The following is a 55,051-nucleotide window of genomic DNA, read 5'->3' on the forward strand; positions in this document are numbered from 1 at the left end:
GGCAGAGGCGCAGGGAGAGGTGCTTGTCATGACAACGAGAATACCCGGCGCGCTCGCGGCAGCGGCGCTGCTCGCCATTCCCACAGCGGTGTTCGGCCACCATTCTTTCGCGGTGTTCTTCGATCCGCAGAAGAGCGTGTCGATCACCGGGACTGTGACGGCGTTCCGCTTCACCAACCCGCACGGGACGGTAGCGCTCGATGTCCGGAAGCCTAATGGAGCGGTGGAGAAGTGGCGCGCGGAGACCAATGCTCCGGTGATCCTCACCCGCCGCGGCTGGTCGCGAACTTCGGTCAAGCCGGGGGACGTAGTCACGATCGAGGGCTGGCCATCCCGCGACGGGCGGCCCTACATGCGCTTGCGCGAAATGCGTGATGCCGCCGGCAAGCTGGTGGGCAGCGCGCCGTTCCGCGAATCGGAGCAGAGCTGACGATGCGCCGCGGCATCGCCGTGATCGCCGCCGCGCTGCTGGCGGCTTCTCTGCCGGCTGCGGCACAGGATGCCGAGCACCCGGACCTGTCGGGCTTCTGGAGCGCGCCGCTCCAGGCGTTCCCCATGCCGGAGGACCTGAAGGCCAAGCTGCCGCCCGGCACCGTCGTGATCGACGATACCGGCCCGGCGGAGTTCCCGCGCGGGGAATACGGCGGGCTGGAGCTCACGCCTGCGGCGGAGGCGCTGGCGGCGGACTGGCAGCCCGAGGATGACATGGCGCTGGACCGCGTCTGCCTGGCGCCGTCGATCGTGTATTCGCTGCAGGGGCCGTTCCCGTTCGAGATCGTGCAGGCCCCGGGGCTGCTGGTATTCCGCTACGAATATTATGACCAGGTCCGCCTGATCTACACCGACGGGCGCGGCCATCCGCCGGCCGATGCGCCGCATTCCAAGATGGGCCATTCGATCGGTCACTGGGAAGGCGACGAGCTGGTGGTCGACACGACCCACCTCGCGCCGTCGACGATCACCAACAACGGGCTGTTCCATTCGGATAAGGCGCACATGATCGAACGTTACCGCGTGAGCCAGGACGGCAAGCGCCTGGAAGCGACGCAATGGTTCGAGGATCCGGAGATGCTCGCGAACAGCGGCGCGCGCTTCGTGGCCTGGCAGAAGGATCCGGCGGGATACGTCCACCCTTACGAGTGCGACCCGACCTTCGCGCTCGAGTATCAGGGCGTGGCCGGCGCATCGGCAGAGTAACGCGCCGGGCACAGTCTGCTCAGGTGCGCACGTCCGTCAGCACGGCGGCGCGCAGTTCGGGGATGCCCATGCCCTTCTCCGCGCTGGTGACATGGATCTGCGGAAAGGCCGCGGGATGCTTGCGGGCGGCGGCTTCGACCTCGGCCAGGACAGCGGCCAGTTCGCTGGCCTTGATCTTGTCGGCCTTGGTCAGGACCAGGCGGTAACTCGCCGCGGATTCGTCGAGCATCGTCATCATCTCCGCGTCGACCGCCTTGATGCCGTGGCGGCTGTCGATCAGCACCAGGGTGCGCTTCAGGACCGCGCGCCCGCGCAGGTATGTGCGCATGAGCTTCTTCCACTTGTCGACCACCGCCAGCGGCGCCTTGGCGAAGCCGTAGCCGGGCATGTCGACCAGGCGGAACTGCGTCGGCTCGCCCACTTCGAAGAAGTTGAGCTCCTGCGTGCGCCCGGGCGTTACCGAGGTGCGCGCGATCGCCTTGCGGCCGGTCAGCGCGTTGAGCAGCGAGCTCTTGCCGACGTTGGACCGCCCGCAGAAGGCGATCTCCGGCGCGGTCGGCTCAGGCAGGAACTTGAGCTGCGGCGCCGAGAGGAGGAAATCGACGCGGCCGGAGAACAGCCGTGCGGCCTCTTCGGCCAATTGCTCGGTGTCATCCATGGCCGTTCGGCCCTGCAAGGTGTGCGAAACCGTTCACTCTGTACCCTTCTCGCGCTCGGCGGCGCGGGCCTTCTCGGCCTTGTCCTTCTCCGCCTGCGCTTTCAGCTGCGGGTGCTTGGCGTAGAGATAGCTCTGCTGCGCTAGCGTCAGCACGTTGGAGGTGATCCAGTAGATCAGCAGCCCGGCGGCGAACGGCGCCATCACGAACATCAGGACCCACGGCATGATCGAGAAGATCTGCTGCTGCATCGGGTCCATCGCCGTGGGGTTCAGGCGGAACGTCAGCCACATTGTGATGCCGAGCAGGACCGCCAGCACGCCGATGGCGAGGAAGCTGGGCGGCGTGAACGGCAGCAGGCCGAAGAGGTTCAGGATATGCGCCGGATCCGGGGCCGAGAGATCCTCGATCCACAGCGCGAAAGGCTTGTGGCGCATCTCGATGGCTAGGATCAGAACTTTGTAGAGCGCGAAGAAGATCGGGATCTGGATGAAGATCGGCAGGCAGCCTGCCAGGGGGTTGATCTTCTCCTCACGGTAGAGCTTGGCCATCTCCTGCTGGAGCTGCGGCTTGTCGTTCTTGTAGCGTTCCTGGAGCGCCTTCATCTTCGGCTGCACGGCGCGCATCTGCGCCATGGAGGCGAACTGCTTCTGCGCGATCGGGAACATCACCAGGCGGATGATCACCGTCAGCAGCATGATCGCCACGCCGAAGTTGCCGACCAGGTCGTAAAGCTGGTTGAGCAGCCAGAAGATCGGTTTCTCGAACCAGCGGAACCAGCCCCAGTCGATCGCCAGGCCGAACTTGGTCACGCCGGCTTCCTCGTAGGCATCGAGGACGGCGCTTTCCTTGGCGCCGGCGAACAGGCGGGTGGTGCGGGTGACCTGCCGGCCGTCCGCCACGGTCACCGGATCGTAGATCAGGTCGGCACGGAAGCTCTCGGTGTCGAGCGCGCGGAAATCCGCCGAGGCTCGCGCTCCGTCCTGCGGGACAAGAGCGGCGAGCCAGTAGATGTCGGTGAAGCCGAGCCAGCCGGGATTGCTGCCTGGCGTGACGCGGCCGGCCTCGGCCACGTCCTCGTAGTTCCAGTCGAAGTCCACCGCTCCGGCGAACGCCCCGATCGGACCGGTGTGCACGTTCCAGGTGTCGGGATCGGCAGTGCGGCTGGTGCGGTTGAGGAAGGCGTAAGGCTGCGCGATGACCGGCGCGCCGGACGTGTTGGCGACTGTCTGTTCGGCCGAGAGCATGTAGTGCTCGTCGATCGTGAAGCGGATCGTGAAGAGCAGGCCTTCGCCGTTGTTCCACCGCAGCGTCACCGGGTTGCCGGGCGCCAGCGGGCCGCCTTCGGCCTGCCACACGGTTTGCGCGCCGGGCAGGTTGATGCCCTCTCCGACCCAGCCGAACTGGGCGAACTGCTGCGTGGGGGTTCCGGCGGGCGCGAACAGGCGCACCGGGCCGCTGTCCTCGTCGACGGTCTGGCGGTGGGTCTTGAGCAGGATATCGTCAACGCGCGCGCCGACCGGGTTGATCGAGCCGGCGACTTGCGGCGCGTCGATCCGCACGCGGCCCGCGGCGCGAAGCTCGGTGGCGAGATCGCGCTGCTGCCGCACGGTGTCGGCCGCATCGATCGGCGCGCCCTGGGCGTTGCCGGCCGGGGCAGCGGCACGCTCAGCTGGGGTATCGGCCCGCTGCGTCGCTTCCGTCGGGGCGGCGGGCTGCGGGTACAGCCGCTGCACCGCGAAATCCCAGCCGAACAGCAGGAGCGCGCTCAGCACCACGGCGAGGATCAGGTTGCGCTGGTTGTCCACTCAAAATCCCTATTTCGTGCGGTCCGGACCCTCAGGGCACCGGGTCGTAGCCATGTCCCCCCCAGGGGTGGCAGCGCATTAGCCGCTTGGCCGCCATCCATCCACCCTTGATCGCGCCGTATCTGCCGAGTGCCTGAATGGCATATTCGCTGCACGAAGGCTGGTAGCGGCACGAGGGCGGAAGAATGCGCGAAGGGCCGAGTTGCCACCCGCGCGCGACGAGGATCAGGAGCCGTTTCATTCCGGCGCCTGGGAGGGTTTATCACGCGGAGGCGCGGAGGCGCGGAGAAGAATTGGCGCTCGCAGAGGCGCAGAGGCGCAGAGGAGTGTCGCCTGCGGCGAAGCCGCCCTCCATTTCGCACGAGCACGCCAGGCGCGCCCGGTCAGATGATGGAGATCCGCCTTCGGCGGCAAGCCATCTCTGCGCCTCTGCGCCTCTGCGAGCGAAACAAAAACTCCGCGTCTCTGCGTCTCCGTGTGAATCATTTTCGCCGCCTCCGCGGTGGATCGCCCTTGTTCTCGCGGGCGCGGGTGAGGGCGGCGGTCAGTTCGGCGCGCATCGCGGCGAAATCCCGCTCGACGCCGCCTTCGCGGCCGATCAGCACGTGGTCGTGATCGGGCAGGCCTTCTTCCGGCAGCGCATCCCGCAGCAGCTCGCGGAAGCGCCGTTTCATCCGGTTGCGAACGACGGCATTGCCGATCTTCTTGGTGACGGTGACCCCGTAGCGCTTGCCCAGGCCCCCGTTGGGGTTGGTCAGCAGTACGAAGCCGGGCCGCGCATTGCGCAGGCCGCGGTTGGCGGCCAGGAAATCGGCGCGCTTGCGCAGGACTTGGATGGGGTCACCCATGGCGGGCCTGAGGTAAGCACTGGCCGAGCGCGCGGCCAGCCGATCGCAGGCGCGCAATTGCGCCGGCCGCTAAGCCGTAAGCCAAAGAGCCCGAAAAGGCCCCGCCGGGGCCCGACGGGCGAACGGAAAGGAAATCAGGCGCTGAGCTTCTTGCGGCCACGGGCGCGGCGGGCGCGCAGGACCTTGCGGCCGCCGACGGTGGCCTTGCGGGCGCGGAAGCCATGGCGGCGGCTGCGCACGAGGTTGCTCGGCTGAAAAGTGCGCTTCATTGCGATATCCTCGAAATCAATAAAAACGGCCGCCGGCTAGGGCGGCCCGATGTCTGGGCGCGCGGTTAGTTGAGGCCGGTGCGCGAGTCAAGACGGACGAGCCCGCGCGAATCGCCACGCGAACCGCATGCCGGGCCTATACACCAGCCCGCGCGGGAATGGCAGGCCGCCGAGATCGGTCCAAAGCGGCTGCGATACTCCGCCCGGCCGCTCGACTTGGTGGGCTGCGGCGCTATCGTCGGCGCGGGACACGCGGAGAGGGGGGACTCGGTGGTCGCACTCGTATCTACGGTGGCCTATCTCGGGCTCGAGGCGCGCAGCATCGAAGTGCAGTGCCAGATCGCGCCGGGCATGCCGCGCTTCAACCTCGTCGGCCTGCCGGACAAGGCAGTGGGCGAAAGCCGGGAGCGGGTTCAGGCAGCCCTCTCTGCGATGGGGCTGGCGCTGCCGCCGAAGCGGATCACGATCAACCTCTCTCCGGCGGACCTGCCCAAGGAAGGCAGCCATTACGACCTGCCGATCGCGCTGGCCCTGCTCGCCGCCATGGGGGTGACCGATGCCGAGCAGTTGACGGACTGGGTGGCCGTGGGCGAGCTGGCGCTGGACGGGCGGGTGGTCCCCTCGCCGGGCGTCCTCCTCGCCGCGCTCCATGCCAGCTCCACCGAGCGTGGGCTGATCTGTCCGGCGGCGCAGGGAGCCGAGGCGCGCTGGGCCAGCCGCATCGCGATCTGCGCCGCGCCCGATCTCATCAGCCTGCTGAACCACCTCAGGGGCACCCAGACGCTGCCCGTACCGGAGCCGGGGGAGGCGGAGGAGCCTCCACCGGGGCCGGACCTCAGGATGGTCAAAGGGCAGGAGACCGCCAAGCGCGCGCTGGAGATCGCCGCGGCGGGCGGACACAACCTGCTGATGATCGGCCCTCCCGGTGCGGGCAAGTCGCTGCTGGCCAGCTGCCTGCCGGGAATCCTGCCGGACATGACCCCGGCCGAAGCGCTCGAGGCCACGATGGTCCAGTCGGTCGCCGGCACGCTGGAGGGCGGGCGGATCAGCCGCCGCCGGCCCTTTCGCGATCCGCACCACTCGGCCTCCATCGCGGCGCTGACCGGGGGCGGCCTGCGGGTGAAGCCGGGCGAGGTCAGCCTGGCGCATCTGGGCGTGCTGTTCCTCGACGAGCTGCCGGAGTTCCAGCGCGCGGTGCTCGATTCGCTCCGCCAGCCGCTGGAGACCGGCGAGGTGAGCGTGGCGCGGGCTAATGCGCACGTGACTTATCCGGCACGCGTGCAGCTCGTGGCGGCGATGAATCCCTGCCGCTGCGGACACCTCGGCGATCCGGCGTTGGCCTGCTCGCGCGCGCCGCGCTGCGCCGCCGACTACCAGAGCAAAGTCTCCGGTCCGCTGCTCGACCGGATCGATCTCCACGTCGAAGTCGACCCGGTGAGCGCCGCCGACCTGGCATTGCCGCCGCCGGCGGAAGGAAGCGCCGAAGTGGCGGTTCGCGTCGCCGCGGCGCGCGCGGTGCAGACGCGTCGCTTCGAGAGGACGGGCGCCCGCACGAACGCGGAGCTGGACGGGGAGGCGCTCCAGGCGTTCGCCACGCCGGACGAGCCCGGCCGCAAGCTGCTGATGCAGGCAGCAGAGGCGATGCGGCTCTCCGCCCGCGGGTACACCCGAATGCTCCGGGTGGCCCGCACCGTGGCCGATCTGGCCGGTGCCGAACAAGTCGGCCGCATCCACGTCGCGGAGGCGCTCAGCTACCGCCGGCAGCCGCCGCGGGCGTGAAGAGGTTCGTCATCCCGGACCCGATCCGGGACCGCTGGCTCAAGATCAACTTGGCGGCGAGCGAGAGGCTCGTCGTCCCGGACTTGATCCGGGACCGCTGGCCTCCAGGTCGGTCCGTGCGGCCAGCGATCCCGGCGTTCGCCGGGATGACGGGCGTTATTTCTGGCAGCGCGGGCAGTACCAGGTGCTGCGGCCGCCCTGGGCGAATCGCCTGATCGTGCCGCCATCGTCGCGGCGGCATGGCTCATCCTCGCGGTCGTAGACGTCGAAGCGCTTCGAGAAATAGCCGAGTTCGCCGTCGGGCCGGGCATAGTCGCGCAAGGTGGAGCCGCCCGCCTCGATAGCTTCGGCGAGAACCTCGCGGATCGCTGCGACGAGCCGCTCGAGCGCGGGCTTCGAGACTTTGCCGGCCGCTTTCGCGGGAGCGATCCGGGCCCGGTAGAGCGCCTCGCACACGTAGATGTTGCCGAGCCCGGCAACGATCCGCTGGTCGAGCAGCAGCAGCTTTACCACCTGCTTCCGTCCGGCAAACGCCAGCCGCAAGTGGTCGGCCGTCAGTTCGGGCCCGAGCGGTTCCGGGCCCATCGCGGCGAATGCCGGCCACTGGTCCAGCTTCTCCGTCGGCACGAGGTCGACGAACCCGAAGCGGCGCGGGTCGCACAGCGCGAAGCGGTGCCCGGCGGTGGTCATGACAAGATGGTCGTGCTTGCCGATCTCCTCCGGATCGATCCGCCAGCGCCCGCTCATGCCGAGGTGGAACACCATCGTCTGCGCGCGGTCGGTATGGACCAGCCCGTACTTGGCGCGCCGGCCGAGCGACGTCACCCGCGCTCCCGCCAGGGCCTGAACGAAGCCGTCGGGGAAGGGGAAGCGCATGTCCGGGCGGTGCAGCGCGACATGCTCCAGCCGCTCCCCTTCGAGATAGCGGGCGAGGCCGCGAACGGTGGTTTCGACTTCGGGAAGCTCGGGCATGTGGCTGGTGCGTTAGCGGCGCACGGCGATTCTGTCATCGCCAACCGCCACGCGCGGCACTAGGGGCACCGGCATGCACGCCGACCGTCGCCAGTTGCAGGCTTTCGCGCTGCTCGGGATCGTCATGGTCCTCTGGGCCGGGAACTCGATCGTGGCGCGGGCGGTGCGGTTCGACGTGCCGCCGCTGACCCTCGCGTTCGTCCGCTGGACCGGAGCCTCGCTGATCCTGCTGCCGTTCGCCTGGCGGGCGGTGCGTCGGGACTGGCCGGTGATCGCTGCTCACTGGAAGCCGGTGCTGCTGCTCGGCCTGCTCGGCATAGGCGCGTTCAACGCCTTCCTTTACTCCGGACTGCGCCATACCACCGCGACCAACGCCCTCCTGCTGCAGGCGGGCATCCCGGCCCTCGTCGTGCTGTTCGACCGCCTGTTCTTTGGCGAGCGCAGCCCGGCAGCACAGAACCTCGGCGTCGCCTGCTCCATCCTCGGCGTGCTGGCGATCGTCTTCGAAGGCGATCCGGCCCACGCTCTGGGGCTGCGCTTCGGCGTGGGCGACGCGCTGATCCTGACGAGCGTGGTGGCCTGGGCGCTCTACACCGTTCTGCTGCGGTTGCGGCCGAAGATCGCGCCGGTCAGCTTCGTGGCGGTGACTTTCTTCATCGGCGTGATCGCCATGGCGCCGCTCGCGGCCTGGGAATGGCAGGCGGGAGAGCGGATCGTCTGGAACGGCGGCCCCATTGGCGCGATCGCCTATGTCGCCGTGCTTCCCTCGATCGTCTCTTACTTCATCTTCAACTATGCGACCGCCACGGTGGGAGCCGCCCGCGCGGGGCAGGCCATCACCCTGATGCCGGTCGTCGGCGCCTTCATGTCGGCTGCATTGCTGGGGGAGGAGCTGCACGGCTATCACTACGCCGGGCTGGCGCTGATCCTGTTGGGAATAGCCCTCTCGATCAAGGCCATGCGGGCGCAACGAGATGCTGGCACTGCCGGTGGCCCGCCGCTAGAGCAGCGGCCATGAGCGAACAGGTATCCTTCGGTTACGAGGAAGTGGCGCCGGACGAGAAGACCCGCCGTGTGGGCGAGGTGTTCTCCGGCGTGGCCAGCAAGTACGACATCATGAACGATGCGATGTCGGCCGGCATGCACCGGTTGTGGAAGAACCGCTTCGTGCGCCGAGTGAAGCCGCGGCCGGGCGAGGCGATCCTCGACATGGCCGGCGGCACGGGGGACATCGCCTTCCGCCTGGCGGAGCGCGGGGCGGAAGTTACCGTTTCCGATATCAACCAGGACATGCTCGACGTCGGCATCGAGCGGGCGATGGAGCGGGGCATTGATGGCCTCGTGTGGTCGCGCCAGAATGCCGAGGAGCTGACCTTCCCGAACCGCATGTTCGATGCCTACACGATCGCCTTCGGCATCAGGAACGTGACCCACATCGACAAGGCGCTGGCCGAGGCGCACCGCGTGCTCAAGTACGGCGGGCGGTTCTTCTGCCTGGAGTTCTCGACCACCGAATGGCCCGGCTTCAAGGAAGCCTACGACCTCTATTCGCACAAGCTCGTGCCGCAGCTCGGCAAGGCCATCGCGGGCGATGCGGACAGCTACCGCTACCTGATCGAATCGATCCGCCGCTTCCCGACCATGCCGGAATTCGAGGCGATGATTCGCCGCGCGGGTTTCGCTCGCACGAAGGTGGAGCCGATCATGGGCGGCCTCGTGGCCATTCACTCCGGGTGGAAAATATAGGGTGACGCGCCCTTCCAAGCATATCCTGCGGCTGCTTCAGTGGGGCCGCACGCTGGCGCGGCACGGGGCGCTGCGCGGGATCGAGAACGATCCGAACACTCCCGCACAGGTCAAGCGCCTGGCGCGGATCGCCCGTTTCGGCACCAGGCAGCCGCGCGTGCCGGACTATGCCGCCGCGTTCCGAGAGATCGGTCCGGCGGCGATCAAGCTCGGCCAGTCGCTCGCGACCCGGCCGGACCTCGTCGGGGACGAAGCGGCCCGGAACCTGCTGAGCCTGCAGGACAGCCTGCCCCCTGTGCCCTATCCTGAGATCGAGGCGGAGATCGCCCGCAGCTTCGAGCGGCCGGTGACCGACATTTATGCCGAGATCGACCCGGTGCCGGTCGGCTCGGCTTCGATCGCGCAAGTGCACCGGGCGGTGACTACCGAGGGGCGCGAAGTCGCCATCAAGGTGCTGCGCCCCGGCATTCGCGAGCGGCTGGCGAAAGACATTGCGACATACGAATGGGCCGCCGCTCATCTCGAGGCGCTCGGCGGCGAGGCGCAACGCCTGCGCCCGCGGCTGACGATCGCCAACTTCAAGCGCTGGACCAACAGCGAGGTCGATCTACGCCGCGAAGCAGCCTCGGCTTCCGAGCTGGCCGAAGGAATGCGCGGCTTCGAAGGCTACTGCATCCCGTCGATCGACTGGGACCGGACCAACGGCCGGGTGATGACCATCGAGTGGATCGACGGCATCAAGATCAGCGATGTCGAGGCGCTCAAGGCGGCCGGGCACGACCTGCCGGCGCTTGCCCGCCGCCTGGTGCTCGCCTTCCTGACCCAGGCGATCAGCGCCGGGTTCTTCCACGCCGACATGCACCAGGGGAACCTGTTCGTGCGGCCGGACGGCACGATCGTGGCGATCGACTTCGGCATCATGGGCCGTATCGACCGGCGCGCACGCCAGTGGCTGGCGGAGATCCTCTACGGACTGACCACCGGCAACTACCGCCGCGTGGCCGAGATCCACTTCGAAGCGCAGTACGTCCCCAGCTACCACTCGGTCGAGGAGTTCGCGACCGCCCTGCGCGCCGTGGGCGAGCCGATGCGCGGCAAGCCGGTCAGCGAGCTGTCGGTCGGGCAGATGCTCGACGGGCTGTTCGCGATCACGCGCGATTTCGACATGCAGACCCAGCCGCACCTGCTGCTGCTGCAGAAGACGATGGTCATGGTCGAAGGCATCGCGACGCAGCTTCATCCCGAGATCAACATGTGGGACGTTTCCGCGCCTTACGTGCGCAGCTGGATCCGCGACGAGCTCGGCCCGGAAGCGGCGCTGGCCGACCGCATCCGCAACGATTTCGAGACGCTGCTGCGCATTCCGGAGCTGATCCGCCGGATCGAGGACCGCTACCCCCCGCGCGGAGGCGCGCCCGAACCACCGCCGCTGCCGCTCATCGAGCTCATCTGGGAACGGCGACGCCCCGGCGCGTCACGCTGGGCCGGTTACGTCGGCGCGGCGCTGGCCGGCGGTTTGCTGGTCTGGGCCGGGTCCCTGGCAGGGATGCTCGGGTAAGGGGCGCCAGTCCCTTAGTGCCCTTCGCCGACCGCCTCATGCGGCAGGTGCCGGCTTCCCAGCAGTGTGATCGCCACGACCGCCGCTTCGATCAGCATCGGCAGCCAGAAGCCTGGCGTCGCGCCGTCCACGATGGCGCTGACCAGCCGGCCGGTGAAGGCGATGCCGAACAGTGCCGCCGGCACCAGCAGCAGCTCTCCGTTGCGCCTCCACGCGCCCCAGATCATGCACACCCCGCTGACCACGAAGAAGGAGGTCATGTCCGCGCGCAAGGTGGAGAGACCCGGCGCGCCGTCGGCGATCAGCCCGAAGCCGGCGGCGCTGCCCTGCGGATCGATAAGAAAGCCGAGCCCGATCAGCGTGAAAACGATGCCGCCGATCATGGCCAGTGCGGTGAGTACGAAACGCATGGGGAGCCCTCCTCGTGTGGAGCGGGACAATGCCGCAGCGCTGCGCGATCGGCAAACGTAACCGGCGCGAGGCAAGTCTGGCCTTGGCGGCGACGCGCCGCTAGGTAGCGCGAGCAATCTCATTCGCGGGGGCTTACTTAGGCAAGGATGGCTCAGCCACGCATCCTTCTGATCATCGGCGGCGGCATCGCCGCCTACAAGTCGTGCGAGCTCGTGCGGCTGATCAGGAAAGCCGGCGGCGAGGTGACTTGCGTGCTGACCGATGCCGGCGCGCAGTTCGTGACGCCGATGACCCTCGGCACGCTGAGCGAGAACCAGGTCCACACCTCGCTGTGGAACCTGAAGGACGAGGTGGAGATCGGGCACATCCAGCTCAGCCGCCAGGCCGACCTGGTGGTCGTCTGCCCGGCAACCGCCGACCTGCTGGCCAAGATGGCCGCCGGCATCGCCGACGATCTCGCCACCACCCTGCTGCTTGCTACCGACAAGCCGGTGCTCGCCGTCCCGGCGATGAACGTGCGCATGTGGCTGCACGCCGCGACCCGGCGGAACGTGGCCTGGCTGAAGGAATCGGGCGTCCATGTGATGGAGCCGGACGAGGGCGAGATGGCTTGCGGCGAATATGGCCCCGGCCGCCTGCCGGAGCCGGAAGCCATCTGGCGCGAGATCGCCCGGCTGCTGAAGGTGGGCGGGAAGCAAGCGACCGATCCGCTCTCCGGCCAGCTCGACTTCGACGGCGGCCCTGCCCACCGGCCGCTGTACGGCAAGCACGTGCTCGTCACTGCCGGGCCGACGCACGAGCCGATCGATCCGGTGCGCTATATCGCCAACCGTTCGAGCGGGCGTCAGGGCTTCGCCATCGCCGCCGCCGCCGCCGCGGCGGGCGCGCGGGTGACGCTGGTTTCCGGGCCGGTGACGCTGGAAACCCCGCCCGGGGTGGACCGGATCGACGTCGAAAGCGCGCAGGAGATGGCCGCGGCGGTCGAGGCCGCTTTGCCGGCCGACTGTGCGGTGATGGTCGCTGCCGTCGCCGACTGGCGGGCGAAGGGCTACGAAGCCCAGAAGATCAAGAAGCGCGGTTCCGCCCCGCCGGCGCTGATGCTGACGGAGAACCCGGACATCCTGGCGGCCCTGGCCGCCAGCGAGCAGCGGCCCCGGCTGCTGGTCGGCTTCGCGGCGGAGACCGAGAACCTGATCCCCAACGCCCGCAAGAAGCGCGAGAAAAAGGGCGCCGACTGGATCGTCGCCAACGACGTCTCCGGAGACACGATGGGCGGGGCGGACAACCAGGTGACGCTGGTGCGCGAAAGCGGCGAGGAGACGTGGGCACCGATGGCCAAGGAACTGGTGGCGAAGCAGCTTGTCGAACGGATCGCCGATGAGCTTGCCTGAGCGGGTGCCGGTGCAGGTTACGCGCTTGCCCCATGGCGAGGGGCTGGATCTGCCGCGCTATGCCACCGCCGGCGCGGCCGGGATGGACGTGCTCTCGGCCGAGGATCTCGTGCTGGAGCCGGGCGCGCGGCACGCCGTCGCCACCGGTCTCGCCGTGGCGATCCCGCCCGGGTACGAGATCCAGGTGCGGCCGCGGTCGGGTCTGGCGCTGAAGCACGGGATCAGCGTGCCCAATGCACCGGGAACGATCGATTCCGACTACCGCGGCGAGCTCAAGGTGATCCTGATCAACTTGTCGGGCGAGCCGTTCCCGATCCACCGCGGGGACCGCGTGGCCCAGATCGTTCTCGCGCCGGTGACCCTGGCCGAGTGGCAGGAAGTGGCCGAGCTGGACGAGACCGCACGCGGCGCGGGCGGCTTCGGATCGACCGGCGGGCACGCCAGGCTGGCCTGACGCGCCGCGCGGCGGTCAGGCGGCGGCGACCCGCTTCCGCCCGTCCATCGATCCGGCCAGTTCGTTCGCCGGCATCGCCTTGGCGAACAGGAAGCCCTGCAGGACGTTGCAACCGGCGCTGCGCAGGAAGGTCTCCTGGGCGTCCGTCTCGACGCCCTCCGCGGTGACCTGCAGCCCCATGGCGTGGCCCAGGGTGACCACGGCGGTGACGATCGCATCGGCGTCGATCGCCTGGCCCAGGTTCTGCACGAAGCTCTTGTCGATCTTGATCCGGTCGACCTCGAACTCGCGCAAGTAGCTGAGCGAGGAGTAGCCGGTGCCGAAATCGTCGAGCGCGATGCGGAAGCCGGCCTCGCGCAGGCGGCGCAGCGCTCCGCGCACGGTCTCGTTCTGGTCCAGCACGACGCCTTCGGTCACTTCCAGCTCGATCTGGTGCGGGCTTATCCCGGCGTCGCGCACGATGCCCGAGATCCGCTCCGCGAAGTCCTCGTCGCAGAACTGCACCGGGGACAGGTTCACCGCGATCGACAGCTTCGGCCAAGCCCGCGCCACCGCGCATGCCTGTTTCATCACCCAGTCGCCGAGCGGCGCGATCAAGCCCGTCTCCTCGGCCACCGGCACGAACATGTGCGGCGGAACGCAGCCGTGTTCCGGATGCTCCCAGCGCAGCAGCGCCTCCAGACCGGTGACTTTGCCGCCGGCCGAATCGATCAGCGGCTGGTAGTGGACGCCGAGACCCTCGCCGGTGGCGAGCGCTTCGCGCAGGTGGGCTTCGAGCGTGGCCCGGAGCTGCACGGACTCGTCCATCGTCTCGGTGAAGTAGCGGTAGCAGTCGCGCCCTTCGTCCTTGGCGCGGTAGAGCGCGATGTCGGCCTTGCGCATCAGTTCCATGCGATCGGTGCCAAATTCGGGCGCCAGGGCGACGCCGATGCTGACGCCGACGTGGGCCTGGTTGCCGAGGATCTGGAACGGCTGGCGCAGCTCGGTGAGGATCCGCTCGAGCGTCGCTTCGATCTCTCCCGCCCGGCCGCCGCGCTCGAGCAGGATGGCGAACTCGTCGCCTCCCAGCCGGGCGACGGTATCGCGGCCGCCGATCACGCTCGAGAGCCGGCCGGCGACTTCCCGGATCAGCTCGTCCCCGGCGAGGTGGCCGAAGCGGTCGTTGACGTTCTTGAACCGGTCGAGGTCGAGCAGGAGGATCGCCATCGGCTCTCCGTGGCGGGCGCGCAGCAAGGCCTTGTCGGCGTTGTCGGTGAACAGCGCGCGGTTCGGCAGGCCGGTCAGCACGTCGTGGTAGGCCAGGTGGTGCGCCTGGGCTTCCTTGGCGGTGAGCTCGGCATGGGCCCGCTCCAGTTCGCCGGCCCTTTCCTCGTCCTGCTTCATGGCCCGGCGCAGTTTGAGCGACATCAGCAGGATCAGCAGTGCGACGACCAGGAACATCGCGGCTGCCGGCAGCAGCAGTCCGTGGATCACCACGCCTCCCCCGAGCAGCGGCTTCCAGAGTATGCTGGTCAGCAAATTCCCGTCGGCGTCCGTTACCGGCGCGGAGGTTTCACCCTCGCGCGGTTCGTTGCTGTCCGACAGGCGGGCGTCGATCAGATAGTTCTGCTGTGCCGCGTCGGACAGGAAGCGCTCGTCGAGATAGCGCAAGCTCAGCAGGAGCGGGCTTCCGGCAGTTGCGCGGTGATCGTCTGCCGGCGCGCGCGCCATGCGCATCACGCTCACGACGGCGGTCCTGTCTCCGATCCGTACGAGATCGGTCGAATGGATCACGTCCGGCGCGGTCCGCACGGTGGGGTGCACTGTGAGCGGCTCGTCCGAGAAGCCGGGCGCCGGAGGGAAAACCAGCGGCTCCGGCGGTGACCCGGGAAGCCGCTCGTTGAGATTGCTCCTGCCCATGGGCCGCTTGGCTTCGCCGCGCACCAGTTCGACGAACCGCGAGACTGCCGGGGCAACCCGTCCGAAAGCCTCCGGTGCGGCGCTCTCGCGGCTTACCGAGGCGTAGACCGGCCGATCCCGGCCATCGAGAATGTAGGTCTCGTGAGCGTTGTAGAGGTCGAACATCCGGAAGCCGACGTTCGCGTCCAGCCAGTTCCTGTCCGGAACCGGCGATGCCGCTTCCTCGATGCACTGCTCGCACAGGCCGACCGAGTCCTGTCCCAGCGCCAGCTCGTCCATCGCCTTGCCGAGCGCGCGGAACACCTCGAGCTTCTGCGCCATCAGCGACAGTTCGTCCGTGCCTTTTCCGGCCTGGATCAGTCCGCCGCCGCACAGGATGGCGGTGATGAGCAGGATCACCGCACCCGGCAGCAGCACGCGCCGGCGGTATCTCCGTCGGAAATCGATCTTCGAGCCAGCGTTCATCGAGAAACCTTCTTGTCCCGGTTTCTCACTGGCGATCATCGACTTACAACCCGCGAACGGCGGGTGGGTAGTGTTACGGGGGGTGGGACTTCGAAGCACGAAAAAGGCGGACCTCTTGCGAGGCCCGCCTTCGGAGAAGCAGGTTGTCGAAACGACGTGCTTAGCGGCGCTTCACCGGCATGTTTTCCGGCGCGATGGAGATGCGTACCGTTTCGCCCGAGTTGCCGGGGAAGTCGGTGAACATCGCCTCGACCAGGTTCGGCACGAGATAGGGCAGTCGATTCGAAGTCGACAGCGCCTGGGCCTTGCCTTCGAACAGCCGCTGGCCGGTGGCCTGGTTGTCGATCTTCAGCTCGATGCCGCTGGTGTAGACGGTGTAGCTTTCCACCTCACGCCCGCCGAAGAACGGATCGTGGTAGCCGTAGCCCCAGGGGCGATAGGGCACGTAGCCGATCCGCCGGTACCCGTCGTAGCCCCGGTAAACGACCGGGTGATAGCTGTACCACGGGCTGTAGAACGGATCGCGATAGCCGAAGCCCGGACGGGTGGTGACCCGCTCGCGGCCGTTGTCGACGCCGTAATCGAAGCGCACCAGCATCGTCGCGCTCTGCGGCGAGGAGGCCTGGACATAGCCGAGACGCTCCATCTGCGCTTCGACGAAGTCGGCATACTGGGCGAACTCGAGACCGCCGGCGAGAGCCGGATCGTCGGCCACGACCGCGAAGGTCTGGCCCGAGGGCGCCGGAAGCTGGGTCTGGAACCGCGAAACGTCCGCGCTGAACGGGGATGCGCATGCCGCGAGGCTCGCCAGGACGAGCGGCACCGTGGCAAGCTTGAGCGCGCGGCCGAGGATTGAAGATCTTACCATGATGAACTCTCTCTCAACTCAGTGACCTGCGGTCACCCCCTTGATGCCGGGCGCGCGCATAGATCGATAGGCCGTGCTATAGATATGACGGCCTGAACCGAGATTGAACATCCGGCCTGAGAAAAATCAGCTTTTCTAGCGACTTGGAATGGTCAGCCGCGCACCAACCCCAGCGCACGGTAGGTTGCGGCGAGCGTGGGGGAGGCCAGTTCCCGCGCGCGGGCCGCGCCGCGGGCGAGGATCGCATCGAGCGATTCGCGGTCTTGCGAGAGTTCGTTGAATCGCCCGGCAATCGGCGCCAGAACTTCGACCATCAGTTCGCCCAAAGCCGGCTTGAAGGCGCCGAAACCCTGGCCGCCGTGTTCGGCCAGCACTTCGTCGGTGCTCTTGCCGGAAAGCGCGCCATAGATCGAAACGAGGTTCACCGCTTCCGGCCGCCCGGCCAGACCGGCCGCCTCGGACGGCAGCGGCTCCGCGTCGGTCTTGGCCTTCTTGACCTTCTTCATGATCATGTCGGCGTCGTCGGACAGGTTGATGCGGCTCATGTCCGAAGGATCGGACTTGCTCATCTTGGCCGTGCCGTCGCGCAAGGACATGATCCGCGCGGATTGTGGCGGGATGATCGGATCCGGCAGGGTGAACACCGGTGCCTCGGGCGTGCAGAAGTCGTTGTTGAACTTCTGCGCGATGTCGCGGGCAAGCTCCAGGTGCTGTTTCTGGTCCTCGCCGACCGGCACGTGCGTCGTCTGGTACAGCAACACGTCGGCTGCCTGCAGCACGGGGTAGGTGAACAGGGCGATGCTGGCGCCTTCGCGGTTCTTGCCGGACTTGTCCTTGAACTGCGTCATCCGGTTCAGCCAGCCCATCCGCGCCGTGCCGTTGAGCAGCCATTGCAGCTCCGCATGGGCCGGCACTTGCGCTTGGTTGAACAGCACCGAACGGTCGGGATCGATCCCGCATGCCACGAGTGCTGCGACCATGCCCAGGGTGTTGGCCGAAAGCTCCGCCGGGTCGTGCGGCATGGAGATCGCATGCAGGTCGGCCAGGAAGAACAGGCACTGCCCGCCTTCGGCGCTCACCTCGTCCTGCATCCGCACCCAGTTGCGGATCGCCCCGAGATAGTTGCCGAGGTGGAGACTGCCGGTGGGCTGGATGCCGGAAACGACGCGCATTATCTTGAAACTTCCCTCTTCGTCAGCTGGGCGATCCGCCCGCGGTCCACCGCACCGATCGCATAGGCGACGCCGAAGTAGACGATCGCCGAGCAGGCCACGAGCACGATCAGCGCGAACAGCCGCGCGAGGATGCCGGCGGCGTAGTAGCCGGTTAGCAGGTCGCGCGCGAACCACAATGCCGCGCCCATCGCGGCCGCCGCGACGATCTGCCGGGCGATCCTCAGGAGCAGGCTGCCGGGCGCGCGGTAGTGGTCCCGCGCGGCAAGTACGGCGTAGAGGACCGCGGCGTTGAGCCACGCGCCGATGGCGCTGGCCAGCGCCACGCCGACCACGCCGAAGGGCTCGAGCAGGACCAGGTTGAGCAGAACGAAGACCACCAGCGCCGCCAGCGCGGCATAGACGGGTGTCTTGGTGTCCGCCCGGGCATAAAACCCCGGAACCAGCACTTTGACCAGCACATAAGCCGGCAGGCCCATCACAAGCGCCGTCAGCACGTTGCCGGTCAGGATCGCATCGGCCAGGTCGAACCGGCCGCCCTGGAAGATCATCGTCACGAACGGGATCCCGCAAACCGCCAGGGCCACGGTGGCCGGCAACGTCAGCAGCATGGCCAGCTCGATCGCGTCGGACTGCAGCCGCCGCGCGCCTTCGCGGTTTCCGCCGCCGACGAACTTGGACAGCGTCGGCAGGATCGCGGTGCTCAGCGCGATGCCGATGATGCCGAGCGGCAACTGGTTCAGCCGGTCGGCATAGTTCATGTAGCTGACCGCGCCGCTATCCAGCTGGTTGAGGAAATAGAGCTGCACTAGCGTGTTGATCTGGTAGGCGCCCCCGCCGATCGCCGCGGGGAGGGCGATCACGCCGAGCCGCTTCACCTCCGGCGTCAGGCGCGGCCACAGCAGGCGCGGGCGAAACCCTTCGACGCGGACCCAGACGAACAGCCACACGAGCTGCATCACGCCCGCGCCGGTCACCGCCCAGGCGATGCCGTAGGCGACCTCCTCGACGGTGGCCCCGGTCGCCGCCATCCAGCGTTCGCCGACCAGCAGCGCGGCGATCAGCACCACGTTCAGGATGATCGGGAAGCTGGCCCCGGGCGCGAAGCGCGAGACCGAGTTCAGCATCCCGGTGAACAGCGTCACCAGGCTGACCAGCACGATATAAGGAAACATGATGCGGGCGAAATCGACCGCCATATCGAAGCCCGCCGGGTCGACCGGCTTTTCAGCCAGGAGCCAGATCACGCCCGGCATGGCGATCTCGAACACGGCAACCAGCGCGATCAGCACCGGCAGGAACACCGACAGCACGTCGTTGCTGAAGGAGCGGGCCGATTCCAGCCCGCCATCCCCATGCAGCCGCTTGGAGAACATCGGCACGAACGCGGCCGAAAACGCCCCTTCCGCGAACAGCCGGCGGAAGACGTTAGGGATGATGAACGCCTGAAACCAGGCGTCCGTCACCGCATTGGCGCCGAGCACGCGCGAGAAGATCATCTCGCGCGCCATCCCGGCGATGCGGCTGACCATGGTCAGCCCGCCGATCGTGCCGACGTGGCGGACGAGGCTCACGTTGCGGAGACCCCCGTCGTTCGTCTCAGGCGGCGCCGCCGGCCGGCGGGGTCATGCCGCCTTCCTGCTGGCGGGCCAGCAGCTGCTGCTGGTAGATCGCGGTGAAGTCGATCGGATCGAGCACCAGCGGGGCGAAGCCGGCGTCGCGCGTGGCGTCCGCGATCACCCGGCGGGCGAACGGGAACAGGAAGCGCGGCGCTTCGGCGTAAACGAAAGCGTGCTTCTGCTCCTCAGGCATGTTGCGCATGCCGACGAGGCCGCAATAGGACAGCTCGACGATGTAGGCGGTGCCGTGCTGGGTCTTGGCGGTGGCCGAAACCTTCAGCTCGACTTCCTGCACTTCGTCGCTGACCTGGCGCGCGGCGATGTTGAACTGCACGTCCAGCTCCGGCGCTTCGTTCCAGCCGAAGCTCTCCGGCGCCTTCGGGTTCTCGACCGAGAGATCCTTCACGTATTGCGTGATGATCCCCGCGACAGGGCCGTGGTCGGCGCCGTTGCCGTTGGACTGCTGGTTGAGATCGGTGAGGACGTCGCCTTCGTCGGCCATGGGGTGCTCTCTCGTTCGCCTGAATGCTTGGAAAAGGGTTGCTTGGCCGCGCGCCTAGCAGCCGGCCGGCGCGCCCGCAACGGAAACGGCGGCGCGGCCCGGCGCCCGGCCGCGATCCCCGGTTCCGCAGTTGTTCATTTGTAATTCGTACCTATTTCAGGCAGCATGGAACCGGGCGGCATCCACGGTGCTTCTCCGGGTATGAACAGGACAATGTTTTTGTGATTTACGAGATCGTCATCCTCGCCATGATCGCGGCCTTCCTGGGCTTGCGGCTCTACTCGGTGCTCGGCCGCCGCGCCGAGCACGAGGAGGAACCGTTCCCGAACCGCTTCGATCCGGGCGAAGGCGGCGATGCTCCGCGCGCTGTGCTTCCCCCCGGCCAGCAGACCCTGCGCCCGCAGCGGGAGCTCGGCGGCCTGCCCGCCGCGACCGAGCGCGGCTTGCGCGAGATTGCCGCGGCCGACCGGAACTTCGACCTGCTGCCGTTCCTCGAAGGCGCCAAGGCCGCTTACGCGATGATCCTGGAGGCGTTCTGGCGCGGCGATCGCGAAGAGCTGCGCCAGCTTTGCACGGACGACGTCTACGCCAGCTTTGCCGGAGCGATCGACGCCCGCGAAGCCGCCGGCGAGACGCTCGACAACCGCCTGATCCGGATCGAGGACACCACCGTTCATTCGGCCACGCTCGACGGACGCATCGCGCGGATCGCGGTGCGCTTCGTCGCGGACATCGCCACCGTCACGCGCGACAAGGACGGCAACGTCGTCGCCGGATCGCTCGACGATGCCGTGGAGAGCCGCGACATCTGGACGTTCTCGCGCGACGTGACCTCCACCGCGCCCGACTGGCTGCTCGACGAAACCGACGAGGGCTGATCCAGGGACATGGGGGCCAGGGGACGCGGCGCTTTCGGCAAGTATGGCGCCGCCCTTGCCGCGATGCTGCTGCTCGCCGGCTGCGGCCAGCTCGTTCCGCCCGGCGAACAGCCTCCGCCCCGCCCGACACCCACGCCACCCGCAGCGGCGACGGCGCTTCTCGCCGGCGTCGCGCCCGGACCTTCGGTGGCCTCGCTCAACTTGGCGCCGAACGACGCCGGGGCGGCGCTCGCGTCGTTCATCGAGAGCTGTCCGCAACTCCAGCGCCGGACCGATGCCAGCGGCCTGACCCAGGGCGAGGACTGGCGCGCCGCCTGTACCGCCGCCACTACCTGGCCGCGGGGCGATGCGGTCCGCTTCTTCGACACCTGGTTCGAAACCGCTCGCGTGGGCGAGGGCACGGCTTTCGTCACCGGCTACTACGAACCGGAGATCGCCGGGCAGCGCACCCGCGCGCCGGGCTTCGAGGAGCCGGTCTACGGCATGCCCCCGGATCTGATCCGCGCCTGGCCCGACGACATGCCGCTGGCGGAACGCACCGGGCGCGCGCCGCTCGGGCGCTACGACGAGACCGGCAAGTTCGTGCCCTATTACGATCGCGCCGCGATCGAGGCTGGTGCACTCGCCGGCAAAGGGCTGGAAATCGCCTGGGCGGCCGATCCGATCGAATTCTTCTTCCTGCAGATCCAGGGCTCCGGCCGCTTGCGCGCGCCCGACGGCAGCGTGATGCGCATCGGCTATGCCGGCCAGAACGGGCGCGGGTACACCGGCATCGGCCAGGTCATGCGCGAGCGCGGCCTGATTGGGGAGGGGACCGGCTACGCCACCTCGATGCAGGGCATCATGCAGTACCTGCGCGATCACCCCGCCGAAGGCCGCGCGATCATGCGCGAGAACCAGAGCTGGGTGTTCTTCCGCGAGCTGACCGGCGACGGGCCCCTCGGCGCTCTCGGCGTTCCGGTGCGGCCGCAAAGCTCGGTCGCCGCCGATCCGATGTACGTGCCGCTCGGCGCACCGGTGTGGCTGCAGGTCGACCGGCCGGAGAGCAACGGCCTGTGGATCGCGCAGGACACCGGCGGCGCGATCAAGGGCGCCAACCGCTTCGACAGCTTCTGGGGGACCGGAGAGGAGGCGCGCCGCACTGCCGGGGGCATGAGCGCACGCGGGCAGGCCCTGCTGCTGCTCCCCAAGGGAACCGTCGCCCGCCTCAACGCGCGATGAAACCGCCCCGCGGCCTGAGCGCCGAAGAGGCGGAGCTGTGGGCGCGTCTGGCTGCCACGGTGAAGCCGCTCCGCCCCCAAAATCCTCCCCGGCACGGGGAGGGGGACCAGCCGCAGGCTGGTGGAGGGGGCCCGCCTCCTGGTACCACGAAGCCGGCGAAAGCGCCCGCAGCCAAACCTCGCCCAGCGCCGCCACAGCCAGTCGTCGTCGCTCCGCCCCGTAGGCCAGAGGAGCGCGGCCTCGATTCCACCTGGGACCGCAAGCTCGCCCGCGGCACGCTCTCGCCGGATTTCACGCTCGACCTCCACGGCCACACGCTCGACACGGCCTACCACCGGCTCGATCAGGGCCTGGCGCAGGCGCGGGCTCTGGGTGCCCGGGTCGTGCTGGTCATCACCGGCAAGCCGCGCCCGGCGGAGGCCGCCGACCGCGGGCAGAAGCGGGGGGCGATCCGGGCCAAAGTGCTCGACTGGCTCGCCGCCGGCCAGCACGCCTCCGCCATCGCCGCCATAAGAAAAGCGCACCGCAGCCACGGGGGCGACGGTGCGCTTTATCTCGTGCTCCGCAAGGAGCGTTAGGCCTCAGGCGGCCTGGTGGTACCTGGCGTAAGTCAGGTCGAACCGGTCGGCGTTCATCACTTTGGTCCAGGCCTTGACGAAGTCCTTCACGAACTTCTGCTCGCCGCCCTTTTCGGCATAGACCTCGCACACCGCGCGCAGTTCCGAGTTGGAGCCGAAGATCAGGTCGGCGCGGGTCGCGCGCCAGGTTTCCCTGCCCTCGGCCCGGTCGGAGGCGACGAATTCATCGCCACTGGGATCGTCGGACGCCTTCCACACGTGGGTCATGTCGAGCAGGTGGACGAAGAAGTCGTTCGTCAGCTGGCCCGAACGGTGCGTGAAGTGGCCGTGGCCGCGCTCCCCATGGTTCGCACCGAGAACGCGTAGGCCGCCGACCAGGACGACCATCTCCGGCACCGAGAGGCCGAGCAGGCTGGCCCGGTCGATCATCATTTCCTCGGTCCGCACCGCCAGCTTCTTCTTGCCGACGTAGTTGCGGAAGGCGTCGGCCTCCGGCTCCATCACCACATAGCTGTCGACATCGGTCTGCTCCTGCGTCGCGTCGCCGCGCCCGCCGGTGAAGGGGACTTCGACGCCGGTATGGCCCGCGTCCCTGATCGCCTTTTCCAGCGCCACCACGCCGCCGAGCACGATGGCATCGGCCATCGACATCGATCCGCGCAGGCCCTCCAGAGTGTCGAGCACCCTGGCCAGCATCTCCGGCTCATTGACTTCCCAGTCCTTCTGCGGCGCAAGGCGCACGCGCGCGCCGTTGGCGCCGCCGCGATAGTCGGACTTGCGGAAGGTTGAGGCGGAGGCCCAGGCCGTCTTGACCAGCTGGCTGACGGTCAGGCCGCTGGCTGCAATCTTCTCCTTCACCGCCTGCACTTCGGCATCGCTCGGCATCGTGCCCTGCGGGACCGGATCCTGCCAGATCAGGTCTTCCTGCGGCACTTCCGGCCCGAGGTAGCGGATCCGCGGGCCCATGTCGCGGTGGGTCAGCTTGAACCAGGCGCGGGCGAATGCGTCCTTGAACGCCTCGTGGTCGTACCTGAACTTCTCGCTGATCTGGCGGAACTCCGGATCGAGCTTCAGCGCCATGTCCGCCGTCGTCATCATGGTCGGCACGCGCTTCGACGGGTCGTGCGCGGCAGGGGCCATGTCTTCCGGCCGCTGGTTGATCGGCTGCCACTGCTGGGCGCCCGCCGGGCTCCTCACCAGCTCGTACTCGTAGTCGAGCAGCAGGCGGAAGTAGTTCGCGCTCCAGCTGATCGGCGTGTTGGTCCACGCGCCTTCGAGCCCGCTGGTCACCGTATGCTCGCCGATGCCGCCGCTCTCATGGCTGCTGACCCAGCCGAAGCCCTGCGCGGTCACGTCGCCCGCCGCCGGCGCCCCGCCGAGCAGCGAAGGGTCGCCGTTGCCGTGGCACTTGCCGAAGGTGTGGCCCCCGGCAGTGAGGGCGACGGTCTCCTCGTGGTTCATGGCCATTCGCCCGAACGTTTCCTTAAGGTCGCGCGCCATGCCCACGTGGTCGTGGGGGTTGCCGCCCGGTCCTTCGGGATTGACGTAGATCAGGCCCATCTGGATCGCCGCCAGGGGGCCTTCCAGCTCGTGCATGCCGTGCTCGGGCGAGATGCGGGTCTGCACGCCTTCGTTGACCCACTTGTCTTCCGAGCCCCAGTAGATGTCGCGCTCGGGCTCGAACACGTCGGCCCGGCCGCCGCCGAAGCCGAAGGTCGGCCCGCCCATGCTCTCGATGGCGACATTGCCGGTGAGGATGAAGAGATCGGCCCAGCTCAGGTTCGGGCCGTACTTCTGCTTGATCGGCCAGAGCAGGCGGCGCGCCTTGTCCAGATTGGCGTTGTCGGGCCAGGAATCGAGCGGGGCGAAGCGCTGCTGGCCGCTGTTGGCCCCGCCGCGGCCGTCCGCTACGCGGTAGGTGCCGGCCGCGTGCCAGGCCATGCGGATGAAGAACGGGCCGTAGTGGCCGTAGTCGGCCGGCCACCAGGGCTGGCTATCGGTCATCAGGGCCTTGAGGTCTTCCTTGACCGCCCAGTAATCGAGTTCGAGGAACGCGGCGGGATAGTCGAAATCCTGGCCGTGCGGGTTGCTCGGCCCGTTGGGATTGAGGATCTCGGTCGCCAGCATTTCCGGCCACCAGTCCTTGTTGGTGCGCCCGAGCAGCGAGCGTACACCGCCATCGTGGGGGACCGGGCAACCTCCCGAGATCGAACCTGTCTTCGCGTCCATAGCCTCTCTCCTCTTCCCATCGGTCTTGCCAAACCGAGCAAGCGACTCCTGCCATCGCAGTATGACAGGTCGCACCCTACCAAACGACGGGAAGAAGCCGAAATCAGATAGTCCGATAAGGATGAGTGACTAAATCAATCAGCGAAGTTGGAACGGTTCTCTCGATTATTGCGCAAGGCGAATGGGGCAGCGGTTCCCGTCATCCCGGCGCAAGCCGGGATCGCTGCCCTCTTGGTCGGAGGAGCGAGAATCGCGCCAGGCGGTCAGCGGTCCCGGATCAAGTCCGGGACGACGAACTGCCGACGGGGTCCGTCGTCTCGGCGAACGCCGGGACCGCTGACCGGCCCTGGAGGGCAGCGGTCCCGGATCAAGTCCGGGATGACGCTTGTGTCCACAGGTTCAGGCCGCTTCGGCCAGTTCCTCCGCCAGTTCGTTGCGGATCAGGTAGTCGAAGGCGGACAGCGCGGCCTTGGACCCTTCGCCCATGGCGATGACGATCTGCTTGTACGGCACGGTGGTCACGTCGCCCGCCGCGAACACGCCGGGGACGTTGGTCGCCGCCTTCGCGTCGATCTCGATCTCGCCGAACCTGCTGAGCGCGACGCCCGAGTCCTTCAGCCACTCGGTGTTGGGCACCAGGCCGATCTGGACGAACACGCCTTCCAGTTCGATCCGCTTCTCCTCGCCGCTCTCGCGGTCCTTGTAGACAAGGCCGCTCACCCGCTCGCCGTCGCCGGTAACCTCGGTCGTCTGCGCGGAGACGAGGACGTCGACGTTCTTCAGGCTGCGCAGCTTGTCCTGGAGCACCTGGTCGGCCCGCAGCTTGCCGTCGAACTCGACCAGCGTGACGTGACCGACGATGTTGGCGAGGTCGATCGCCGCCTCCACGCCGGAGTTGCCGCCGCCGATCACCGCCACGCGCTTGCCCTTGAACAGGGGTCCGTCGCAGTGCGGGCAGTAGGCAACGCCCTTGTTGCGGTACTCGAGCTCGCCGGGCACGCCCAGGTTGCGCCAGCGCGCGCCGGTGGCGAGCACCACGGCCCGCGCCTTCAGCGTTGCGCCGTTCTCGAACTGCACTTCGTGATAGCCGCCGGGCCGGCTTGCGGGGATCAGCTTCTCGGCCTTGGCCAAGTTCATCACGTCGACATCGTACTCGCCGACATGCGCTTCGAGCGCCGCCGCCAGCTTCGGCCCTTCGGTGTAGGTGACCGAGACGAAGTTCTCGATCCCCATCGTATCGAGCACCTGCCCGCCGAACCGTTCGGCCGCGACGCCCGTGCGGAAGCCCTTGCGCACCGTGTAGATCGCTGCCGCAGCGCCGGCCGGCCCGCCGCCGACCACGAGCACTTCGTAAGGCTCCTTCTCGGCCATCCTGGCTGCCGCGCGGGCGCCGGCGTTGCCGTCCAGCTTGGCGAGGATTTCCTCCACGCCCATCTTGCCGCTGGCGAACATCTCGCCGTTCAGGAAAGTCGCCGGCACCGCCATTACGTTGCGCTGATCGACTTCCTCCTGGAACGTGCCGCCCTCGATCAGCGTGGCCGTGACGCGCGGGTTGTTGAGCGCCATCAGCGTCAGCGCCTGCACCACGTCCGGGCAGTTGTGGCAGGATAGCGAGAAATACATCTCGAACTCGTAATCGCCTTCGAGCGCGCGGATCTGCTCCAGCACCTCATCCGAGACCTTCGGCGGATGTCCGCCGGCCCACAGCAGGGCGAGCACCAGCGAGGTGAACTCGTGGCCCATCGGCAGGCCGGCGAAGCGCACCCACTTCTCGGCGTCCGAGGCGCGGCGCACGATGAAGCTCGGCTTGCGCTCATGGTCGCCGTCGAAGCTCGCCGAGACTTTGTCGCTGAGCGCGGAGATCTCCTCCAGCAGCTCGCGCGTCTGCGCCGACTTCGGATCGTCGCCGAGCGATGCGACGAGCTCGATCGGCTCGCGCAAGTTGGCGAGGTACTGCGAGAGCTGTTGCGTCATGTTGGCATCGAGCATCGGAAAAGTCCTTCATCTCAAATCCTCCCCGGCACGGGGAGGGGGACCGCTCGCGAAGCGAGTGGTGGAGGGGGCCCGCCACAAGCGCGGCGCTATGAGGAGAGCCCCTCCGTCACCTCCCCGCGAGCGGGGAGGATCGAAGAATGACGGCCCGGGGCAAAGGGGGGAGGGCAGCCCCGGGCCGCCGCGACCCGCTTTTCTTACGAAGCGGTCGCTACTCGGTTGAACCGTCGATCAGAGCTTGCCGACGAGGTCGAGCGAGGGAGCGAGCGTCTCGGAGCCCTCTTCCCACGCAGCCGGGCAGACCTGGCCCGGGTTGTTGCGGACGTACTGCGCGGCGCGGATCTTGCGCACGAGTTCGTTGGCGTTGCGGCCGACACCCTCGCAGGTGATCTCCATGATCTGGATCACGCCGTCCGGATCGACCACGAAAGTCGCCCGGTCGGCCAGGCCCTGGCCTTCACGCAGCACGCCGAAGTTGTTCGACAGCGTGTGCTGCTGGTCGCCGAGGAAGGCGAACTTCAGCTTGCCGATCTTGTCGGAGGTGTCGTGCCATGCCTTGTGGCTGAAGTGCGTGTCGGTCGACACGCCGAAAACTTCCACGCCGAGCTTCTGCAGCATGTCGTAGTGCTCGCCGAGGTCCTCCAGCTCCGTCGGGCAGACGAAGGTGAAGTCCGCCGGATAGAAGAAGAACACGGCCCACTTGCCTTCGATGTCCTTCTCGGAAACCGGGAAGAAGTCCTTGCCGGCCTGGAAGGCGGTCGCGTTGAACGGCTTGATCGTGCTGCCGATGATACCCATGGGTCATTGTCTCCATTCGAGTGGTTGAGTGAATTCGCAGGTGCCAGATAGGGATTGCTGCAGCGCAGTAAAACCCGGCAATTCCGATTGTTTCAATCGGATCACTCGATCACTGGTGGCAAAAACATCGGGAAAGCTGTGCAGGGTCCTTCGAGACGCTCGGACTGCGTCCTCGCTCCTCAGGACGAACGGGTTATTGGCCAGGTTTTCACAAAGTCCGTTCGTCCTGAGGAGAGATCGAAGCCGAAGGCTGAGAGCTCGTCTCGAAGGACCCGGTGCAACCTCAGCCGCACTGAGCGCGGTGCAGCATCCTGTGATCCGCCAGCACCAGCGCCATCATCGCCTCGACCACTGGCGCGCCGCGTATCCCGACGCACGGATCGTGCCGCCCCTTGGTCATGAGCTCGGCCGCCTCCCCGTCACGGGTAACCGTCACCTGCGGAATCAGGATCGAGCTGGTGGGCTTGAACGCCACCCGCACCACCACCGGCTGCCCGGTGGAGATGCCGCCGGCGATCCCGCCCGCATGGTTCGCCAGGAACTCGGGCGAGCCGTTCGCGCCGGGCCGCATCGGGTCGGCATTCTCCTCCCCGCGCAGGGCCGCGGCCGCGAAGCCGTCGCCGATCTCCACGCCCTTAACCGCGTTGATGCCCATCATCGCCGCTGCCAGGTCGGCATCGAGCTTGGCGTAGATCGGTGCGCCCCAGCCGGCGGGCACTCCCGTGGCGACGCACTCGACCACCGCGCCCAGGCTCGATCCTGCCAGCCGCGCATCGTCGACCAGCTTCTCCCACCGCTTCGCCGCCCCCGCGTCGGGGCAGAAGAACGGGTTTCGGCCGATCTCCTCGGCATCGAACGCCGCGCGGTCGATCGCATCGCCCCCGATCTCGGAGACGTAGGCGGTGATGGCAACCTCCGGGATCACCAGCCGCGCCACCGCGCCCGCCGCCACGCGCGCCGCCGTCTCGCGGGCCGATGAGCGCCCGCCGCCGCGATAGTCGCGGAAGCCGTACTTCGCGTCGTAGGCGTAATCGGCATGGCCGGGGCGGTAAGCCTTGGCGACGTCGGAGTAGTCCTTCGACCGCTGATCGACGTTCTCGATCATCAGCGAGATCGGCGTCCCCGTGGTCCGGCCTTCGAACACGCCGGAAAGGATGCGGACCTGGTCCGGCTCCTGCCGCTGGGTGGTGAACTTGCTTGTGCCCGGCCGCCGCGCATCCAGGAACGGCTGGATCGCCGCCTCGTCCAGCGCCAGCCCCGGCGGGCACCCGTCGACCACGGCGCCCAGCGCCGGCCCATGGCTCTCGCCCCAGGTGGTAAAGCGCAAGACGCGGCCGAATGTGTTCCAGCTCATGGGGAGCGGCCTTGGCGCAAGATGCCCCGCCTGTCCATATTCGGCCTTTGTGGATCACGCGGAGACGCGGAGGCGCGGAGGATCCTCGCCGCGCCGCAGGCTCTCACATCCACGTCGCGGACTGGAGGGCTCAACGTTATCGAGCGGCTTCGCCGCTCAGGGCATCATCTCTGCGCCTCCGCGTCTCCGCGTGAAAACCAAATCTGGCGGCGATTGGGCATCAGCAGGACTAGCCAAGGCCCCGGCTCTCGGGCAGGAACAAAACATGATTGCGAAGCTGAAGGGGCGGCTGGACGAAACCGGGGCGGACTGGGCGATCATCGACGTCCAGGGCGTCGGCTATCTGGTCCACTGCTCGTCCAAGACCCTCGTGGCACTCGGTGAAGTGGGGGAAGCCTGCACCGTCTTCACCGACCTCCAGGTCAGCGAGAACGACATGCGCCTGCTCGGCTTCGCCGAAGCCGGGGAGCGGGACTGGTTCCGCCTGCTGACCGGCGTCCACGGCGTCGGCAGCAAAGTCGCCCTGGCGATCCTCTCCGCCCTGTCGCCCGCCGAACTGCAAAGCGCCTGCTCCAGCGGCGACGCCGCCCAAGTCTCCCGCGCCCAGGGCGTCGGCCCCAAGCTGGCGGGCCGCATCGTCAACGAACTCAAGGACAAAGCCGGCGCACTGCCCGGCGGCACCGGCCTCACCACCGCGATCGCCCCCGCCGGCAGCGCCAGCGCCGACGCCGTCTCCGCCCTCCAGAACCTCGGCTTCAAGCCCGCGGTCGCGGCCAGCGCCGTGGCCCACGCGCAGGCGGAGCTGGGCGAGGAAGCCGGGCTGAACGACCTCGTCCGCGTCGCGCTGAAGAGGGCGGCCGGTTAATGCCCATCTCGCGAAATCCGGGCACCGCGCGTGCCGACAGATGGACCCTGAACCAAGTTCAGGGTGACGAGTGGGGTGGACGACGGGTTGCGGTCCCAACCCGTCATGCTGAACTCGTTTCAGCATCCATCGTGCCGGTAGCGCCATCGGGCAGGCTGGGCGAACCGGTCCGCGTGGCGCTCAAGAGGGCGGCGGGTTGATGTGTATCTCGCAAAATCCGGGCACCGCGCGTGCCGACAGATGGACCCTGAAACAAGTTCAGGGTGACGAAGGGGGGGCAGGTCGGTCCATCCCCTCAACCCGCCATCCTGACACCCTTCCTCGTCATCCTGGACCCGCTTCCCGTCATCCTGGACCCGCTTCCCGTCATCCTGGACCCGCTTCCCGTCCTCCTGGACCCGCTTCCCGTCATCCTGCTTCCCGTCATCCTGACTCCCGTCCTCATCATCCTGAATCCCTTCCTCGTCATCCTGAACTTGTTTCAGGATCCATCCCGCCCCCCGGGCGGACAGAGAGGCGGCAGACCGAACCCGACCGCCAGGTCCCGCCACTCCGGGTTCTCGGCGTTGATCAGGTTGATCTTCCACTGCCGGTGCCAGTTCTTGATCTGCTTCTCGCGGGTGATCGCCCGCTCCATGTCCCCGAACATCTCGAAGTGGACGAGGCTATGGACCTTGTACTGCGAAGTGAAGCCGGGGATCAGACCCTCGCGATGCTGGACCAGCCGCTGCAGCAGGTTGGAGGTGACGCCGGTGTACAGCGTGCCGTAGTGCCCGCTCGCGAGGATGTAGACGCACGGGTCGCGCTCTCTCCGCATGCGTTCGAGAGTGCGGAGAGATGGACCCTGAAACAAGTTCAGGGTGACGGAGAAAGGTCCGGATCGGATGCAACTCGTCATCCTGAACTCGCTTCCCCTCATCCTGCCCCCCTCACTCGTCATCCTGAACTCGTTTCAGGATCCATCCCGCCCCACGCACCACACGCATGACCGATAACCCAGCCCTCACCCCCCAGCGCCAGCCGGAGGACCCGGACGCGGCGCTGCGCCCCAAGTCGCTGACCGAGTTCGTCGGGCAGGAGGCGGCGCGCGAGAACTTGCGGGTGTTCATCGAGGCTGCGCGCGGGCGCGGGGAGGCGATGGACCATGTGCTGTTCTTCGGGCCGCCGGGCCTTGGCAAGACGACACTGGCGCAGATCGTCGCGCGGGAGATGGGGGTCGGTTTTCGCGCCACCAGCGGGCCGGTGATCGGCAAGACCGGCGATCTCGCTGCGCTGCTGACCAATCTCGAGCCGCACGACGTGCTGTTCATCGACGAGATCCACCGGCTCAATCCGGTGGTCGAGGAAGTGCTCTACCCGGCGATGGAGGACCGCGCGCTGGACCTGATCATCGGCGAGGGGCCCTCGGCACGCTCGGTGCGGATCGACCTGCCGCCGTTCACCCTGATCGGCGCGACCACCCGGCAGGGCCTGCTGACGACCCCGCTGCGCGATCGCTTCGGCATTCCGGTGCGGCTGAACTTCTACACCGTCGAGGAACTGGAGCGGGTCGTCACCCGCGGCGCGGGCAAGCTCGGCGTGGCCATCGAGCCCGCCGGCGCGCGCGAGATCGCCCGCCGCGCGCGGGGAACGCCGCGGGTCGCCGGCCGGCTGCTCAGGCGGGTGCGCGATTTCGCCCACGTCGCCGGCGACGGGGTCGTAACGGCCGAGGTGGCCGACAAGGCGCTTACCCGGCTGGAAGTGGATTCGCTTGGGCTCGACGCGATGGACCGGCGCTACCTCACGATGATCGCCGACACCTACAAAGGCGGGCCGGTCGGCGTCGAAACGCTCGCCGCCGGCCTTGCCGAGCCGCGCGACACGGTGGAGGACGTGATCGAGCCGTTCCTGATCCAGCTCGGCCTGGTCGCCCGCACCGCGCGCGGGCGCTGCCTCAACGACGGCGGCTGGAAGCACCTCGGGATGGCGCCGCCCAGCGGCACGCAGGCAGGTCTGTTCGACCCCGGGGCCGATTCGGACTGAAGCGCCCTCGAAGGGGCGAACAGGTTAACGCCGCCATGCATCTCCCTGCAGTTCGGTTCCATAGTGGGACAGTGCTGCGCCAGTCCCCGGTTGCACGCCGCGAATCCCAGTTCGGGACCGGTGAAACATGGTTAACGTCATTGCTGCGGACGCACTTCAGGCTCCTCTTGGTCCAAACGGGCGGAGCCGCACCGGCCATTGGGGGCTGGCAGGCGAATCCCGCAGCTGAGAGAGAGACCATGTCGGTAAGAATGGCCTTGGCTAAACTGTCTGCGGTTGCGGCCGGCGGTGCGCTTGCCGTGGGCGGCGCGGTTCACGTCGCCGAGGCGCCGGCGGCCGAGATGTCGGTCGACAAGGACGGCAAGTCGGTCAAGGCTCGCCCGGTCAAGTACGCCAAGCAGCCGGTCAAGACCCCCGCCCCCCGCAAGGTGCGGACCGTCCGCACGGAGGTCGAGTACATCTGCGAGGCGCCGAAGCGGCTGGTCGAGCACGAAGGCGAGCAGCGCTGCGTCGAGGAGCACCACATGGCGATGGTGCCGGTGCCGCTGCCTCAGCAGGCAGGCTTCGTCGGCAGCAGCGGCGGCGGCGTGCCGGTGGTGATCGGCGGCTCGGGCGGGTTCGGCGGAGGCTTCGGCGGTTTCGTCGGCGGCTTCTTCGGCGGATCGAGCAGTGGCGGCAGCGTGTCGGTCACCTCCACCACCACGACCAGCGGCAGTTCGTCGTCGACCAGTTCCGGCAACGTGACGAGCACCTCCGGCAACGTCTCGACCTCGGGCAACGTTTCGACGACGTCGGGCAACGTTTCGACATCGGGGAACGTGACGAGCACGTCGGGCAACATCTCGACCTCCGGCAACGTTTCGACGTCCGGGAACGTGTCGACGACGACCTCCGGCAATGTCTCGACTTCGGGCAACGTCTCCACCTCCGGAAACGTCTCGACTTCGGGCAACGTCTCCACGTCCGGAAACGTGTCGACATCCGGCAACGTCTCGACGTCGGGCAACGTTTCGACCACCACCACGACTTCGGGGAACATCACGACGAGCACCTCGAGCTCGACCAGCAGTTCCAGTTCGACGAGCAGCTCCAGCTCGACCAGCACGAGTACATCGAGCAGCACCAGTACATCGACCAGCGGCGGTACGTCGTCGAGCACCAGCACCACGTCGGGCACGCAAGTGCCGGAACCGTCGATGCTTTTGCTGTTCGGAGGCGGCGCGGCGATCGTCCTGCGGCGCCGCAGAAAGACTACTGCCCAGGCAGGCTGAGCAGCCGGGAGTTGCCCGAGGGAAGGGGCGGCCCAGTCGGCCGCCCCTTCTTGGTTCTAGGCCGCCAGCTTGCGCAGCACGTAGTGCAGGATGCCGCCGTTGCGGTAGTATTCCATCTCGTTGGCGGTATCGATCCGGCACTTGGCGGTGAAGGTGAACGTCTCGCCGTCCGGCCGCACGACTTCCACTTCCACGTCCTGGCCCGGCTTCAGGTCCGCAAGGCCGCGGATGGTGAAGGCGTCGTCGCCGGTGAGCTTCAGGCTATGGCGGCTCTCCCCTTCCGGGAACTGCAGCGGCAGCACGCCCATGCCGACGAGGTTGGAGCGGTGGATGCGCTCGAAACTCTCGACGATTACCGCGCGGACGCCGAGCAGGTTGGTGCCCTTGGCCGCCCAGTCGCGGCTGGAGCCGGTGCCGTATTCCTTGCCGGCGATCACCACCAGCGGCGTGCCGTCGGCCTTGTGCTTCATCGCCGCGTCGTAGATCGGCATCGCCTGGCCGTCGTAGCGGGTCATGCCGCCTTCGATGCCGGGGACCATCTCGTTCTTGATGCGGATGTTGGCGAACGTGCCGCGCATCATCACTTCGTGGTTGCCGCGGCGGCTGCCGTAAGAGTTGAAGTCCTGCCGGGCCACCTCATGCGCGAGGAGGTACTCGCCCGCCGGGCTGTCCGCCTTGATCGATCCGGCCGGCGAGATGTGGTCGGTCGTCACCGAATCGCCGAGGATGGCGAGCGGCTTGGCCCCGATCACGTCGGTGACCGGTGCAGGATCCATGCTCATGCCCTCGAAGTAGGGCGGGTTGGCGACATAAGTCGATCCGGCGCGCCACTGGTAGGTGTCCGACCCCGTGACGTTGATCGCCTGCCAGTGCTCGTCGCCCTTGTAGACGTCGGCATAGCGGGCTTCGAACATGCCGCGGTCGATGTTGCCGGCGCGGATGTCGGCGATCTCCAGGTTGGTCGGCCAGATGTCCTTCAGGTAGACGTCGACGCCGTCCTTGCCCGTGCCGATCGGCGTGGAGACGATATCCTCGGTCACCGTGCCCTTGAGCGCGTAGGCCACCACCAGCGGCGGGCTGGCCAGGAAGTTGGCGCGCACGTCCGGGCTCACCCGGCCTTCGAAGTTGCGGTTGCCCGAAAGCACGCTGGCGGCGACGATATCGTTGCCGTTGATCGCCTTGCTGATCGGCTCGGCCAGCGGGCCGGAGTTGCCGATGCAGGTGGTGCAGCCATAGCCGACGAGATCGAAGCCGAGCGCGTCGAGGTCCGACTGCAGGCCGGCCTTGATCAGGTAGTCGGTGACCACCTGCGATCCGGGGGCGAGGCTGGTCTTGACCCAGGGCTTGGGCTTGAGGCCCTTCTCGTTGGCCTTGCGGGCGACGAGGCCGGCGGCGATCAGCACGTCGGGGTTGGAGGTGTTGGTGCAGCTCGTGATGGCCGCGATCACCACGTCGCCGTCGCCGATGTCGTGATCCTCTCCCTCGACATCGCAGCGCATCGCCTTGGACTTGCCGTAGACCGACTTCAGTTCCTCGTTGAACAGGTCGTCCACGTCGGGCAGCGCGACCTTGTCCTGCGGGCGCTTCGGCCCGGCGAGCGAGGGGACGACGCTGCCGAGGTCGAGCTCGAGCGTGTCGGTGAAGACCGGATCGGGGTTCGCCGGGTCGAGCCAGAAGCCCTGTTCCTTGGCGTAAGCCTCGACCAGTGCGATCTGGCTCTCGTCGCGGCCGGTCAGGCGCAAGTACTCGAGAGTCTTGTCGTCGATGCCGAAGAAGCCGCAGGTGGCGCCGTATTCGGGCGCCATGTTGGCCAGCGTCGCGCGGTCGGCCAGGCTCAGGCTGGCGAGGCCGGGGCCGAAGTACTCGACGAAGCGGCCGACGACGCCCTTGGCGCGCAGCATCTGCGTGCAGGTCAGCACCAGGTCGGTCGCGGTCACGCCTTCTGCCAGCTTGCCGGTGAACTTGAAGCCGACCACTTCGGGGATCAGCATGGAGACGGGCTGGCCGAGCATCGCCGCCTCGGCCTCGATCCCGCCGACGCCCCAGCCGAGCACGCCAAGACCGTTGACCATCGTCGTGTGGCTGTCGGTGCCGACGCAAGTGTCGGGGTAGGCGACCGGGTTGCCGTCCTGGTCCTCGCTGGTCCACACGCACTGCGCGATGTGCTCCAGGTTTACCTGGTGGCAGATGCCGGTGCCCGGGGGCACGGCCTTGAAGTTGTCGAGGCTCTTGGAGCCCCACTTGAGGAAGTCGTAGCGCTCCGCATTGCGCTGGTATTCGAGCTCGACGTTCTTCTCGAATGCCTTCGGATGGCCGAACTCGTCGACCATCACTGAGTGGTCGATCACCAGGTGGACCGGCACGAGCGGATTGATCTTGCGCGTATCGCCGCCGAGCTTGGCGATCGCATCGCGCATCGCCGCGAGGTCGACCACGCAGGGCACGCCGGTGAAGTCCTGCATCAGCACGCGCGCCGGGCGGTACTGGATTTCCTGGCCGGTCTTCGGGTTCTTCTGCCAGTCGGCCAGGGCCTGGATGTCGCCGACCGAAACGGTAAAGCCGGCATCCTCGAACCGCAGCAGGTTCTCCAGCAGGACCTTCATGGAGAAGGGCAGCCGGCTGACGTCGCCGATCTTCGCGGCCGCTTTCTTGAGGGAGTAGTAGGCGTAAGTCTTGCCGCCGACGTCCATCGAGCTGCGGGTATCGAGCGAATTCTTGCCGACCTGGGTCATCGCGGGGCTGTTCCTTCTCGTTGCCGGTCCGGCCGGGGTGGAATCGCGGAGGAGCGCGGGGGCCGGATTTTGCGCGGCAACTGCGCGTTCCTCGTTGCAAAATCAAGGGCCACGGGATTGGAAACCGTGCTTCGCCGGGCTAGTTCGTGCAGCGAAGGAGCAAGAGCATGCCGTTGGGATCGCCGGGACGCGCGCAGGAACCGATCCATGTCGTGCCGATGGCGCTGGCGCTGGCGCTCGCCGCCTTCGCGGGCGGAGCCCTCGGCCTTGTGTGGCATGTCCTGAGCGAGGACGGGAAAGCCGCCCCCGCCGCCGAAGGGCAGGCGGACGCTGCCGAGGACGAACGCGTGCCGCCGCCCGCGCCGCCGACGAGCGCGCCGCCCGTCGGGCGCTGAGGCTTAGGCCGCGCTCTGCTCCGGCCGTTTGCGCGGCGCGGCGATCCAGCAGCCGACCACGATCAGTGCCGCCCCCACCAGCGTCGGCACGGTGAGCTGCTCCCGGAAGAACAGCCAGCCGAACAGCCCGGCCCAGAGGAAGCCGGTGTATTCCAGCGGCACCAGCGCCTGCGCCTCCGCCCGGCGATAGGCCCACGACAGGACCATCGACGCCGATACGGCGAGGACGGCGGATGCGGCGATCCAGGCGGCGGTATCTGCGTCGGGCATGGCCAGGAACCAGGGCGCGAACAGCGCCAGCATCAGGGCGACGATACCGTTCTGAAAGGCGGTCACCTCGGCCGGCAGGGCGACGAGGGCCTGTTGCCGCTGCAGCACCAGGTTCCAGGCGTAAAGCAGCGAGGAGGCGAGAACCGCGGCGATGCCCCAGGTCGCTTCCGGGTGGCTCGCTTCGCTCCCCAGCCGGCCCCAGGCGATCACCACCACTCCGGCGAGGCCGAGCAGCGAGGCGGCCACCGCGGTCTTGGCAATGCGCTCCCCCAGCAGGATCGCGGCGAGATAGAGCGCGGCCAGCGGCGCGATGAAGCTGAGCGCGATGGCTTCCGCCAGCGGCAGGCGGGCGATGCCCCAGAAGAACGTGAACGCCATCGCTCCGCCCACCACGCCGCGCAGCAGGTGCAGGCGCATGGCCCTTCGCGTCGGCCAGACCTGGCGGGTCGCCAGCCACAGCGGGGTGGCGATCAGGCAGCCGACGAGGCTGCGCAGCAGCAGCGCGCTGAACGCGCCGACGGCCATGGACGCGCCTTTCATCAGTGCGTCCATCAGGGAAAACACCGCCACCCCGGCCAGTGTCGCGGCAAACGGCAGCAGCGGATGGGCGCGGTTCATGCTTCGGGCTTTACGCGAATGCCGGCAGCGGGCAATGGCGCCGCATGCATGCAATGCTGCACAGGTGATTCAGGCCCTGGTCAGCAGCGCTGGTTGATGCAGCCATATGAAAAAGGCACAGTCGAGGCGCCGTGAAGGCCGCCTTCTCGGGATCAACAGGGCACACACAATGATCATCTTTGCGCGTATCCTTCCGCTTCCCGCGGCCGCCGTGCTGGCGCTGGCGGGCCCGGCTTTCGCCCAGCAGCGGGCCACGCCGGAGAACCAGCTGTTCGACAAGGTCCTGCCGCAGAAAGTGCTGGAGGAGGACGCAGTCGAAGTCGTCTCCACCCCGACCGTCCAGCCGCTCAACGTGCAGCAGCCGCGCTATCCCGAAGTGCAGCCGTGGAGCGTGGCGGACGCGCAGCAATTGCTCGCGGTCGTCGAAGGGATCGGCGCCGAAGGCCTCGACCCGCGCGACTACCGGCCGGCAGAGCTGCGCCAGGCGATCGCCCGTGGCCCGAGTCCGCAGCTCGACCAGCTCGCCAGCGAGACATTCGTCTGGTTGGTCGAGGACTTGCGCGACGGGCGCACCCCGATGGAGGCGCGCAAGCAGTGGTTCGTGGTCGATCCCGATCCTGACCTGCTGCCGACCGGCGAACTGCTGGCCAAGGCGCTTGCCGGCCGCAATGTCGCCGCGACGCTCGCCTCGCTCGCCCCGACGCACCCGGATTACGCCGCGCTCAAGGCGGAGCTGGCGAGGACGCCTGCTTCCCAGGCCAAGCAGCGGGCGATGATTCGCGCCAACATGGACCGCTGGCGCTGGCTCGCCCGCGACCTCGGCGGCCAGTACCTGATCACCAACGTGCCGGAATACCAGCTGCGGCTGACGGTCAACGACAAGATCATCCGCACCTACAAGACGATCGTCGGCAAGCCGGGCCGTACCGCGACCCCGCAGCTCGCCGAAACGGTCGAAGGCGTGATCTTCAACCCGACCTGGACTGTGCCGCAGTCGATCGTGAAGGGCGAGGGGCTCGGCGCCAAAGTGCTGAACAACCCGGGCTGGGCTCGGTCGGCCGGCTACAAGGCGACCAAGGCGGCGGACGGCAACGTCTACGTCGTCCAGCAGCCCGGGCCGACCAACTCGCTCGGCATGATGAAGCTCGACATGCCCAACCCGCACGCGATCTTCCTGCACGACACGCCCGCCCGCAACCTGTTCAACACCGAGAACCGCGCGCTGAGCCACGGCTGCATCCGCACCGAGCGCGCGCTCGAACTGGCGATGACCATCGCCATCCTCGGCCAGGGCGCGACGAAGGACGAAGCAGTCGCGATCTCGACGTCCGGCGAATACACCCGCGTGCCGGTGGTGAAGACGATGCCCGTCTACATCACATACTTCACGATGGGCCGCGACATCGAGGGCAACCTGCGCACCTTCAACGACATCTACGGCCGCGATGCGCCCGTCCTCGCCAGCTTCAACGCCCCCCGCGTCGGCAACCGCGCCCGCGTGACCAGCGAGGAAGCCGTCGAGATCATCGACGACCTGCAGACGTCCTGACGGTTCGGGCAGCGACGGGCGCGCCGGCTGCCCGATGGACCCTTAAACGAGTTCAGGGTGACGATAAGGGCTGAGGTGCCGATAAGGGCTGAGGTGCCGACAAGGGCTGAGGTGCAGATATAGGGCTGAGGTGACGATAAGGGTCGGCAGCCCGGCAAGCCCCGTCATCCTGAACTCGTTTCAGGATCCATCCCGCCCCAAGCGAAGTTCCAGCAGAAGCGAGCTGAAGCCGCCCCCGCGTTTTGCGCTCGCAGAGGCGCAGAGGCGCGGAGGTGAAGTTGTGAACCTATCCCCCAAGGTCATTCCCACTTCCGCAGGGTGACGAGCGCATCGACATTCCTCTTCGCGCCCTTGCGTGAGAATCTTCTTCTCTGCGCCTCTGCGCCTCTGCGAGCGCAAAAATCCTCCGCGGCTCCGCGTGAACATCTCGATGGCGAGGTCTCTCTGCGCCTCCACCACCCCCAACCCCCTCCTCTGAAGAGGAGGGGACTTTCGGGCGTGAGAGTAAATCCTCCCCTGCAAGGGGAGGTGGCAGCCCGCAGGGCTGACGGAGGGGTGTCACCCTGTCGGCTGGCGGTTACACCCCTCCACCACCCCTGCGGCGGCGGTCCCCCTCCCCTTGCAGGGGAGGATTGCTTCGCGCCTTTGCGTGAGGAACTTCTCCTCTTCTCTGCGCCTCCGCGCCTCTGCGAGCGCCGAATCCTGCACGGCTCCGCGTCTCCGCCTGAACGGCAGGGACTTGCCTCTTGACAAAATGAACCAAATGGGTTACGCACCAGCCCGCCAGCAACCAACTGGCAAACGTGGCGGGTGCGGGAGCGTGGAAGCGCTTCGCTCTCATGTCCCGCAAAGGCCGGCGCGCCTCGGGCATCTTGTCCGCAAGCGTGTCCGATCCGGTGCGAAGCGCGGGCGCGGTGGATGTCAACGCCGATGCCCGGCCAGGAGGCGGCTACCTGCGAGCCCTGACCGCCTTCGCTCCGCACCATAGGGCCGAGCCGGTGAGCCACCAGCGTGGGCTCTCACCGGCCGTTCGCAAGACCAGCCTCACGCGAAGCACGCCCGTGACGCTCGGGCCTTACGCGCCGGCCAGCCCGTCCGCGTTCTTCGGCTTATCCCGAGCTAGCCACCGGGCGCTCGCGCGCGCCTGCCGTCCAGAGGCTATCCTGCGAACAGGTAGCGCTCTAAGCGATGTTGAGCCGATCCGCGAAAATCAGGCGGCCGCCGGAAAGCTGGGTCAGGGCGAACATGAAGTCGTCCGGAGCCATCGCCAGGCAGCCGTTGGAGCGGCCCAGCTTGCCCCACTTCTCGACATGGACCGGCCGGGCGTAGTCGGCCGCGTGCATCACGATCGCGCGGTCGAGCGCATTCGAATTGTCAGGATCGAGCCCGCCGAGGCGGATCGAGGTGCCGTAGCGACCCTTGTACCATTCCCACGAGATGTAGGCCCCGCGGCTGGTCGCGTTGGATCCGTGCACGTTCGAGAACGTCTTGAGCCACCCGTCGTGCTCGGGATCGGAGCCGGTGCCGTGGGCCACGCGGTAGGACGTGACGGTCCCCGCCTCGAGATTGGCGAAGTGGAAGCGCGGCAGCGCCGAATGGACGCCGAAGTCGGCGATGCCGGCCATGTCGCGGCGCCACAGCACCGCGCCGGCCCGGGCGACTTCCCGCTGGGCGATCTCCAGGATGCGAGCCGCTTGCGCGCCGCCGGTGTGCACTTGCGCGGGCAGGCGGGCGGGCAGCGCCAGAGCGCCGGCCGCCGCCGTTGCCGACGCGATGAAGGTGCGCCTGTCGATTGTCCGTCCCATGTCCATCTACTTAGCGCATGTTCCTAGCCGTGGCGTGAATGGGCCCGCAGCGCCGCGGCGGCAAGCCGTGGCATGCATCCGCCGAGATGTGCATGGCTCGACGACGTTCAATTCGCCAGCGTCAGATCGTCGCCGGAAATCCGCACGTTCGGAACGCTCGAGAGGAACGTCTGCCCCAGCAGCGATACCGGCAGCCCTTCCGGCACGATGACCGCCTGCACGCTGCGCGCCTCGAAATCGCCGACTGCGACGCTGTCGAGCACGACCGGCACGCCCAGCACGGGCCCGCTGGCGCCGTGCGCGACCGGGGCGAGGGCGCTGGGATCCCAATGCAGGCCCATGCCGCGCGCGTCCTCGCCGGTCAGCGCCACGACGCTGGCGCCGGTATCGACCAGCATCCGGTAATCGCGCGTGTCGACGCGCACATCGGCGTAAAAGTGGCCGTCCCCCGCGCGCGGCAGCACCAGGGGGCCGCCGCGCCAGGCGGGCCTAGCCGCCGGACGGGCCTCGGGAGCAGGCGCTCGCGCAGGCCTCGCGCCCTCGCTCGCCTCCGGCCCATCCGGAGCGAACCAGCCGATCAGCGCGCCGATGATGAGCACGATGGGAAGGAGCGCTTTCATAGGGGCGAGCCTAGGCGTGTGGGTTTAATGCACCGTAAAGCCCCGTCGTCCCGGACTTGATCCGGGACCGCTGGCCGCCGGGTCCGGCCAGGCGGGCAGCGATCCCGGGTCGAGCCCGGGATGACGAGTTCGCCGCTATTCGGCCGCTTCGGCGGGCACCTCGGACAGGCCGGCTTCGCTCATTTCCGCCTCGATCTCCGCCGCCTTCTTCTCGACCAGCTCGACGATGTGTTCGAGCATGTCCTCGTCGCGCACGTGGTGGTCGGTCACGCCCGAGAGGTAGACCATGTGCTTGCCGGCGCCGCCGCCGGTCAGGCCGATGTCTGTCTCGCGCGCTTCGCCGGGGCCGTTCACCACGCAGCCGAGCACCGAGAGCGAGAGCGGCGTCTTGATGTGGGACAGCCGCTCTTCCAGCGCCTGGACGGTGCGGATCACGTCGAAGCCCTGGCGCGCGCAGCTCGGGCAGGAGACGACGCGAACGCCGCGGGTGCGCAAGCCGAGGGACTTGAGGATCTCGAAGCCGACCTTCACTTCCTGTTCCGGCTCGGCCGAGAGCGAGACGCGGATCGTGTCGCCGATGCCGGCCCAGAGCAGGTTGCCCATGCCGATGCTCGACTTCACGGTGCCGCCGATCAGGCCGCCCGCCTCGGTGATGCCGAGGTGCAGCGGGCAGTCGACGGCGTCGGCGAGCTGCATGTAGGCGGCGACGGCGAGGAACACGTCGCTCGCCTTCACGGCCACTTTGTATTCGTGGAAGTCGTGGTCCTGCAGCAGCTTGATGTGGTCGAGCGCGCTTTCGACCAGCGCATCGGGGCAGGGCTCGCCGTACTTTTCGAGCAGGTCCTTCTCGAGGCTGCCGGCATTCACGCCGATGCGAATCGCGCAGCCGTTCGCCTTGGCCGCGCGGACGACCTCGGCCACCCGCTCGTTCGAGCCGATATTGCCCGGATTGATCCGCAGGCACGCCGCGCCGGCGTCCGCCGCTTCGAGCGCGCGCTTGTAGTGGAAGTGGATGTCGGCGACGATCGGCACGCGCGCGGCCCTGACGATCTGCCCGAGCGCCGCGGTGCTGTCCGTATCCGGGCAGGAGACCCGGACGATGTCCGCGCCAGCATCCTCGCAGCGGCGGATCTGGTCGATCGTCGCCGCGGCGTCGGACGTGGGGGTGTTGGTCATCGTCTGCACGGTGATCGGCGCATCGCCGCCCACGGGGACGTTGCCGACCATGATCTGGCGACTCGTGCGCCGGTGGATCGTGCGCCAGGGGCGGATTTCGTTCATTTACGCGAGCCGTTTCTTGACGAAGTGCAGGGGGAGGAGATCGCTCATCGCGGGCGCCTTTAGCAGCTTTGCGCCGTGTAGGAAAATCGCGGTTTACCGGGCCTGAAGGATCGCTGCCGCCCGCCCGGCCAAGAATCGGGGCCGCCGAGCGCCGCCATTGCGGGATTTCCGCCGCCGTCTTAGGGACGCAGGGTGGAAGAAGCGGCGCACCCGGACACCCTTTTCATCGGCTTCGTGATGCTCGGCTTCGCGCTCGCCTTCGTGCTGCTGTTCCGGCGCCTGGGCCTCGGTGCGACCCTGGGCTACCTCGTGGCCGGGGCGGTCGCCGGGCCTTACGTCCTCGGTCTCGTCGGCGGGGCCGAGGAGATGATGGGCTTCGCCGAGCTCGGCATCGTGCTGCTGCTGTTCGTCGTCGGCCTGGAGCTCAACCCCACGCGGTTGTGGCGGATGAAGCGCGATATTTTCGGCATCGGCCTGCTGCAGGTGGCCGCGTGCGGGCTGGCGGTGACCGGGGTGATCCTGCTGATGACCGGCTTCTCCCCGGCCGCGGCGCTGGCGCTGGGGCTGCCGCTGGGCTTGTCCTCGACCGCGCAGGTCCTGCCGATGCTGCGTTCGGCCGGGCGCATGCGCACGCCTTTCGGGGAGCGGGCCTTCGCGATCCTGCTGTTCCAGGACCTGTCGATCATCCCGCTGATCACCATCGTCGCCGCGATGAGCCGCAACCCGGCCGACCAGGGCGGACCGCCCGGCTGGCAGCTGGCGCTGCTGACGCTGGCGGCCATCGCCGGCCTGATCGCCGCCGGCCGGTTCGTGATCCGCCCGCTGTTCCGCCTGATCGGCGGCCTGGGGGAGCGCGAGATGTTCATCGTCGCCGCGCTGTTCACTGTGGTGGCTTCGGCGGCCCTGATGCAGTGGCTCGGCCTCTCGACCGCCCTCGGCGCGTTCATCGCCGGGGTCATGCTGGCCGATTCCCCCTATCGCCATGAGCTGGAGGCGGATGTCGAACCGTTCCGGTCGATCCTGCTGGGGCTGTTCTTCCTGGCGGTCGGGATGATGCTCGATCTCGGCGCGATCGCCGAGCGGCCGTGGTTCGTGTTCGGCATGGCGCTGGCGCTGATCGCCACCAAGACCGCGGTGATCATGGCCATCGGCCTGGTCATCCGCATGACCTGGCGCAGCGCGCTGGCGCTCGGCCTGCTGCTCAGCCAGGGCGGCGAGTTCGGCTTCGTGCTGTTCGCGCAGGCGCGCGGGGCGATGCTGATCGGGGACGAGGCGGCGAGCCTCTTCGGCGCGGTGGTGACGCTGTCCATGGCCACGACCCCGTTCCTGATGGCGCTGACCGCGCGGGTGCGGACCGAGCCCGCGCGGCCCGGCCAGGAACGCGAGGGGCCAGAAGACCAGACGGCCGGCGCGCTCGTCGTCGGCTATGGCCGCTTCGGGCAGACGGTGGCGCAGACGCTGATCGCCGGCGGCGTCACGGTGACCTTGATCGACAACGACGTGGAGATGATCGACGTGGCCGAGCAGTTCGGCGCCAAGGTCTATTTCGGCGACGGCACCCGGCTCGACCTCCTGCGCCAGGCCGGCGCGGCGGAGGCCGAGTTGATCCTGTTCTGCATCAACGGCGACCAGATCGAGCCCGCCCTCGTTCACGCGGTGCACAAGGCCTTCCCGCGCGCAGCGATCTACGTCCGCGGCTACGATCGCCGTACGGTGCTAAAGCTGAGCGATACCCCGGCGGAATACGTCGTGCGCGAAGTGCTCGAATCGGCGCGGCTCATGGCCCGCCTGGGGCTCGGAAAGCTCGGCCTCGGCGAACAGGCGATTGCACAGGCGGAAGAGATCTACCGTACGACCGACAAGGAGCGGCTGTCCAAGCAGATCGCCGCCGGCGACATCCGAGCCGCGCGCGACGTCATTCTCACGCGGCCGCAAGCTCCCGACCCTGCGGGAGAGCCTGGCTAGGCGCATTGCCTTGCCCACACCCCCTCGTCATGCTGAACTCGTTTCAGCACCCATCTCTCCGCCCGCACCCAGGCGTCCGTGCGTGTGGACACATGGACCCTGAAACACGTTCAGGGTGACGGAGAAGCAAGCGGGCTAGGCTGCCACAGCCTCCACACTGCCGGCCCTTGTCCTGAGCCTAGGCGGCACCCGCGCGCCATCGTCCTTCGACAAGCTCAGGACGAACGGATCGGGGGGAGATGGGTCTGAGCGGAGTACCCCCCGCCCCCCGTTCGTGGTGAGCTTGTCGAACCACGAGAGGCACGCGCGAGCCCCCGATCCTACAGGGCCAGTTCGTAGAGAAACTCGTGGTCGCGCTGGCTGCCGACCCAGAAGTCGATATCGGCCACGTGCTCGAAGCCGTAGCGGCGGTAGAACCGCTGGGCGCCGAAGTTCTCGCTGTAGACCGAAAGCTGCACCGCGTCCGCCCCCCAGGTACGCGCCTCGGCGATCGCCCACTCCAGCAGGGCAGCGCCCAGCCCCTGGCCCGTGGCGGACGGCGCGCAGTAGAGCTGGCTGAGATACACGGGATACTCCGGCCGCGGCTCCGGCCGCCCCTCCAGCCCCTGCCCCAGCACGATCAGCGCATAGGCGACCAGCGCGCCCTGCTTTTCGGCCACCTTGATGCGCGTCGCCGGGTCGGCGATGTGGGCGCGATAGCGCTCGGCGGAGCGCTCCGTCTCATAGAAGCTCGCCAGGTCGTCCGGCTTGTACAGCGTCCCGAAGGCAGCCTCGAAGCTCTCTCGGGCGAGGGCGGCGAGAGCCTCTGCATCTTGCGGCAGGGCGGGGCGCAGCACCATGGCGGTCAGAGGCTCCGGCTCATGCAGACGGAGAATTCGTCGCCGAGATAGTCGCCGAAGTCGGCGCATTCCGAGAAGCCGTGCTTGCGATAGAGCGCGGCGGCAGGCTGGAACGGCTCGGGCCGGCCGGTCTCGAGCCCGAGCCAGGTGTAGCCGCGCCGGCGCGCCTCCGCGATCAGGTGCAGCAGGATCGCCTGCCCGGCCCCTTTGCCGCGGTATTCGGGCGCGGCCCGCATCGACTTCAGCTCGCCCCGCGCTGGGCCGAGTTCCTTGAGCGCCCCGACCGCGGCGAGCGTGTCGCCGTCCCAGGCGGAGAAGAACGTCACGTCCGCCTCCCGCAGGCGCTCGGCCGGCATCGCATGGACTTTGCAGGCGGGCGACCAGCGGTGCATCTCGGCCAGGTGCAGGTCGAGCAGCGCGGCGATCTCGGGCCGCAGGGGATCGTCCGCAGTGATGCGATAGTCTGCCATGGCGCGCTTGTGCTTGCGCCGGTCCGGGCTGGCAAGAGGATGTTCGTGTCAAGGTTCGGCCCTGGTGAGGCCTTGTCCCCCTCCTCTTTAGAGGAGGGGCTAGGGGTGGTGGAGGCACGCGAAGGTTTCGCCCCCCGCAGCACCACCCCGTTACCCCCGCACGCGCCCCTGCCGATAAGTCCCGAGCATGCGCAGTTCCTTGCAGTGGAACGCCAGTTCCTCCAGCGCGCGGTCGATGCCCGGGTCGCCGGGGGCTCCGACGATGTCGGCGTAGAACATCGTCGCGGAGAAGCTTGCGCCCTTCTGGTAGCTTTCGAGTTTGGTCATGTTGACGCCGTTGGTCGCGAAGCCGCCGAGCGCCTTGTAGAGCGCGGCGGGGATGTTCTTCACCTCGAACACGAACGTGGTCATCGCCGAATCGCCGTTCAGCGCGGCCGGATCGAGCGCCTCGGGCGCGAGGACGACGAAGCGGGTCGTGTTGTCCTCGGCATCGGCGACGTCTTCCTCGACCACGTGCAGGTGGTAAAGATCGGCGGCGATGCGCGGGGCGATGGCGCATGCGGCGGGGTCGCCCTGTTCCTTGACGAAGGCGGCGGCCCCGGCCGTGTCGGGGTACGTCATCGGCACGATACCCTGCGAACGCAGGTAGTGCCGCGTCTGCCCGAGCGCCTGGGGGTGCGAATAGGCAGCGCCGAACGGCCCGGGCCCCGTGGCCATCACCGCGTAGCGGATCGGCAGGAAGTGCTCGCCGACGATCTTGAGCCCGCTCTCGGGCAGCAGGAAGTGGATGTCGGCCACGCGGCCGTGCTGCGAATTCTCGATCGGGATGATCGCGCAGCCGGCGTTCCCGGCTTTCACCGCGTCCAGTGCGTCCTCGAAGCTGAAGCACGGCAGCGGCAGGCAGCCGGGCGCCCACTCCAGCGCCGCCTTGTGCGAATTGGCGCCCGGCGCGCCCTGGAAGGCGATCGCGCGCGCCGGATCCTGGGCCGCGGAGGCGGCCATGGTTTCGACGAGGGCGAGGGCGGGAGCGGGGAAGCTGTGCATTGCGGCACTGCGGGTAACCGGGCGGCGCCCAGGGGACAAGGCGAATTGGCCCGAGCAACGGGCTTGCGAAGCGTGCACCTCGCTACTAGAGCGGCGCCGGAGTTCTCCCCAAGGCAGATAGTCTCACCTGATGACCGACCGTTTCAACACCATCGCCGGCTGGACCCTGGCCGCCGGAATCGTGGCCCTCGGCCTCAGCGCCGTCAGCTCGCGGATCTTCCATGCCGACAGGCCGGAACGGCCCGAGGAGATGGGCTACCCGATCGAAGGCGTGGTCGAAGAAGGCGCCGAAGCGGGCCCGGACATCGGCACGCTCCTCGCTGCGGCGGACCCGGCCGCCGGCGAGAAGGTCTTCGCCAAGTGCGTCAGCTGCCACTCGATCGAGCAGGGCGGGGCGAACGGCATCGGCCCGAATCTCTACGGTGTAGTCGGCAAGCCGATCGGCAAGTTCGCCGCGGGCTTCGCCTACTCCAGCGCGCTGGCCGACCTCGGCGGCGAGTGGAGCTACGAGAACCTCGACAAGTGGCTGGCCAACCCGCGCGGCTTCGCCCCGGGCACCAAGATGAGCTTCGCCGGCCTCTCCAGCCCCGAAGACCGCGCCAACGTGATCGCCTACATGCACGCCAACGGCGGCGGCCCGGCCTTCCCGGCTCCGGCAGCCCCGGCAGCGGCGGCCGACAGCGCAGCCGGCCCCGATGGCGCCCCGGGCGCGGTCGAGGGTGCGGAAGCGCAGGATGCCGAGGCCGCCGGCGCGATGTCGATGGACCAGCCGGTCCCCGGCGAAAACCAGACCAACCCGGTCGGCGAGTAAGCGCTTGGCCAGCGGTTCGTGCCGGTTGCACGAGCCGCCGGCGTCCTGCCCGATCGTCCTTCGACAAGCTCAGGACGAACGGATTGAGGCTGGGCACGAGAGACTCTGATCCCCTGGAACCGTTCGTGGTGAGCTTGTCGAACCACGGGAGGCACGCGCTTGCGTCCTTCGACAGGCTCAGGACGAACGGGTTTAGGTGAGATGAGCCAAACAAAGCTCACCGTTCGTGGTGAGCTTGTCGAACCACGGGAGGCACGCGCCACGCCTCCTCAGCCGCGCCCCTTGAAGCCCTGCGCTACCACGTACCACTCCGACGAGCCCTTGCGGCTGGCCGGGGGCTTGGCGTGCTTGACGGTGCGGAAGTGCTGCTTGAGCAGCGCGAGCAGATCGGAATCGGTCCCGCCGGCGAGCACTTTGGCGACGAACGCGCCGCCTTCCGCCAGCGTCTCCACCGCGAAATGCGCGGCCGCCTCCACCAGTCCCATCGTGCGCAAGTGGTCGGTCTGCTTGTGGCCGACGGTGTTGGCCGCCATGTCCGACAGGATCAGGTCCGGCGCCCCGCCGAGCGCGTCCATGAGCGCCTGCGGGGCCTCGTCGGCCATGAAGTCCATCTCGAACAAGGTCACGCCTTCGAGCGGCTCCGTGGGGAGAAGATCGATGCCGACGATCGCCGCCTTGGGCGAGCGCTTGCGGACGACCTGGCTCCAGCCGCCGGGCGCGACTCCGAGATCGACCACCCGCTCGGCCCGCTTGAGCAGGCCGAACCGGTCGTCGAGCTCGGCGAGCTTGTAGGCCGCCCGGCTGCGGTAGCCTTCCGCCTTGGCCTGGCGCACGTAAGGATCGTTGAGCTGCCGTTCGAGCCAGCGCGTCGACGACGCGGTCCGGCCCTTGGCGGTCTTCACCTTCTTGCTGACTTCTTTTCCAGAACGGCTCACGAAAAAATCCTCCCCGGAACGGGGGGGACCATGCGCAGCATGGTGGAGGGGGCCCGCGGCGCCGCACCTCCGCCGAACCGCAGCGCTCTGCCGCCGGCCCCCTCCACCACCCGCTTCGCGGGCGGTCCCCCTCCCCGTGCCGGGGAGGAACTGCTCAATGCCGTCATCTCGCGGTCCTCACTTCCCGGAGCGAAGCCCGGGCCTGGCTGCCTTCGAAGTCCGCCGCCATCAGGCTGCGCAGGATGCCTTCGCGAATGCCGCGGTCGGCCACGCCGAGCCGGGCCGCCGGCCAGATGTCGAGGATCGATTCGAGGATCGCACATCCGGCGACGACCAGGTCGGCCCGTTCGGTGCCGATGCACGGCAGCTTGCGCCGCTCCGCCGGGGCCAGGCCGGACAGCCGCGCGGAGATGTCGCGCATCGAGCTTGCCGGCACGATCAGCCCGTCGACCGCGCTGCGGTCGTATTGCGGCAGCTCGAGGTGGACGCTGGCGAGCGTGGTGACCGTGCCGCTGGTGCCCAGCAGGCGCAAGTCCGGCGCGCGGTGCGGGGCCACGCGCTTGGCGAAGCGGGCGAAGCTCTCGGACACCAGCCGGCGCATTTCCGCATAGCGGGCGGCGCGTTCGGCCGCATCGGCATGCTCGCGCTCCTGCCCGACGGTTTCGGTCAGGGAGACGACGCCCCACGGCACGCTCAGCCAGTCGATGATTCGCGGCACCGGGCCGCCGGGCTCGATCAGCACGAGTTCGGTCGAACCGCCGCCGATGTCGAAGATCATCGCCGGGCCGCGCCCGTCTTCCAGCAGGATGTGGCAGCCGAGCACCGCCAGGCGGGCTTCTTCCTCCGCCGATATGATGTCGAGCATGATGCCGGTCTCGCGGCGGACCCGCTCTATGAACGCCTCTCCGTTGCTGGCCCTGCGACACGCCTCGGTAGCGACCGAGCGGGCGAGATGGACGTTGCGGCGGCGCAGCTTGTCGGCGCAGATCTTCAGCGCGCCGACCGCGCGGTCCATCGCCGCCTCGCTCAGCCGGCCGGTCTGCGCCAGGCCCTCGCCCAGGCGCACCACGCGGCTGAAGGCGTCGATAACGACGAAATTCTCGTTCGCGGGCCGGGCGATCAGCAGGCGGCAGTTGTTGGTGCCGAGGTCGATCGCGGCATAGGCCTGGCGCTGGCGCGAAGCCGGCGGGCGCCGCCAGCCGTTCGAATCGCGCAGAACCCCGCGGCCCTCGTCACCGCTTTCGCCTACCTGCCGGGCCGCTTCCTGCGGCCGCTGCGGCGGTGAGTGGTCCGCCATTGATTGTTCCAAACTTTCCGACATTTCTACCCGCCGTTGCGACGGGGACCTGGGGTCAGGCTAGCCGAGCCGCAGCCCCGGGGCAAGGACGGGTCCAGGCGCCACCCGGCAATCGGCCAGCGCGCGCTTGACGCGGGGCGGCCACCTGCCTAGATGCGCGCCCGATTGCCCCGTCGTCTAAAGGTAAGACTACGGACTCTGACTCCGTCAATCGAGGTTCGAATCCTCGCGGGGCATCCAGCCTTTCACCCGCATTCAGCGGGTCCGCGGCAGCTTAGTTCCCCCAAGTCAGATCGCCGGAGGTGCTCCGCACTGTTGGGGCGCAGGACGCTCGAAGAGCGTCACTTTGCTGCTGTTATACTCATGCTCGGACACTGCCTCGAAGCCGAGCACCTTTGCCAGCCGAATAGACGCGGTGTTCTCGACGTCAATAAAGCAGGATTGCCGGCCCGGGTGATGTGTATCCATCCAATCCCGCGCACAAATCATTGCTTCAGACGCCAGGCCCTGGCTGCGATGTGCGCGACCGAGGTTCCAGCCTCCTTCCCGCTCACTCGTCAATGGCGCTGAAGAACGCTCCATCCTGCGGAACCCAATCTCGCCGATGATCTCGTTGCTGGTAGGATCGATCGCGAGAAACAAACCGTATCTGAAGACCCTCCAGTGTCCGATGAGGAACACAAGCCGATACCAGACCTCTTCGGCTGTCCGGGGTGGCCCACCCGGCACATCGCATGCCTGCTCTGCCCAGAACCTGCGATAAGCACAGAAGTCGTCCAGCGTGTGGTCACGCAGCACCAGCCGGTCGGTCCCTAACCGTACGTCACTCATGTGTAGGCGAAACTCCCCCTCCTCCTAAGACGCGCGGCCCGGTCGTTTCCGCACTGTGGCTGCCGCGAACGTTGGTGCCGGGACCTGCTGATCGACTGGACCTCAATCCCTGGGTCAGCAGATGGGCATCCAGCCTTTTCATCGGCCTTGCTAGCTTCTAGGGCCTTGCTGGCCACTAGAGGGAGAGCCGCGTGAGCGAGGCGGAAGAGCACGGGATCGACGGGGACGACCGCGACCTGACCGTGCGCAAGTTCTATCCTGCCGAACAGGAAGTGGGCTTCGCCGAGGCGGCGCCGACGGACACGCCGCAGACGCGCCATCCGGCTTACCGCCTGGCCTTTCGCGACACCGATTTCCTGCTGCGCGAAGAACTGCGCCCGGTGCGCTTCCAGCTCGAGCTGCTGAAGCCGGAGATGGTGCTCGACGAAGCCGGGGTCGGCTCGACGCTGGTGATCTACGGTTCCGCGCGCATTCCGCCGCCCGAGGCGGTCGAGACCGCGCTGGAAGGGGCGAAGGACCTGCCGGATGCGGAGCGCAAGGTGGTCGAAAGCCTTGCCGCGAAGGCCAAGTACTATGCCGAAGCCTACCGCCTGGCGCGGCTGGCGAGCGAGAAGTCGATCATCGAGAACGGCAAGCGGCAGTTCGTCGTCTGCTCCGGCGGCGGGCCGTCGATCATGGAAGCGGCCAACAAAGGCGCAAGCGACGCCGGCGCGGAGTCGATCGGGCTCAACATCGTCCTGCCGCACGAGCAGGCGCCTAACCCTTACGTCACGCCCTATCTGTCGTTGAATTTCCACTATTTCGCGCTGCGGAAGATGCACTTCCTGCTGCGCGCACGGGCGGTTGCAGTGTTCCCCGGCGGGTTCGGCACGTGTGACGAGTTGTTCGAGACGTTGACCCTGATTCAGACCGGCAAGATGAAACCGATTCCGATCCTGCTGTTCGGGCGCGAGTTTTGGGACCGGGTGATGAACTTCGAGGCGCTGGCCGAGGAAGGCACCGTCACGCGCCAGGACCTCGAGCTGTTCCGCTGGTGCGAAACGGCCGAGGAAGCCTGGCAGCACATCGCGGCCTTCTACCAGATCAAGGGGTAGCGGGCTCCCATCTAAAATCCTCCCCCTCTGGGGGAGGTGGCAGCCCGCAGGGCTGACGGAGGGGGGCTGGCCTGGCGCAACCGTTCGTCCAGGCCACTGGCCCCCTCCACCACCCGCTTCGCGGGCGGTCCCCCTCCCCCAGAGGGGGAGGATCTTGGTCGCGCCAGGAACTTCCCCGGCTTCTGCCGCTTCAGCGCACCGCGTGATGGCCCATTGGGCCGTGGCCCTCGCCGAAGCCGGGGGCGGCGGCGAGGGCGGAGCGGACGAACTGGCGCGCGCCCTCGATCGCTTCCTCCAGCGGCAGGCCTTTGCCGAGCAGGGTGGCGATGGCGCTGGAGAGAGTGCAGCCGGTGCCGTGGGTGTGGCGGGTCTCGATCCGGGGGCTGCTCCAGACGATGTCCTCGTGGCCCGGGCGCAGCAGGCGGTCCTCGACCTCCGGGCCCTCCGCGTCTCCGCCTTTCGCCAGGCAGGCGGAGCCGCGCGCGAGCATCGCTTCGGGTCTGCCGAGGGCGGCAAGCTCGGCGACATTGGGCGTGGTCAGGGTCGCCAGGCGCATGAGCCGCTCGAACGCGGCGATGGTCGCCGCGTCGGCCAGTACCGAGCCGCTGGTGGCGACCATCACCGGGTCGAACACGATCGGCAGGCCAATGCCTTCGAGAGTGTCGGCGACGGCGTGGGCGATCTCCGCGGAGCCGAGCATGCCGATCTTCACCGCGTCCGCGCCGATGTCCGACAGGCAGCTGTCGATCTGAGCCGCCACGAAGCGGGCCGGCAGCACTTCGACCGCCTGGACGCCGCGCGTGTTCTGCGCGGTGACGGCGGTGATCGCGGTCATCGCATAGCCGCCGAGCATGGTGACGGTCTTGATGTCGGCCTGGATGCCCGCGCCGCCCGAGCTGTCCGATCCGGCGATGGCGAGGATGCGGGGCGGGGCGGTCATGCCGGGCGGCATTCCCCCGCGGCGTTGGCGACCGCCTCACAGATCGAATCGATCACTTGCTCGATCTCCTCGGCGCTGTCGCCTTCGGCCATGACGCGGATCTTCGGCTCGGTGCCGGACTTGCGGATCACCAGACGCCCGCGCCCTTCGAGCGCGCGCTCGCCATCGGCGATGGCCTTCTTCACATCGAGATCGGCGAGAGGATCGCCGTCGGCATAGACCACGTTCTTGAGCAGCTGCGGAACGGGGTCGAACACGTGCAGCAGCTCGCTGGCCGGCTTGCCCGAGCGCACCAGCGCGCTGAGCACTTGCAGGGCGGCCATCGTGCCGTCGCCCGTGGTGGCGTGATCGAGCAGGATCATGTGGCCCGATTGCTCGCCGCCGACATTGTAGCCGCCGGCGCGCATCGCCTCGAGCACGTAGCGGTCGCCGACCTTTGTGCGCGCCAACTTGAGCCCGCGATGGTCGAGATAGCGCTCCAGCCCGAGGTTGCTCATCACTGTCGCCACGACACCGCCGCCCTTGAGCTCGCCGGCGTCGGCCATGGCGGTGGCGATCAGGGCCATGAGCTGATCTCCGTCGACCGTCTCACCCTTCTCGTCGACCACGATCAGCCGGTCGGCATCGCCGTCCAGGGCGAGGCCGATGTCCGCCCCTTCGGCGAGGACGCGCTGCTTGACCGTTTCGAGAGCGGTGGAGCCGACGTTGTCGTTGATGTTGGTCCCGTTGGGATCGACGCCGACGGGAAAGATCTGGGCGCCCAGTTCCCAGATCGCGGTCGGCGCCACCTGATAGGCAGCGCCGTTGGCGCAATCGATGACCACCTTGAGCCCGTCGAACCGGACCAGGTCCCCGACCGAGCCCTTGACCGCATGGATGTAGCGTCCGCGGGCGTCCTCGATACGCCGCGCCCGCCCGACGTCGTGCCCGTCGACCAGCGGGATTTCGGTTTCCATCGCCGCCTCGATGGCCTCTTCGTCCTCATCGGACAGCTTGAACCCGTCGGGGCCGAACAGCTTTATGCCGTTGTCTGCGAAAAGGTTGTGGCTGGCGGAGATCATCACGCCGAGGTCCGCCCGCATTTCCCGCGTGAGCAGGGCGATCGCCGGGGTCGGCAGCGGCCCGGTCATGATCACGTCCATGCCGACGCTGGTGAAGCCGGCGACCAGCGCGGTCTCCATCATGTAGCCCGACAGGCGGGTGTCCTTGCCGATCACGACCCGGTGCTTGTGGTCGCCGCGCAGGAAATGCCGGCCCGCCGCCTGGCCCACTTTCATCGCCGTCGCCGCAGTCAGCAGGCCGGCGTTGGCGCGCCCGCGGATGCCGTCGGTGCCGAAGAACTTGCGTGTCATGCCAATCCCTTGAGTGCCGCCGGGCCCTAATAGGGCAACGGCGGATTGCGATTTCATCCCGGCGGCACTAGCTGCGTTGGCACTCGTTGGCAAAAACGAACGACCCGTCAGCAAACAGGAAGGACCGACCCATGGCTTTCGAACTCATGCCGCTGCCCTACGACCCCGAGACGCTCGAACCGGCGGTCAGCGCCAGGACGCTGAGCTTCCACCACGGCAAGCACCACAAGGCCTACATCGATAAGACCAATGCGGCGATCCAGGGCACGGAAAACGAAGGCAAGAGCCTGGAAGAGGTGATCGCCTCGGCGCGCGGGTCCAACCAGGGCCTGTTCAACAATTCCGCGCAGAGCTGGAACCACGGGTTCTACTGGCACTCGCTTTCGCCGAACGGCGGCACCCCGTCGGGCGATCTCGCCAGCAAGATCGACGCGGCGTTCGGTTCGCTCGATGAGCTGAAGAACAAGCTGGTGGAGCGCGGCGTCGGCCACTTCTCCAACGGCTGGGTCTGGCTGGCCGACAACGGCGGCACGCTGAGCCTCGAGGAAACCCACGACGGCGACACCCTGGCCGACAGCGGCAAGAACCCACTGCTCACCATCGACCTGTGGGAGCACGCCTACTACCTCGACTACCAGAACGTCCGCCCGGATTACCTGAAGGCGGTGCTCGACAACCACCTCAACTGGGACTTCGCGGCCGAGAACCTGGAGCGCGGCTCCGCCTGGACCTACCCGGCGTAAGAGCTCGCGCTAAGCGACACGAAGGCCCGCTTCGCAACTCGCGAGGCGGGCCTTTTCGTACCGTTCGTCCAGGCCAAACCCCCTCCACCACCGCCTGCGGCGGCGGTCCCCCTCCCCCAGAGGGGGAGGATTTGTCTAGCCGAGCTTCGATCCTCCCCCTCTGGGGGAGGTGGCAGCCCGAAGGGCTGACGGAGGGGGCGAGGTGCGGTGCAACCGTTCGGCCGGAGGGGGAGGTCAGCCCGCCGGCGGCGGCGTGGTAATTTCGGGGTCCAGCTCAAGCGGATTGGTCGAGAACAGCGGTTCGCCGAAGATGAAGCCGATCAGGTTCGGCCGCCCGAGATGGTCCACCAGCGCAGTGAGCGTCAGGAGGATCGGCACGGAGAGCAGGGCGCCGGTGACGCCCCAGATCCAGGTGAAATAGCTCAGCGCCAGCAGGATCAGCACCGGGTTCATGGTGAAGCGCGCGCCGAGGATCGCCGGCGTCACCACGTTCGATTCGATGGCGTGAAGGCCGAGATAGGCCGCCGCGGGGATCACGCCCACGAGCGGGGATTCGGCCGTGCCGATCCCGAACAGCGCGAGCACCGTGACCATGGCCAGCGGTCCGATATAGGGCAGGAAGTTGAGCAGCGCGGCCA

The 55,051-nt window shown here is 68.0% G+C and carries 52 protein-coding genes and 1 tRNA gene (1 of these 53 only partly in view); 21 read left to right on the forward strand and 32 right to left on the reverse strand.

From position 1 onward, the window contains the following. The first annotated feature begins 28 nt into the window (after positions 1 to 28). On the forward strand, positions 29 to 430 hold the full coding sequence (locus GRI75_RS02925; protein ID WP_160745414.1) for a DUF6152 family protein: 402 nt from the start codon (positions 29 to 31) through the stop codon (positions 428 to 430). Positions 431 to 432: 2 nt separating this feature from the next. Beyond that, a complete protein-coding gene (locus GRI75_RS02930; protein WP_160745415.1) occupies positions 433 to 1,197 on the forward strand; it encodes a hypothetical protein in 765 nt (254 codons plus the stop codon). 19 nt (positions 1,198 to 1,216) lie between these two features. Here GRI75_RS02930 and yihA read toward each other — a convergent pair whose 3' ends face one another. The 5 genes from yihA to rpmH form a co-directional block, all read right to left on the reverse strand. Beyond that, the gene (yihA, locus tag GRI75_RS02935; RefSeq protein WP_160745416.1) at positions 1,217 to 1,855 is read right to left on the reverse strand and encodes a ribosome biogenesis GTP-binding protein YihA/YsxC; all 639 of its coding nucleotides are present in this window, start codon (positions 1,853 to 1,855) and stop codon (positions 1,217 to 1,219) included. A gap of 33 nt (positions 1,856 to 1,888) precedes the next feature. Next, positions 1,889 to 3,661 (reverse strand): membrane protein insertase YidC, encoded by a 1,773-nt coding sequence (gene yidC / locus GRI75_RS02940; protein WP_160745417.1) that lies wholly within the window; start codon positions 3,659 to 3,661, stop codon positions 1,889 to 1,891. Positions 3,662 to 3,692: 31 nt separating this feature from the next. Beyond that, positions 3,693 to 3,902 carry a membrane protein insertion efficiency factor YidD gene (gene yidD, locus GRI75_RS02945; protein ID WP_160745418.1) on the reverse strand — a complete coding sequence of 70 codons (210 nt, stop codon included), beginning with the start codon at positions 3,900 to 3,902 and terminating at the stop codon, positions 3,693 to 3,695. 241 nt (positions 3,903 to 4,143) lie between these two features. Continuing rightward, positions 4,144 to 4,509 (reverse strand): ribonuclease P protein component, encoded by a 366-nt coding sequence (gene rnpA, locus GRI75_RS02950; RefSeq protein ID WP_160745419.1) that lies wholly within the window; start codon positions 4,507 to 4,509, stop codon positions 4,144 to 4,146. Between the two features lie 134 nt (positions 4,510 to 4,643). Beyond that, positions 4,644 to 4,778 carry a 50S ribosomal protein L34 gene (gene rpmH / locus GRI75_RS02955; RefSeq protein WP_160745420.1) on the reverse strand — a complete coding sequence of 45 codons (135 nt, stop codon included), beginning with the start codon at positions 4,776 to 4,778 and terminating at the stop codon, positions 4,644 to 4,646. Between the two features lie 270 nt (positions 4,779 to 5,048). Here rpmH and GRI75_RS02960 point away from each other — a divergent pair, with 270 nt between their 5' ends. Next, complete coding sequence (locus GRI75_RS02960) at positions 5,049 to 6,557, forward strand: YifB family Mg chelatase-like AAA ATPase (RefSeq protein WP_160745421.1); 1,509 nt, start codon at positions 5,049 to 5,051, stop codon at positions 6,555 to 6,557. Positions 6,558 to 6,713: 156 nt separating this feature from the next. On the opposite strand, the gene mutM is transcribed toward GRI75_RS02960, so the two are convergent. After that, entirely contained in the window at positions 6,714 to 7,529 is an 816-nt protein-coding gene (gene mutM / locus GRI75_RS02965) for a bifunctional DNA-formamidopyrimidine glycosylase/DNA-(apurinic or apyrimidinic site) lyase (RefSeq protein ID WP_160745422.1), read from the reverse strand. A 73-nt stretch (positions 7,530 to 7,602) separates the two neighbouring features. Between mutM and GRI75_RS02970 the strand changes: the two genes are divergently transcribed. From GRI75_RS02970 to ubiB, 3 genes are read left to right on the forward strand one after another with little or no spacing between them, the layout of a single operon-like run. Then, positions 7,603 to 8,547: a DMT family transporter gene (locus tag GRI75_RS02970; protein WP_160745423.1), complete on the forward strand. Its 945-nt coding sequence runs from the start codon at positions 7,603 to 7,605 to the stop codon at positions 8,545 to 8,547. Next, positions 8,544 to 9,275: a class I SAM-dependent methyltransferase gene (locus tag GRI75_RS02975; protein ID WP_160745424.1), complete on the forward strand. Its 732-nt coding sequence runs from the start codon at positions 8,544 to 8,546 to the stop codon at positions 9,273 to 9,275. Before GRI75_RS02970 ends, GRI75_RS02975 begins: the two co-directional genes overlap by 4 nt. 1 nt (position 9,276) lies before the next feature. Further along, a complete protein-coding gene (ubiB, locus tag GRI75_RS02980) occupies positions 9,277 to 10,833 on the forward strand; it encodes a 2-polyprenylphenol 6-hydroxylase (RefSeq protein WP_160745425.1) in 1,557 nt (518 codons plus the stop codon). 14 nt (positions 10,834 to 10,847) lie between these two features. On the opposite strand, the gene GRI75_RS02985 is transcribed toward ubiB, so the two are convergent. Next, positions 10,848 to 11,243, reverse strand: coding sequence for a DUF4345 family protein (locus tag GRI75_RS02985; RefSeq protein WP_160745426.1), 396 nt, complete (start codon positions 11,241 to 11,243; stop codon positions 10,848 to 10,850). 147 nt (positions 11,244 to 11,390) lie between these two features. Here GRI75_RS02985 and GRI75_RS02990 point away from each other — a divergent pair, with 147 nt between their 5' ends. Both GRI75_RS02990 and dut read left to right on the forward strand, forming a co-directional pair. Beyond that, positions 11,391 to 12,635, forward strand: coding sequence for a bifunctional phosphopantothenoylcysteine decarboxylase/phosphopantothenate synthase (locus GRI75_RS02990; protein ID WP_160745427.1), 1,245 nt, complete (start codon positions 11,391 to 11,393; stop codon positions 12,633 to 12,635). Then, positions 12,622 to 13,089 carry a dUTP diphosphatase gene (gene dut, locus GRI75_RS02995; protein WP_160745428.1) on the forward strand — a complete coding sequence of 156 codons (468 nt, stop codon included), beginning with the start codon at positions 12,622 to 12,624 and terminating at the stop codon, positions 13,087 to 13,089. Before GRI75_RS02990 ends, dut begins: the two co-directional genes overlap by 14 nt. Positions 13,090 to 13,104: 15 nt before the next feature. Here dut and GRI75_RS03000 read toward each other — a convergent pair whose 3' ends face one another. The 5 genes from GRI75_RS03000 to secB all read right to left on the reverse strand — a co-directional run bounded on the left by GRI75_RS03000 (position 13,105) and on the right by secB (position 19,614). Next, positions 13,105 to 15,453, reverse strand: coding sequence for a putative bifunctional diguanylate cyclase/phosphodiesterase (locus tag GRI75_RS03000; protein WP_160745429.1), 2,349 nt, complete (start codon positions 15,451 to 15,453; stop codon positions 13,105 to 13,107). A 160-nt stretch (positions 15,454 to 15,613) separates the two neighbouring features. After that, complete coding sequence (locus tag GRI75_RS03005; protein WP_160745430.1) at positions 15,614 to 16,321, reverse strand: DUF4136 domain-containing protein; 708 nt, start codon at positions 16,319 to 16,321, stop codon at positions 15,614 to 15,616. A gap of 152 nt (positions 16,322 to 16,473) precedes the next feature. Then, positions 16,474 to 17,493 carry a tryptophan--tRNA ligase gene (trpS, locus tag GRI75_RS03010; protein ID WP_160745431.1) on the reverse strand — a complete coding sequence of 340 codons (1,020 nt, stop codon included), beginning with the start codon at positions 17,491 to 17,493 and terminating at the stop codon, positions 16,474 to 16,476. Beyond that, positions 17,493 to 19,067 (reverse strand): murein biosynthesis integral membrane protein MurJ, encoded by a 1,575-nt coding sequence (gene murJ, locus GRI75_RS03015; protein ID WP_160745432.1) that lies wholly within the window; start codon positions 19,065 to 19,067, stop codon positions 17,493 to 17,495. The genes trpS and murJ overlap by 1 nt, the downstream gene beginning before the upstream one ends. 25 nt (positions 19,068 to 19,092) lie before the next feature. Next, complete coding sequence (gene secB, locus GRI75_RS03020; RefSeq protein ID WP_160745433.1) at positions 19,093 to 19,614, reverse strand: protein-export chaperone SecB; 522 nt, start codon at positions 19,612 to 19,614, stop codon at positions 19,093 to 19,095. 221 nt (positions 19,615 to 19,835) lie between these two features. Here secB and GRI75_RS03025 point away from each other — a divergent pair, with 221 nt between their 5' ends. From GRI75_RS03025 to GRI75_RS03035, 3 genes are read left to right on the forward strand one after another with little or no spacing between them, the layout of a single operon-like run. Beyond that, positions 19,836 to 20,492, forward strand: coding sequence for a Tim44/TimA family putative adaptor protein (locus GRI75_RS03025; RefSeq protein ID WP_328597913.1), 657 nt, complete (start codon positions 19,836 to 19,838; stop codon positions 20,490 to 20,492). A gap of 9 nt (positions 20,493 to 20,501) precedes the next feature. Then, complete coding sequence (gene mltA / locus GRI75_RS03030) at positions 20,502 to 21,713, forward strand: murein transglycosylase A (protein ID WP_160745434.1); 1,212 nt, start codon at positions 20,502 to 20,504, stop codon at positions 21,711 to 21,713. Further along, positions 21,710 to 22,291 carry a Smr/MutS family protein gene (locus GRI75_RS03035; protein WP_160745435.1) on the forward strand — a complete coding sequence of 194 codons (582 nt, stop codon included), beginning with the start codon at positions 21,710 to 21,712 and terminating at the stop codon, positions 22,289 to 22,291. The genes mltA and GRI75_RS03035 overlap by 4 nt, the downstream gene beginning before the upstream one ends. 3 nt (positions 22,292 to 22,294) lie before the next feature. Here the strand turns inward: GRI75_RS03035 and katG are convergent, their stop codons facing one another. The 4 genes from katG to aroC all read right to left on the reverse strand — a co-directional run bounded on the left by katG (position 22,295) and on the right by aroC (position 28,664). Beyond that, positions 22,295 to 24,520 (reverse strand): catalase/peroxidase HPI, encoded by a 2,226-nt coding sequence (katG, locus tag GRI75_RS03040; RefSeq protein WP_160745436.1) that lies wholly within the window; start codon positions 24,518 to 24,520, stop codon positions 22,295 to 22,297. A gap of 399 nt (positions 24,521 to 24,919) precedes the next feature. Further along, complete coding sequence (gene ahpF / locus GRI75_RS03045) at positions 24,920 to 26,509, reverse strand: alkyl hydroperoxide reductase subunit F (protein ID WP_160745437.1); 1,590 nt, start codon at positions 26,507 to 26,509, stop codon at positions 24,920 to 24,922. Positions 26,510 to 26,743: 234 nt separating this feature from the next. After that, on the reverse strand, positions 26,744 to 27,310 hold the full coding sequence (ahpC, locus tag GRI75_RS03050) for an alkyl hydroperoxide reductase subunit C (protein ID WP_160745438.1): 567 nt from the start codon (positions 27,308 to 27,310) through the stop codon (positions 26,744 to 26,746). 283 nt (positions 27,311 to 27,593) lie between these two features. Next, a complete protein-coding gene (aroC, locus tag GRI75_RS03055; protein ID WP_160745439.1) occupies positions 27,594 to 28,664 on the reverse strand; it encodes a chorismate synthase in 1,071 nt (356 codons plus the stop codon). 265 nt (positions 28,665 to 28,929) lie between these two features. On the opposite strand from aroC, the gene ruvA reads away from it, so the two are divergent. Then, on the forward strand, positions 28,930 to 29,529 hold the full coding sequence (gene ruvA / locus GRI75_RS03060) for a Holliday junction branch migration protein RuvA (RefSeq protein WP_160745440.1): 600 nt from the start codon (positions 28,930 to 28,932) through the stop codon (positions 29,527 to 29,529). Positions 29,530 to 30,010: 481 nt separating this feature from the next. Here ruvA and GRI75_RS03065 read toward each other — a convergent pair whose 3' ends face one another. Further along, the gene (locus tag GRI75_RS03065) at positions 30,011 to 30,346 is read right to left on the reverse strand and encodes a GIY-YIG nuclease family protein (protein ID WP_160745441.1); all 336 of its coding nucleotides are present in this window, start codon (positions 30,344 to 30,346) and stop codon (positions 30,011 to 30,013) included. A gap of 167 nt (positions 30,347 to 30,513) precedes the next feature. Here GRI75_RS03065 and ruvB point away from each other — a divergent pair, with 167 nt between their 5' ends. Further along, entirely contained in the window at positions 30,514 to 31,551 is a 1,038-nt protein-coding gene (gene ruvB, locus GRI75_RS03070; RefSeq protein WP_160745442.1) for a Holliday junction branch migration DNA helicase RuvB, read from the forward strand. A 550-nt stretch (positions 31,552 to 32,101) separates the two neighbouring features. Here ruvB and GRI75_RS14510 read toward each other — a convergent pair. Beyond that, positions 32,102 to 32,728 carry a hypothetical protein gene (locus tag GRI75_RS14510; protein WP_328597914.1) on the reverse strand — a complete coding sequence of 209 codons (627 nt, stop codon included), beginning with the start codon at positions 32,726 to 32,728 and terminating at the stop codon, positions 32,102 to 32,104. A 4-nt stretch (positions 32,729 to 32,732) separates the two neighbouring features. Between GRI75_RS14510 and GRI75_RS14515 the strand changes: the two genes are divergently transcribed. Beyond that, positions 32,733 to 32,822: a PEP-CTERM sorting domain-containing protein gene (locus GRI75_RS14515; protein ID WP_328597915.1), complete on the forward strand. Its 90-nt coding sequence runs from the start codon at positions 32,733 to 32,735 to the stop codon at positions 32,820 to 32,822. A 56-nt stretch (positions 32,823 to 32,878) separates the two neighbouring features. Here GRI75_RS14515 and acnA read toward each other — a convergent pair whose 3' ends face one another. Beyond that, complete coding sequence (gene acnA / locus GRI75_RS03080; protein ID WP_160745444.1) at positions 32,879 to 35,554, reverse strand: aconitate hydratase AcnA; 2,676 nt, start codon at positions 35,552 to 35,554, stop codon at positions 32,879 to 32,881. Positions 35,555 to 35,721: 167 nt separating this feature from the next. On the opposite strand from acnA, the gene GRI75_RS03085 reads away from it, so the two are divergent. After that, the gene (locus GRI75_RS03085; RefSeq protein ID WP_160745445.1) at positions 35,722 to 35,949 is read left to right on the forward strand and encodes a hypothetical protein; all 228 of its coding nucleotides are present in this window, start codon (positions 35,722 to 35,724) and stop codon (positions 35,947 to 35,949) included. 3 nt (positions 35,950 to 35,952) lie between these two features. Here the strand turns inward: GRI75_RS03085 and GRI75_RS03090 are convergent, their stop codons facing one another. After that, complete coding sequence (locus GRI75_RS03090) at positions 35,953 to 36,837, reverse strand: DMT family transporter (RefSeq protein WP_160745446.1); 885 nt, start codon at positions 36,835 to 36,837, stop codon at positions 35,953 to 35,955. Positions 36,838 to 37,006: 169 nt separating this feature from the next. On the opposite strand from GRI75_RS03090, the gene GRI75_RS03095 reads away from it, so the two are divergent. Beyond that, positions 37,007 to 38,386 (forward strand): L,D-transpeptidase family protein, encoded by a 1,380-nt coding sequence (locus GRI75_RS03095; RefSeq protein ID WP_160745447.1) that lies wholly within the window; start codon positions 37,007 to 37,009, stop codon positions 38,384 to 38,386. Positions 38,387 to 39,567: 1,181 nt separating this feature from the next. On the opposite strand, the gene GRI75_RS03100 is transcribed toward GRI75_RS03095, so the two are convergent. The 3 genes from GRI75_RS03100 to ispG all read right to left on the reverse strand — a co-directional run bounded on the left by GRI75_RS03100 (position 39,568) and on the right by ispG (position 42,092). Continuing rightward, a complete protein-coding gene (locus GRI75_RS03100) occupies positions 39,568 to 40,191 on the reverse strand; it encodes a murein L,D-transpeptidase catalytic domain-containing protein (RefSeq protein ID WP_160745448.1) in 624 nt (207 codons plus the stop codon). 107 nt (positions 40,192 to 40,298) lie between these two features. Next, complete coding sequence (locus GRI75_RS03105; RefSeq protein WP_160745449.1) at positions 40,299 to 40,811, reverse strand: retropepsin-like aspartic protease family protein; 513 nt, start codon at positions 40,809 to 40,811, stop codon at positions 40,299 to 40,301. Between the two features lie 135 nt (positions 40,812 to 40,946). Next, positions 40,947 to 42,092 carry a flavodoxin-dependent (E)-4-hydroxy-3-methylbut-2-enyl-diphosphate synthase gene (gene ispG, locus GRI75_RS03110; RefSeq protein ID WP_160745450.1) on the reverse strand — a complete coding sequence of 382 codons (1,146 nt, stop codon included), beginning with the start codon at positions 42,090 to 42,092 and terminating at the stop codon, positions 40,947 to 40,949. A gap of 237 nt (positions 42,093 to 42,329) precedes the next feature. Here ispG and GRI75_RS03115 point away from each other — a divergent pair, with 237 nt between their 5' ends. After that, positions 42,330 to 44,057 (forward strand): cation:proton antiporter domain-containing protein, encoded by a 1,728-nt coding sequence (locus GRI75_RS03115; protein ID WP_160745538.1) that lies wholly within the window; start codon positions 42,330 to 42,332, stop codon positions 44,055 to 44,057. A 320-nt stretch (positions 44,058 to 44,377) separates the two neighbouring features. Here the strand turns inward: GRI75_RS03115 and GRI75_RS03120 are convergent, their stop codons facing one another. The 3 genes from GRI75_RS03120 to GRI75_RS03130 form a co-directional block, all read right to left on the reverse strand. Then, positions 44,378 to 44,896 carry a GNAT family N-acetyltransferase gene (locus tag GRI75_RS03120; RefSeq protein WP_160745451.1) on the reverse strand — a complete coding sequence of 173 codons (519 nt, stop codon included), beginning with the start codon at positions 44,894 to 44,896 and terminating at the stop codon, positions 44,378 to 44,380. A 5-nt stretch (positions 44,897 to 44,901) separates the two neighbouring features. Beyond that, a complete protein-coding gene (locus GRI75_RS03125) occupies positions 44,902 to 45,366 on the reverse strand; it encodes a GNAT family N-acetyltransferase (RefSeq protein ID WP_160745452.1) in 465 nt (154 codons plus the stop codon). Positions 45,367 to 45,516: 150 nt separating this feature from the next. Beyond that, a complete protein-coding gene (locus GRI75_RS03130; protein ID WP_160745453.1) occupies positions 45,517 to 46,410 on the reverse strand; it encodes a prephenate dehydratase in 894 nt (297 codons plus the stop codon). 130 nt (positions 46,411 to 46,540) lie between these two features. Between GRI75_RS03130 and GRI75_RS03135 the strand changes: the two genes are divergently transcribed. Next, positions 46,541 to 47,221, forward strand: coding sequence for a c-type cytochrome (locus GRI75_RS03135; protein WP_160745454.1), 681 nt, complete (start codon positions 46,541 to 46,543; stop codon positions 47,219 to 47,221). Positions 47,222 to 47,490: 269 nt separating this feature from the next. On the opposite strand, the gene GRI75_RS03140 is transcribed toward GRI75_RS03135, so the two are convergent. Beyond that, a complete protein-coding gene (locus GRI75_RS03140; RefSeq protein WP_160745455.1) occupies positions 47,491 to 48,156 on the reverse strand; it encodes an RlmE family RNA methyltransferase in 666 nt (221 codons plus the stop codon). 163 nt (positions 48,157 to 48,319) lie between these two features. Next, complete coding sequence (locus tag GRI75_RS03145) at positions 48,320 to 49,453, reverse strand: Ppx/GppA phosphatase family protein (RefSeq protein WP_160745456.1); 1,134 nt, start codon at positions 49,451 to 49,453, stop codon at positions 48,320 to 48,322. 166 nt (positions 49,454 to 49,619) lie between these two features. Between GRI75_RS03145 and GRI75_RS03150 the strand changes: the two genes are divergently transcribed. Continuing rightward, positions 49,620 to 49,693, forward strand: a tRNA-Gln gene (locus GRI75_RS03150). A 48-nt stretch (positions 49,694 to 49,741) separates the two neighbouring features. Here the strand turns inward: GRI75_RS03150 and GRI75_RS03155 are convergent. Beyond that, a complete protein-coding gene (locus tag GRI75_RS03155) occupies positions 49,742 to 50,284 on the reverse strand; it encodes a GNAT family N-acetyltransferase (protein ID WP_160745457.1) in 543 nt (180 codons plus the stop codon). A gap of 215 nt (positions 50,285 to 50,499) precedes the next feature. On the opposite strand from GRI75_RS03155, the gene GRI75_RS03160 reads away from it, so the two are divergent. Further along, entirely contained in the window at positions 50,500 to 51,378 is an 879-nt protein-coding gene (locus GRI75_RS03160; protein WP_160745539.1) for an LOG family protein, read from the forward strand. A gap of 190 nt (positions 51,379 to 51,568) precedes the next feature. On the opposite strand, the gene thiD is transcribed toward GRI75_RS03160, so the two are convergent. Next, positions 51,569 to 52,318: a bifunctional hydroxymethylpyrimidine kinase/phosphomethylpyrimidine kinase gene (gene thiD, locus GRI75_RS03165; RefSeq protein WP_160745458.1), complete on the reverse strand. Its 750-nt coding sequence runs from the start codon at positions 52,316 to 52,318 to the stop codon at positions 51,569 to 51,571. Beyond that, entirely contained in the window at positions 52,315 to 53,670 is a 1,356-nt protein-coding gene (glmM, locus tag GRI75_RS03170; RefSeq protein ID WP_160745459.1) for a phosphoglucosamine mutase, read from the reverse strand. Before glmM ends, thiD begins: the two co-directional genes overlap by 4 nt. 131 nt (positions 53,671 to 53,801) lie before the next feature. On the opposite strand from glmM, the gene GRI75_RS03175 reads away from it, so the two are divergent. Next, the gene (locus GRI75_RS03175) at positions 53,802 to 54,413 is read left to right on the forward strand and encodes a superoxide dismutase (RefSeq protein ID WP_160745460.1); all 612 of its coding nucleotides are present in this window, start codon (positions 53,802 to 53,804) and stop codon (positions 54,411 to 54,413) included. A gap of 234 nt (positions 54,414 to 54,647) precedes the next feature. On the opposite strand, the gene GRI75_RS03180 is transcribed toward GRI75_RS03175, so the two are convergent. Further along, a protein-coding gene (locus tag GRI75_RS03180) for an AI-2E family transporter (protein ID WP_160745461.1) crosses the window boundary here: on the reverse strand, positions 54,648 to 55,051 show its 3' end. It continues 784 nt past the right edge of the window; the window shows 404 of its 1,188 coding nt (coding positions 785-1,188); its start codon lies beyond the right edge, outside the window; its stop codon occupies positions 54,648 to 54,650.

Origin of the sequence: Croceibacterium soli, from assembly GCF_009828065.1 — a bacterium.
Lineage (GTDB): Bacteria > Pseudomonadota > Alphaproteobacteria > Sphingomonadales > Sphingomonadaceae > Croceibacterium_B > Croceibacterium_B soli.

Excerpts from the sequence above, each read along its gene's own strand:
- GRI75_RS02925 (WP_160745414.1), top strand. The coding sequence starts at position 29 with ATGACAACGAGAATACCCGGCGCGCTCGCGGCAGCGGCGCTGCTCGCC.
- GRI75_RS02930 (WP_160745415.1), top strand. The coding sequence starts at position 433 with ATGCGCCGCGGCATCGCCGTGATCGCCGCCGCGCTGCTGGCGGCTTCT.
- yihA (WP_160745416.1), bottom strand. The coding sequence starts at position 1,855 with ATGGATGACACCGAGCAATTGGCCGAAGAGGCCGCACGGCTGTTCTCC.
- yidD (WP_160745418.1), bottom strand. The coding sequence starts at position 3,902 with ATGAAACGGCTCCTGATCCTCGTCGCGCGCGGGTGGCAACTCGGCCCT.
- rnpA (WP_160745419.1), bottom strand. The coding sequence starts at position 4,509 with ATGGGTGACCCCATCCAAGTCCTGCGCAAGCGCGCCGATTTCCTGGCC.
- rpmH (WP_160745420.1), bottom strand. The coding sequence starts at position 4,778 with ATGAAGCGCACTTTTCAGCCGAGCAACCTCGTGCGCAGCCGCCGCCAT.
- mutM (WP_160745422.1), bottom strand. The coding sequence starts at position 7,529 with ATGCCCGAGCTTCCCGAAGTCGAAACCACCGTTCGCGGCCTCGCCCGC.
- GRI75_RS02970 (WP_160745423.1), top strand. The coding sequence starts at position 7,603 with ATGCACGCCGACCGTCGCCAGTTGCAGGCTTTCGCGCTGCTCGGGATC.
- GRI75_RS02975 (WP_160745424.1), top strand. The coding sequence starts at position 8,544 with ATGAGCGAACAGGTATCCTTCGGTTACGAGGAAGTGGCGCCGGACGAG.
- GRI75_RS02985 (WP_160745426.1), bottom strand. The coding sequence starts at position 11,243 with ATGCGTTTCGTACTCACCGCACTGGCCATGATCGGCGGCATCGTTTTC.
- GRI75_RS02990 (WP_160745427.1), top strand. The coding sequence starts at position 11,391 with ATGGCTCAGCCACGCATCCTTCTGATCATCGGCGGCGGCATCGCCGCC.
- dut (WP_160745428.1), top strand. The coding sequence starts at position 12,622 with ATGAGCTTGCCTGAGCGGGTGCCGGTGCAGGTTACGCGCTTGCCCCAT.
- GRI75_RS03000 (WP_160745429.1), bottom strand. The coding sequence starts at position 15,453 with ATGAACGCTGGCTCGAAGATCGATTTCCGACGGAGATACCGCCGGCGC.
- GRI75_RS03005 (WP_160745430.1), bottom strand. The coding sequence starts at position 16,321 with ATGGTAAGATCTTCAATCCTCGGCCGCGCGCTCAAGCTTGCCACGGTG.
- trpS (WP_160745431.1), bottom strand. The coding sequence starts at position 17,493 with ATGCGCGTCGTTTCCGGCATCCAGCCCACCGGCAGTCTCCACCTCGGC.
- secB (WP_160745433.1), bottom strand. The coding sequence starts at position 19,614 with ATGGCCGACGAAGGCGACGTCCTCACCGATCTCAACCAGCAGTCCAAC.
- mltA (WP_160745434.1), top strand. The coding sequence starts at position 20,502 with ATGGGGGCCAGGGGACGCGGCGCTTTCGGCAAGTATGGCGCCGCCCTT.
- GRI75_RS03035 (WP_160745435.1), top strand. The coding sequence starts at position 21,710 with ATGAAACCGCCCCGCGGCCTGAGCGCCGAAGAGGCGGAGCTGTGGGCG.
- katG (WP_160745436.1), bottom strand. The coding sequence starts at position 24,520 with ATGGACGCGAAGACAGGTTCGATCTCGGGAGGTTGCCCGGTCCCCCAC.
- ahpF (WP_160745437.1), bottom strand. The coding sequence starts at position 26,509 with ATGCTCGATGCCAACATGACGCAACAGCTCTCGCAGTACCTCGCCAAC.
- ahpC (WP_160745438.1), bottom strand. The coding sequence starts at position 27,310 with ATGGGTATCATCGGCAGCACGATCAAGCCGTTCAACGCGACCGCCTTC.
- aroC (WP_160745439.1), bottom strand. The coding sequence starts at position 28,664 with ATGAGCTGGAACACATTCGGCCGCGTCTTGCGCTTTACCACCTGGGGC.
- ruvA (WP_160745440.1), top strand. The coding sequence starts at position 28,930 with ATGATTGCGAAGCTGAAGGGGCGGCTGGACGAAACCGGGGCGGACTGG.
- GRI75_RS03065 (WP_160745441.1), bottom strand. The coding sequence starts at position 30,346 with ATGCGGAGAGAGCGCGACCCGTGCGTCTACATCCTCGCGAGCGGGCAC.
- ruvB (WP_160745442.1), top strand. The coding sequence starts at position 30,514 with ATGACCGATAACCCAGCCCTCACCCCCCAGCGCCAGCCGGAGGACCCG.
- acnA (WP_160745444.1), bottom strand. The coding sequence starts at position 35,554 with ATGACCCAGGTCGGCAAGAATTCGCTCGATACCCGCAGCTCGATGGAC.
- GRI75_RS03085 (WP_160745445.1), top strand. The coding sequence starts at position 35,722 with ATGCCGTTGGGATCGCCGGGACGCGCGCAGGAACCGATCCATGTCGTG.
- GRI75_RS03090 (WP_160745446.1), bottom strand. The coding sequence starts at position 36,837 with ATGAACCGCGCCCATCCGCTGCTGCCGTTTGCCGCGACACTGGCCGGG.
- GRI75_RS03095 (WP_160745447.1), top strand. The coding sequence starts at position 37,007 with ATGATCATCTTTGCGCGTATCCTTCCGCTTCCCGCGGCCGCCGTGCTG.
- GRI75_RS03100 (WP_160745448.1), bottom strand. The coding sequence starts at position 40,191 with ATGGGACGGACAATCGACAGGCGCACCTTCATCGCGTCGGCAACGGCG.
- GRI75_RS03105 (WP_160745449.1), bottom strand. The coding sequence starts at position 40,811 with ATGAAAGCGCTCCTTCCCATCGTGCTCATCATCGGCGCGCTGATCGGC.
- ispG (WP_160745450.1), bottom strand. The coding sequence starts at position 42,092 with ATGAACGAAATCCGCCCCTGGCGCACGATCCACCGGCGCACGAGTCGC.
- GRI75_RS03115 (WP_160745538.1), top strand. The coding sequence starts at position 42,330 with ATGCTCGGCTTCGCGCTCGCCTTCGTGCTGCTGTTCCGGCGCCTGGGC.
- GRI75_RS03120 (WP_160745451.1), bottom strand. The coding sequence starts at position 44,896 with ATGGTGCTGCGCCCCGCCCTGCCGCAAGATGCAGAGGCTCTCGCCGCC.
- GRI75_RS03125 (WP_160745452.1), bottom strand. The coding sequence starts at position 45,366 with ATGGCAGACTATCGCATCACTGCGGACGATCCCCTGCGGCCCGAGATC.
- GRI75_RS03130 (WP_160745453.1), bottom strand. The coding sequence starts at position 46,410 with ATGCACAGCTTCCCCGCTCCCGCCCTCGCCCTCGTCGAAACCATGGCC.
- GRI75_RS03135 (WP_160745454.1), top strand. The coding sequence starts at position 46,541 with ATGACCGACCGTTTCAACACCATCGCCGGCTGGACCCTGGCCGCCGGA.
- GRI75_RS03145 (WP_160745456.1), bottom strand. The coding sequence starts at position 49,453 with ATGGCGGACCACTCACCGCCGCAGCGGCCGCAGGAAGCGGCCCGGCAG.
- GRI75_RS03155 (WP_160745457.1), bottom strand. The coding sequence starts at position 50,284 with ATGAGTGACGTACGGTTAGGGACCGACCGGCTGGTGCTGCGTGACCAC.
- thiD (WP_160745458.1), bottom strand. The coding sequence starts at position 52,318 with ATGACCGCCCCGCCCCGCATCCTCGCCATCGCCGGATCGGACAGCTCG.
- glmM (WP_160745459.1), bottom strand. The coding sequence starts at position 53,670 with ATGACACGCAAGTTCTTCGGCACCGACGGCATCCGCGGGCGCGCCAAC.
- GRI75_RS03175 (WP_160745460.1), top strand. The coding sequence starts at position 53,802 with ATGGCTTTCGAACTCATGCCGCTGCCCTACGACCCCGAGACGCTCGAA.